We start from the raw sequence: 52,688 nt of genomic DNA on the forward strand, positions 1-52,688 counted from the left end.
GTTGTCAATCCTGAATTCCGCTGCTGCTCGGAGCCTCATTTCAGCCGGTTTGAAATTAGATGTTTTATGGATGACCAACCTGCTTGGACTCGTGCCCATTGCTTGCCGGTATTCCGTCAGACTATTCAGCAGCAGTTGGTAGGCTGCGGTTTCGTCAAGGTGTGGCTGGCGGTCATCCTTATCAATTTGGGCAGGTGTACCCCGCAGAATGACACCCTTGCCTATTTCATCAAAAATCTGCGCGACGCTGGTTTGCACCTCCTTCCCGTCAAGTGACTTGTAAAAGCTGATGCCAGCAAAGCAAACCGGTTTGGCGTATTTCCGTCCTAACGCCCAGGGAGTTCCCCCCGCTTTGTAATAGAGCGCGGTGAAGAAATTCCAAGCAATGGTGGCCGGGTCCTGCATCTCCCGCGTCGGCTTACCAATCCGGTCCCGCACGAGTTGCAAGGGTATGCCGTACTGCATGGCCCGTGCCTTCAGCAAATGGCGAAAATTCTTGTCTACTTCATCGTCCTCTTCCTCATCATCCGGTTCATCGGCAGAACTGTCGACTGGCGCTGCCGGTGGTTCCTGCTCTGACTCTGGTGCAGAGTCGCTTCCATCGTCGTTGCCAGCACTACTCAGAATGACTTGAATGTGCTTTTCGGGCAGGGCACACAGGATAACGTCCGCTTTTTTGTTTTTAGCAATGAATTCAATTTCTGCCAAATACAAGCTAACAAGCTTGTCTAGCAACATATTGTGGTCAGTCTCTGCAAGGGCTTCGTTGAACACTCGGTTGCTGATGCGTCGAATGTAGCTCTCGTCGTATTTGACTTTGGAGCTAAAAGAAGTATCTAGGTTAAAGCCGGGAAAGGAGGGAAACAAGTTGGGTTGATTGGACTGTTTTCCACCCAGCGCTATTGTGGACCGGTCAAGCCATTCTACCACCTTATCTACGCTTTCGGCCAAGCCAACGACCGCCACCTTGATAGTGTCTGGTCGCAGCTGGTCTAGGTCGTAAACTCCAAAGTTTTTGATGCCCGCTTTTGGGCAAATGTGTAAGCTGCTGGCAAACACCAGTTCGGGCTCAGCAAGAAAGTGACTGGTCATAAGGAATTCTATTAAAAGCCCAAACTATAGGTTTCGCCAGGCTTAACGCTTATCTCTTCTCCTTCAGCGTTTACTTTTCTTTCTTCCCGCCTTTCTAGGCGGCAGCCATTTTTGGTCGCTCAGGTAAGGCATTTCGTCAAACGTCACCGCCGAATCGAACTGTAAATGCGGATAGGGCGTGAAGCTGCCGTAGTTCGGCGAAAGGTACCAGGCCCAGCACCGCACATTTTGGTAGACGGCATCGTTGTTTTCCAGCTTCTTCTTGCCTTTCACGTAGTGTTCTGAAAACCGGCTTTTGCGGCGGCCATTGCCATTGGCACTGGTGCAGATGTAAGTGGGATTGATGCAAGCATACCATTTGCCTCCTAGCACCGGAAAGGTGATACGCATTGCAAAGTGGCGGAAGCAAACAATGTGCGGAAGCTGCTTCTCGCCATCCACGAGTTTCTCCTTGCTCCAAATCTGCGTAATGACGTTTCGCTGAGCGTTTTTATTATCGCCCCAGCCAATGGAGACATCCGACATTACCGGCTTGCCACCGAAATAAAACAAGTTCTCTTCGGCCATGTAAGCGACACTCTGAGAAGCCAGCTTGTGACGCACCACGTTGCGGAGAAGGTATTTAAAGACATTCTCTCCGTCGAGGGTTGTGGTTAGGTCGGCTACCGTAATTTCTTCGATTGTGCCGAGGTCAATGATTTTTCGATAAGGGCTCGACACATTCGACAAATCCGAAAAAGTGTAGAGAATATCCCCTTTGACCAGGAAATCAAAGTGTTTGTCGCCGAAGGCATCACCGGCAGCCAATTCCATTGCGCGGGCCGCCACAATGGCTTCTCCTGACCGATAAGACAGCTTCCAACCGGTGCTTTTTGACTGCTTAATAATCTCTTCCCGCTTGTAGTTGATGCGGGCGGTCTGGACACGAGGAGAAAAACGAATGGGCACCAGATTGGAAATGAGCGTTTCCGTCAGGTGGACCTTCTCACGGTTGAGCTTATCAACGAGCGGCGGAAGTGCTTTTTCGATTTCATCTCGCAGGCTCGAAAACATCTTTGGCGGTTTTCCAAAAACGGCCGGCATCAAAATCACCAACACGATTGATGAACTCGTTCTGCTTAATCTCTCGATTTCGAATGTAGGCTAAGTTGAAAACGATGCGAGGCTTTTTCAGCTCGATGGCCTTGAGGTACTCCCATTCAGTGACTGATTTGCCCTCGTATTCCCAGCCATACCGTTCTCCGAGAATGAGAATGTAGATGTCTGACTCTTCCAGCTCCGTCATGCACGCATCAAAGGAGTTGGCGTCCACTGCCGTAAAAGTCTTGTCGGACATTCGGGGCTCGCATTGCGCTGAAATAATCGCCTTCTCAGCCGCGACTCGCTCCTGCATCAAATCATTAATGGTCGAACTAACAAAAACTTTGTATTTCATACAGAAATCAGGACAGCGGATTGATTAGTAAGAACTAATAAATTTAGTCAAAGAATTTGGAAAGGAGCCTTGCTTGGCTAAGCATTCACATTTAATAGCGTCATTCTATAGTCCTAATGATTGCGCCGCATTGTATGCTACCACATCCGAAATGCGGGTATAGCGGCTAATCATCTCGTCGGTTTTCTGCTTAGTCTGGTTCTTGATAAACCCGTTGGATTGACCGTTGAGCACTGCCACGGTGATAAAGGAAGCCCGTAGCGAGTGCGCCGAGTATTCTTCCCCCAGGTGCTGCTTGACCAGGCGGTTCACCCGCACATCGGAAAGGCGCTTATCAGTTGGCACCGCGTCGCCAACAGTCTTTCCTTTCCGCAGCGACACGAACACCGGCCCCGACGTGCGACCCAGGAGCCGCTGCCAGTCCTGAAAGCCCGCACCGGGCAGAAAAGCGCATTAGCGGCGTAGAAAACGGCTTTGTCTTCCGCTTCGCCGGTCTGGTTGGTTTTGCTTTTGCCCAGGTGCAGCAGTAGAGCGGTTTCGGTCAGTTCGATTTGCTCCAGGTCGAGGGCCACCAACTCCGAACGACGGAACGCGCCGGCAAATCCGAGCAGTAGTAGTGCCCGGTCCCGTAGGCCGGCCGCGGATTCGAGGTCTAGGGCTTTGATGGCATTTTTCAGGTGGGCCACCGTGAAGGCCGGGGCCTGCTTTTGCTTTTTGCCATTCTCGCGGGCAATGCCCTTCATTAATACGTCCAGGGCCGGAGCACCCACCGACGACGGCAGCCCGAGCAGGCGATGCTTCTTATTGATAGCGGCCAAGTGCCGGACGATAGTGGACAATTTGCGGGGCAAGTCGGCCAAGTGGGTAACGTAGCCGGCCAGCGTCGTTACGTGGCCAGGATAGGGCTCCAACTGCTGTTCGGTGCAGTAGGCTTCATACGTGGCCAGGTCGGTAGCATACGCCAAGCGGGTATTATCAGAGCCTTCTAGACCACGAACTAGGTAGCGGTTCACGGCAGTTGGAACCGAGCGAAAGGTCGGCCAGGGCCAGCGCCGGCACGGAAGTAGTTACCACCGGCAGATTAGCTTTTTCTCCCTTTTGTTTCATTACTGGTTTTGCAATTGGAAATTAACGGGAACCCTAATTCAATGCTTTAATGTAAGTTGCTAGGCAGTCGTTCTGGTACTTCGAGTAGGATTCTCTGTCAACTTGCAACTCCGGATGGGCATTGAACTCAAGGTCAGCCAACGCCCAGGCACGCTCTTCTCGGGCTAACTCTAATGCAGCATTGCCTTTATTTTCCTTGCCTAGTTTAAGCGGGTCCAAGCAATGCCCTAACTCGTGCATCATATCATAAACCAATTCCTTTCGATTGCCTGATACTGCGCTGCTCTTTATCCACAGGTAGTAAATGCCGTTCGTGTCCTGGGCTTTTGAATAAGTCTCATTCCAGAAGGACGCACCTATGTTCAAATTGCCAGCCTTCCGAAGCAGCTTATCAATTACGTTATCGTATTCTGGAACTTGAATGGTCTGTTGAAATTTCCCGATGTTTCGTTCGAGTTGTAGCAGTGGCAACATGGTACTGTCAGATAGCAGTGGTGAGAAAAAGCAAGCCCGCAAATCTAGCGATAATTTAGGTACGATAACTAACGGTTATCGTACCTAAACCCGACTTTTTTACGTATATTAGTAGTATGAAGTCAGCCGCTACTTTTCCAAGGACGCTACCCGTTCCCGCGCCGCTGGCCGAGCACTTGCCGACCTTGCTTTGGGACGTGGCCCCGGAGAGCATCGACCCGCTGGCCATGTACAGCACCATCATTGAGCGCGTGATTCAGCGCGGCAGTTCCGATGATTGGGCCGCGATGCTAAGCTACTACGGCCGCGCCGTGGTGCAGCAGGTGGTGACCAGTGCTCCGTACTTATCGGATGCCGCCATTGCCGCCGTGTGCCAGGCGTTCGGCCTCGACAAGTCCCAACTCCGCAGCTTCCAGCGCAAGCAGTCCATCTTGCAAACCTTCAACTCGTAGCCATGAGCCTTTCCCTTAACTCGTCGGCCCTCAAACGCCGGCAGCAGCAGCGGCAGCAGGGCCCGCAAATTCTTGCCGGCCAATCAGCCGCAGTTATCCATGAGCCAGGCCCTGACTAAAACCGTTATTGCCCAGGACGCGCCCAACGGCAGCGACACCGACCACCTGCTACCCGTCATCGACTTTCTGAAGGCCCAGGGCTACACGCCGGCTACTGGTGATAAGTTCGACTTCAACCGCGATGGGTTGGGCACCTACGGCTTTCAGGAGCCCCTCGACGTGGCATTGTTGCAGGAGCACTTTGTTTTCCCGCCGACCATTAAGCTTTCCGTTGATGGCTTGCACGACACCCGCCACTTTGTGCGGATTGGCCAGGGCAACCCCAGCCCGCCCGCCCGTAAAATGTCCTTTGAAGCCTAGCGAGTGAGCGTAACGATTCCCCCAACCGATACCGCCGCCCGCCAGGCGATGACCGACCAGGGCAACGCCCTTTACCCCGGAGTGGACCAGTGGGAACACCCCAAGAAAGGACTCCCGGCCGGCAAGATGTTGGTGCAGTTCGATTTTCGGGATGCCGACGTGATACGCCAAAGCTCGACCACGGCCAGCGTGTACTTCACCGACGCGGAAACGCTGATGAAGTACCTGACCGAGAAAGACCAGGTGCAGGCGCGGGGCCTGGCCGAAGCGTTGCAGGTTGGCCCCTACCGCCCGGACCCGGACAGCCCCCATCTATATAGCCAGAACGTTGCGCTTTACCAGTTGCAGCGGGAGCTGAAGGCTGAGCAGGTGCAGGTAGCCCAGCCGGCCGAGTTTGGCGAGGGCCTGACCCGGAATAACCTTCATTGGGGCGACGGAGTAGGCAAACAGTATTTTATCGCCATTCCCCGCGACCAGTTTTTAACCGGCGAGAATCCCCTGATGAAGCTTAGCGGCGTGATGCCGTGTATCGACCGGGAACACCGCCTCGACTGGATGAAGCAGGCCGAGCAGCAGAAGCAGCCTGACCAGGGCGTGAAAGAAGCCGTGGCCAAGGTTTTGAAAGCCGGGTGGAGCAGCTGCTACACGGCACCCCGGCGCAGCAGCAGCGCGGCCGGGAAATTGCCGAGCTGGTGAAGGCCCGCCGCGCCCTCGACACGCCGGCTATGATAGTTCACCCCGACCTTAAAAAGCTACCCTCTCCCCCACTTCCCCCGCTGAAAAGCCCGACCCCGCGCCGAAGCACCGCCGCCGAGGACACCATTTCTAGCCCAATTTCGTATCTTGTATTATGGAAAAGACCCAGTATTTCTCCGACAACGAGCGCACCGAGCAGCAGCGCCGCGACGTGGTAAAGTTCGCCGTAGGTGTGTCCATGAGCCAAAACCGGAATCCCTCGCCGCAGCTCGTCGCTTTGCAGAACCGCTACATAGCCGGCGAGATTGACTTGGAAGAATTGTCGGCCACGCTCGATGCCACCTACGCGCCGGCACCAGGCCCTGACCCCCTGGCCAAGTACGCGCCCGGCGAAGGCCCCCACGTTGAGCCCAACCCCGAGTACAGCCCGTATCTGCTGTTTGAGGAACGCATTCCGGCCCTCTAACCGCCCCGCGCACGACTGCTGCTATTCCGCTCCGCTTCATAGCTGCAGTAATGCTTACCTCCACGAAGCCCGGCCCCTTGCCGGGCTTTTTGCTACGCGATAATGCCCGACTTATTTACGAACCCGGCCGATGGGTTGCTTTATAATAATGTCCGCGCCACCAGCGAGGGCCAGCTTGACCGCCTCGAAGCCGACTTGTCGATTAAGCGGCTGATGCACGTTCGGGCACAGGTGGGCCTAACGGCCCCCGGCAGCCAGGAGAGCCCGTTTTTGGCCCGGCCTACGCCATTCCACCTATCCCGCTCACTTTCGACGAGCAGCACCTACGGGCCATGCACCGCTACTTGTTCCAGGACGTGTACCCGTGGGCTGGCGAAACCCGCCAGGACCGGGGGTTTCAGGGCTACAAGCCGGCTGCCAACGTGCAGGCCGACCACATGATGACCTACGCCAACCATCGGCGCATTGGTTCCGACGTGGGCGCCCTCAGCGCGCAGCTCACCGCCGAGAACAACCTGAAAGGGCTAACCAAGCCGCAGTTCGTGGAACGGGCCGCCTACTACCTCGACCACTTCAACCACGTTCATACTTTCCGGGAGGGCAACGGCCGCACGATGCAAGCAGTCCTGATGCAGCTAGGCCACCAGGCCGGTTATCGCCTCGACTTCCAGAAAGTGCATAAGGAGTTCAACCTTGCCCGAGATACCGGCCTCGTCGGCGTGTCCGCGAGTACGCACGAGAACCAGACGCGCCTACGCTACTTGCTCGACGCGGCCACCACGGAACTACCCGGCGCAGCAGCCAAAGCCGCCCGCCATCCAAGCCAGGCCCGGCCCCTGAGCGCCCCCACATTGGAGGTTGCCCAGCTAGAGGCCCTGCGCGAGTTGAAGGCCAGCGCCCAGCGCGTAGGCATCCGTCATGCCCAGGAAACCGGCGTGCCCCTGAAGGAAGCCAGCGGAGCAGCGGTAATGTCGCCGTTGCTTACCTACGTGCAGGCCGCCGTGATGACGCGGCCAGCTGCCCTTACTGAGCAAGCCACGCTCGATGACTTGCAGAAACCCTACGTAGTGATTGCCCGCTCGACTGCGCCGCAGTTTTCCGATAAGGCCGTGCTGCTACGCTACTCCCAGGCAGTCGGCCAGGCCGTGCAGGCATTCCGGCCCCAGGCTCGTCCAGCAGCAGCCAGGCGCGACGGTTCAGCAGGCAGTGCCGCCAAACGAACCAAAGGGAGAGACTGCCTTAACCAATCTGTCCACTCCCAAGCAACAAAAAGCCCCCGAGCCGAAGCGTCGAGGGCCTAAATTGTAAGACATGGCCATTGGCCAGTACCTCATTTACTACTGAGCAGCGCCCCACTGGTAGCCGCGACGGTAAGACCAGTCTATTAGTTCCGGGGCGCTGTTCTCGGTGAAGCGGTAACGGCCGTAGGTGAACAGGGCTACCGCAGCTCCGATGCCCCAGCTCAACCCGCGCCAACGGCCGGCAGCGAGTGCACGACCAGCAGGTGAGCCAGGTAGCCCGGCAGCAGGCAGGCCAGCACGACGCACACCAGGAAAGGCAGCAGCCAGAGCCAGCCCCGACGGTTGAGCAGCGCCACCACAAGCCCTTTCAGCCAGTATAGGCCAGCGTAGGCCAGGAAGCCCACCAGGAGCATACCCATCAGGCGCGGAGCACTGAGCACCGGCCCGAGAAAGTCCATCGGAGCCATGATGATGAAGCCGAGCATGACGAAGGGAGCAGCTACCAGTGCTTCCACCGCCAACCGGGTGCCCAACACGAAAGCCCCTACTATGAGGGTGCCAAGCCCTTGTCCAACCATGCGGGAGGTTTTGGCCGAATACCGTTGCTCGTTGCGGCCTTCCTCGTAACCTTGTTGGTAGTTGGGCATGGCTGGATAGATATAATCGCGCAGAACATATTGCACAGCACCAATCATAGTGACCAGCTAATGTCCTGTGTCATTTACGCAGCCTTGCAGGCTAAAGTTGCTATTCAAGACGCTTATGGTTACTCCTATAGTAGAGCGTTCGCGCCTTTTCTGTAGCAGCTTCCAAAGTGTAACCAGCTTTATCTACCAACTGCTTGGCCAAGCGCGAGGAGCTTAGCTGGTTGGCGTGTCGGAAACTGTATGGTAAATGAGGCCCCAAACCGCTTTTATTAAAAAGCGTCCGACAAGTGCCTGATTTAAGGTTTTTTACTGGTCCAGAGCGTGCTTAACTGCTGTTCGGCCTTCTCGTAGAGGCGTTGTAAGACCTTGTGTTTGCGCAGCAAGGCCACATAGCGCCGCTGCGCGGCCACGGCCAGCCCACCGGTTGCCAGTAAGAGCCCGCATAGAACGACTTCAAGCCACGTCATTGAGTAGTCGATAAACCGGCCCGCTTTAAATAGACGAAGGAGAACGGCCCAGTGAGGGCCGTTCTCCTTCTGCTGCTAGGAAATGGCAACCCACTGCCTAGCAAGTAGTCAAAGATAATGGAAGCTATCCAAAGGGCCGCAACTTTTCCCCGGACTACGCGGTACACCCCCGCATCTGCTCCCAAGCCGGAGCTGGCCACCCAATCGTTTGCCATGAGTTTGTGTGTGTTGTTCGGTTTGCTCATTTGCTGCCTGGCCTTTTTTCGGGAAGGTGTCTGGACCAAATACACCCCGCAGGACGTGGCCCGGTGGCACGCCCAGGGCGACCAGGGACGGAATGAACCGACCTACTACCGCCCCGTTCTGGCGAAAACGTCGGTTTCTGCTTCGGGCGACCTAGTAGAACCGGTCATTTTGCCTCCCCAATCCAAGCAGGCGGAAGGACCCGCCCTGCAAAAAGTCGCGTAAGGCCCCTAATAGGCGTGTTGGTGCAGCGCGTGTAGCATGGCCCGCACTTGCTGTTCGGTGTGCAAGGTGTCGCAATGCAACAAGCGGCCTTGGTCGTAGGAAACGAAAAACGGGGCATTCTGCTGCTGAAGGGATTGCTTGGCTACCGGGTTCTGGTTGGCATTCAGATGCAAGAACGTAATGCCCGCATACGCTTTGTTCGTGGCAAATAACTCAAAAATGGGCCGTAACTGCGCGCAGGTCGCGCAGTGGTCGGCCGTGAACATGGCAATGGCTTTCGGGTGCTCGTGGACGAGTAGTCGCAGGCCCGCGTCGTCGGTTTCTAGAAGACCCATGGAATTACGGGATGGTATGCACAGGTGTACGGCAATGCGCGCTACTCAGTCGGTTCCGACTTTTGCAGGACCATATTGTATGTTTTAAACTTGAATAGCACATATGATGCGTAAAACACTTAACCTAACAAGCGCCCTTATCCTACTTGTATTTTCAGCTTTTGGTCAAACTCAGGATAGAGATTACACGCCAATTCCAGAGTCAGAAATTGAGCGCGGTCTTCATGATATAAACTACATGAGAGCAGTCCTTTTAGAAAAAGGATTTGAAATTGACAGCCAAGAAGAAAAGGATGGGCACTTGCATGAATATTGGCAGATTAAAGGTGCTGATAGTCCATTCGGCGTCATCGTCTTTCAGATTAACGCGAGTTCGCCAGGTCAGGACAAATATGCCTTCTTTCACTATTCAGTACGAAAAGACCTGTTTCCTTCCTATGCCGATAACGTCAAATCGGATATACTCTTAAATCTCCCACTGAAGCGGGTTCAAGATGCTGAGTTGACTACTACTGGTGCGGGTCAATCAGGAATTCCTAGAAAAGTTTATCATCTAATGTATTGCAAATCAGGTAGCCCAATTGAAGCTGAGGTTAACAGTGAGGGAAAGTGGGCCAGTTTTGATTACTCGCTTCCATTGTCTAGTCCTTCTTCAAAGTCCAAAGCAACTCTAGCAAAAAAGCCAGTTGCAAGCGGCATGAAGAAAAGAAGTGTGAGCGCGAGCGTACGAAAGAGCAAATAAATGATAGAAGAATGCCCGGCCAGTCACGGCCGGGCATTACAATGAAACCCGTTCTACGCTTCGCAGGCCTGCTGATGCTCCGCTCCGCTTCGCAACTGCAGGCGTGCTACACTACCGACTACGCGGCCACAACCACGGCTACGTCGAGCACCAGTACCAGGGCAATTAAGCCCACGGCCATATACCAGAACGAGCGCAGCAGCCGGGGATTAAACATGCGCGACGCGGCCAGCAGCGTTAGCAGCATGACGACGTGCGTAGCGATGCCCGGTGCGATGTTGCCCCCAAAAACAAACGTGGCCCCACCGATTAGCGCCAGCATGGCCACCAGCGCATAGTTCGGGGTAGGCTTTTCAAACAGCGAAGCCTTCAATGCTGCCAGGCGAGACGTTTGGGGGCTATTCATGGCCGAGAAAATAAGGAGGTGAAAACCGGACTTATTGAAACGTGCGGGCTTTGAGCAGGTCCGAGTTCGACAGGCTGAGCTTCACGTTGCGCCCTCCCCCTTCTCGTAGACTTCGATAATGAGCTGCTTTTGGTCCGGTATGGTAAACTTCTTAAACACGTAGACTTGTTCCAGCTTGCCCTTTACATCTATCTTTTTCTGGCTGCCATTGTAGACGTAAATAGGCGCAATTTCAATGGCTTGCTCCGCCGTGCGTTTGGCTACTTTCTTATCCTGAATGTAGAATTTCACAAAGTCCACATCATACGTCACGTTCGACTTGTTGCCGACGTGCAGAGGAAAAAACAGCGTTTCTTGCTTGTAGCCGACGCTCCCGCATTTAACGGTGAGTTGGTTGGCGCTCTCGCTGGCCGCCGAGCCGCCCCGCGCCAGGGCCTGCTTGGAATAGGCGTCCAGGTTGCCTTGCCCAATGGGCGAGTTCGATAGAATGGCCTCCCCTGATTCACTGGTTGCCGCCGCCGAGCCGGGCGCTCCAAGGTCCAGGCTGAGCACCTTGGGGTCGGGCTGGTAGTTGGCCGTGAACATATACAGCTTGCCATTCGAGGTGAGCACCGTAATGTTCGTTTCGGGGAAACGAGGCCCAGCGGCTTTCAGCCGCACGATGTTTTCCGCGCTGGCTGCCTTGGCCGCGATAACCCCCGAGTTGCCCAAATCAACATAGGTAACCGGGTAGGGAAAGACCAGGTGGGTCGTTTTCTGGTCGCTCACAAACAAGGGCGTAGTCGGCAGCTTGCCGGCTTCGGCGTTGCCGTTGGCCGTGCCGAGGTCGATACCCGTTACCCGCGGGTTGTGCTGGTAGTTCACCACGAACGAGTAGAGCTTGCCCCCGGATAGGACCGTCATGTTGGTTTCTCCGAAGCCCGCCGCCGCCGCTTTCACGCGCACGATGTTTTCCGAGCCGGTAGCTTTGGCCGCAATCAAGCCGGTGCTCCCCAAATCGACATAAGTAACCGGCTGAGGAAAGACGAGGTGAGTAGTTTTCTGGTCGCTCACATACAGCGCCATCGTGGACATTTTGCTTGCTTCAGTAGCATTGGGCAGCTTCCGATTTTGCGCCAGGGTAGTATTTTGGGCCGCTACACTATATGGCCGGGCCGAGAGAAGCCCCAGGGCCAGGGCCAGGCAGGAAGTCGTTTTCATGGGAATTAATCTTTATCTACTTTGAGCATGATATTGTAGCCAGCTTTGAGGCGCACCTTGACTAGTCGAATCTTGTTTTTGCCGAGATTCTTTGCAGCACTAACCGCCACCCCTGCCGCCGCCATTGCCGGGTCCGCGCTCATTGTCATCATATCGGTTGCATCCATGCCGTTTGCGCCGGCCTGCTTTGCGGCATCCCGCGTGATGGCACCCGGAATGTGCAGCCCTTCCAGTCCGTCCACGTCGTACACTTCCAGGGAAGCAGGAAACACGTTGTTGCCGGATTTTAGCGTTTCAATGGCAATGCTGAGCCGTTCGCCTTGCAGGCTGCACTTGCCATAGATGAAGGTGTTTGCCAGCAGCGAGTGCCCATTAATTACAGCGGGCTCCGTCAGGCGCATTTTCACCAGAGAGCCCGAAACCACTTCCTGCGATTCGTGAATAACAGCCGGCAGCGTGTTGGCATCATTGCCCGACGAGTTCGCCATCATCCAGCCCCTGAAAAGAGGCCGTGCGCTTCTTGCCGGTGCCATTCGACCCCAGGCGCGATACTACTGCGTCCTCATCCACGGCCCGCAGCTTGGTAACCGGCTTTTTCTTCACCGGAGCCGCGGCCACCGCCCGAGGTGCACCACCACCACCGGCAGCGTTCGACTGCGCCAGCATCGCCGCCATCTGCGCCTGCGCCCGCGCTTCGGCCAGGTCCCGCTCGTGCTCCGTCCGCATCAGCTCCATTTTTCCTCCGGGGTGAGGGAGCCCGGGTGGGAGCCAGCCGGGGCAGTAGTGCCAGGTGCGACGCCCCCGTTAAGTTGGGCCTGCTGCGCGGCGATGAGCTGCGCCTGAGCAGCGGCCACCGAGTTATCAACCGAGCCGTTCGGGCCGGCCTTGCCGTCGGCCTGAATGCCGTAGGATAAGCCCGAACCAGTAGCCGTGTCAATCTTGGCATCGACCAGGCCCCGGTTCCGCATAGAATCTACGGGGTTGGCGTAAGCTTCAAGCTTGCTAGTAGTGATATTGCCTTTTTCAGCGCCGGGAAGCTCCGTGTTAAAGCCGGATTCCAGGTTCTGTGCTTCGGCCGGGGCACCTTCGCCCCCCACCCAGGAAGAACATTACCGCCATAAATGGTACGCCTACGATGGGTAGGAACGTCGCCATTTTACGGGTCCGTATAAATTGCGCGTCATGCGGTTTGGTCGGCGTCGCCATATGAATGGGGATTAACGGGGTAGCGTGTTGAGGTCCTTGTTTTGCAGCACCCGCCAGTTTTCCATAAGGAACCCATGAGGGTTATTTTCCGAGCGCGTCACGTCGCGCAGGGAGCACACCGAGATAAAATCCCGGTTTGTTACCGACGTAGCCCGGATGACGCGCTGGTGACCGTAGCAACGGGCCGTGAGAGGCCGCGAGTTGCTGATAACAACGCTATCCACGGTCATTCCCAAGCTGATGTTGGCCGCTATCAAATCGTTGTAAAAGCCCTTCTCTTTGAAGTTCTCATACTGCTTTTTGGCCGAGTTGTCGGCCAGGTACAGTGCCTTGTTTACGTTGCTATCAATGGCCTTTTGGTCGGGGTCCAGCGAGAAGAACAACTCATGAAACCGGGTGACGTGGCTACGGGCCTCGACCGGCCGGTTCGCCCGCGCATCCTGCGCGCCAGCCGTGAGCAGGCGGCCACCCTCCAATACGTAAATGCGATTAGCCGCCGCGTTGGTCGATTGAAAAGCGAAATAGGCAATAGTGCCGGCCAGCAGTAGTACCGCGATGATGAAAATTAAGGCCAGCGTCTTGACTTGCTGAAAAGCAGAGTCGATGGTTTTAAGAGAAGCAAACATGAGGGTGTGGATTTGAGGTTGAGGATAGAGCAGCCCCGTTTAGCTCTTGCTGCGGTTGTTGTAGCGGTCCCGTATTGCCGAGCCCACGCGATGCCCGAAGGCTTCTCCCCGTGTCATGTTTTCCGAGCCAGCCCGGCCAAAAAGACCCTGTCCGGCTCCTACCCCGGCCCCGAGGGCATCCGCGCCGGTCCGCAGGCCCGCGCCACCGGCAGCACCCGCCCCAGCAGCCGTAACGGCCGTGGTGGTGGTGATGAACGAGGTAGCAGCGCTACCCACGCCCGAGCCATCAATCAGCATATCGGCTGCTTTGGGAACGAAGATGTAGCCCACGATTGCCAGCACGAGCATACACAGGTAGGCTATATCGGCAGAGTCGGCGCTACCCCGGCCTGCAACTGACGAATGTTTTCCGTGAGCATCGTTATCTGTACATGAGCCAGTACCGCCGCATAGATGTTGGCCACCGGCACCCACAGCGAAATCGTGAGGAAGTAGCCGAACCACTTCATAAGCCCGCCCCCGAAGCCGGGGATAATGGCAATGCCGAAGGCCAGCGGGCCAGCCACGCTGAGCAGCACCAGCAGGAAAGTGGAGATAAGGCTAATGGCCAGCTTCGCGGCCAGTGCGCCCAGCTCCAGGATAGATTTAGTCCACTCCCGGAAGTTCTGGCCGACGCTATACTGAACCTGATTGAACGCCAGGCTGGCCTTGCGGCCCACGTCCAGCGCCCCAAGCTGGCCTAGCTGCTTCTCGTATTCCTCGTTAATGGCCATATCCGACTTGGCTTTAGCGTCGGCCGCTAATTGGTCCCGCTGAGCTGTAAGCTGGTTCACTTGCGTGAGTTGAGCCATCCGTATTGAATCCGTACCGTGGGCCACTGCCATTGTGATGCCCCGCAGCGCTCCGCACAGCGGCACGAACAGCAGAATGGCCATGCCGATAGCGAAGGGCCGGAGCAGGGGAAATAAGTCGATAGGTTCAGCCCGAGCGATGTTGCCCCACACTTTGCTGCTGATGAACAACAGGGCACCTACGCCACCAATGGCGCGGCCCAGGTTAATAAACAGGGCGGTAAACGTGAGCATTTCCGTGTAAATGGCTTCGAGCTTTTGCTCATACACAGCCATGTTCAAATCAATAGCGGTTGGGTCCATTGGAAAGGAAGGGAATCAGATTGAGGGCAGGGGAGCTGGTAGAGCTGGTAAACTGTCTATTTATCTACTTTGGAATATTCACCTGAACCTGACACCAGCAGATGATTTTTTCTTCTAGGTAGATAATGTCAATGGCTCCCATTCCGGTATTTACGCTGAGCTTATGGTTGTCCTTATCGTAGGTGAGCGGGACTTCTTTTTTGCCTTCAAGCAGCGTCAGATTCTCGCCCCGCTGTTGGATAGTCATATGCGGCCGAGTTGGGGTATCAACTGACTGCCATTCACCCATAAACTTGTCTGTTCCACCGGCAGAGGAACACGAGGTAATGGCGAACATTGCAGTAGCGGCAACTACACTGAGCAACTGATTGAGCTTGCTTTTCATAAGTCGAAAGTGGAAGTGAAAGGAAAGTATGACTGCCCTAGCGGGCAGTCATAAAGGCATTCATGGATTCGCGGTCCTGCACCTGTTGGGCCTGATGCTGCGCGATGGCGCGGCACTTGTTGCTGAAGTAGTTCATCAAGTTGTGCTGCTTGGTGATGCGGTCCGCGATGTTGTCGATGAACTCGATACGCTCCGGGTCCGTCATCTTCGATTGGCCGGCGCTCATCACGCCGGCCAACTCCCCAAGCAGGGCGATGTTCTCCGTCAGGATGCCTTGGTACACCGTTGTAGCTTCGGTGATTTGCGCGGGCGTGAGCTGCTTGGTTCGCAGTTCCGGGATAGCACTAGAGAATTCACTAATCATCTCGCTTTGATGCGTGTAAATCTCTCGTACCCGGCGATAATTGCGAACCCCGGCGCTGATTTGAAGCAGGCTGCTATACCATTGGTCATGCAGGGCCTGCGTCTTGTCGATAACGCCCTTAATCTGGCCGCTTACTTTCGTCATGTCGTTGGCCAGGGCCTTGCCTTGCCCCAGCAGCGTAGTAGAAACGCCCTGGTGGACAATCTGCTTACGGGATTGGCCTTCTGCAATCGGGGCCGAGATAACGGCCGGCATCTGCGCATAAGCCGGGCCGGCGAGTAGGGCCAGGCCCAGGGCGAGAAACTTGGTGCTTGCGTTCATGGCAGAGTGTATCAAAAGTGAGAAGTGGGACTAGCGGGCACCCATCAAAGCGTTGAGGGATTGCGTGTCTCGTGCCTTTTGCTCCGCCATGTTCATCTGCACCATGTTGCGTTGCGTGTAGTACTGAATCAAGCCCAACTGGTCAGATATTTTCGTGTCCAACTTGTCGATGAATCGCATCCGTTCGGCATCCGTCATCTTGAGCATAGCCGGGCTGACGATGGTTTGCAGGTCTGAAAGCGTATTGGCGCTTTCCGTCAGCATTTTGGTATACACGCTGGTCATCGTCGAGAGCTGTTCCGGCTTCACAAAGGGCGATTGCCGCAGCGTTTCGATAGCAGTTGAATAGGTCTGGATGATGCGGCCCTGCTTTTCAAACACCGACTGAACACGGCGGTAGTTGCGAACGGCGTTACTGATTTGCAGCAGGCCATCGTACCAGGTCTTGGCCAGCATCATATTCTTTTCCGAGAATACTTTGGTCAGCTCCTGCTCTTTGACGCCGGCTTTCACCAGCACGTTAGCCGCCGAGGAAAGGCCCTTCATCGTGTTTTGCAGCCCGGTTTGAACGCCCGACTGTACTTCCAGCACCGGGGCCGTTACCACGAGTTGCGCCGAAGCTTTGCCGATGCTGAGGGCCAGAAAAGCCAGGCCCAGGATGGTTACTTTCGTTTTCATGATTTCCCCCTTTTGTTGAAATGATTACTTGCCCTCCCGCATTTCAGCGGCCACGAGCTTTATAGCCGTGGGCATATCACCTGTTTCACCAAACTTTTTGAACAGGCGTACTTTCTCACTTTCTTCCGTGGTGTAGGTCACGTATTCCTCCTTGGAAACCTCGATGGCATACACCTTCGACACGACTCCGCCCAGGCTGATAAATACCTCCGTGTAGCGGCCCCGCGTCGCTTTGTTGTCGCGGTTGATGCTTAGCACCAGGTCTTTTTCTTTGGGGGTAAGGGAGAGCAGCGCCTGTATCTCATCGAAGCGGTTGATGAACTTGCGCTGGTCGAGCAGAATCTTACAGTCCGAGTTGTTGATGATGGCATCCTTGACAATCTCGTTGCCGATGATGTCATCTATTTCCTGCGTTACTACGATGGCTTCTCCGAAGAATTTACGCACCGTCTTAAACAGGTATTTAATGTAAGCTGCCATGCCCGGCGTGGTGAGCGCCTTCCAGGCTTCCTCAATCAAAATCATCTTGCGAATGCCTTTCAGCTTCCGCATTTTGGAAATGAAGGTCTCCATAATAATCAGGGTAACCACCGGAAACAAGATGGGGTGGTCCTTGATATTGTCTAATTCAAAAACGATGAAGGGAGCGTTCACCAAGTCCAGCTCCTTTTCCGAGTTCAACAGGTAGTCATACTCCCCACCTTTGTAGTAAGGCTTCAGTACATAGATGAAATTATCTATGTCGAAATCCTTTTCCCGTACCTTATCTTCTTCCAGCAGCTTGCGGTAAGGGCCTTTCACGTACTCGTAAAACGAGTTGAAGCTTGGCTTAACGGCCGGGTTAGCTTCCAGCATGACGTAATAGGTGCTTACGGCCGTAGAGAGCGACACGTACTCTGACTGGCTTACGCTTTCGTCGTCCTTCTTCCAGAGTGCTTGCAGCAGCGTTTTGATGGATTCTTTCTTTTCCACGTCCAGCGCCCCGGAAATGATGAAAGGGTTGAAAGAAATCGGGTCGTTTTCCTCATAGGTGAAGTACACCCCCTACCAGCTCACACAGTCCCTTGTAGGAGTTGCCGGTATCGACAAGTAGGACGTGCGCGCCCTGCTCATAGTATTGCCGTACCATGTGGTTGGTGAAAAACGACTTGCCCGAGCCCGAGGGGCCGAGCACAAACTTGTTCCGGTTGAAGATGATTTGCCGCTTCATCGGCTCATCCGATATATCGACCAGTACCGGCTTGCCGGTGAGGCGGTCGGAAAGCTTGATGCCCTTCGTAGCGCCAGTGCTCCGGTAGTTGGTTTCCGAGGCCCAGAAGCAAACCGCCTGTTCAATGAAGGTGTAGAACGTTTCCTCCGAAGGGAAGTCGCCCGCGTTGCCCGGAATGCCGCCCCAATAGAGCTGTGCTATGTCCACGGTGTTTTGCCGGGGCTTGCAGTTCATGGCATTAAAAGCCGCGTTTACCTGCTTGCGCACTTCGGTCAGGTGTTCCTCGGTCTGGCCCCAGGTGAGCACGTTGCAATGCACCCGCGCCGGGCGGCGCTTGGTAGCTATCAGCTCGTTCAGGAACGAGTTATAGTATTCGTAGTTGATGGAGTTTTGCCGCGAGTAGAGGGACAGCGAGTTAAGCCGGTCCTTCTTCTGCTCAAACATCTTTACCGTCTTGGCCGTGTTATCCAGGAACACATATTGGTTCAGGATATGATTCGTGCCCAGCAGGAGCCCCAAGGGCGCAGCAAACGAAATCGGGAAGTCGGAATATTCGGTACTGTATTGCTCGTAGCGAATATCGGTTTCAACTGAAATCGGTAAATCGTCTAGGTTGGCCACCGAGAACATATTGCATATCTCGGTGCCAATCTTGAGCCCGTTGGTCAGGTCCAGGTCTACTTGTACCGCTTGGTCGGATAAGTCCAGGGCCAAGTACTTTTCCAGCAGGCCCGCCGCCTGCTCCGTGCCGGCCAGGCTCGTCGGAGGTCAGGCGGTGCGACTTGATGTAAGGCGCGTTGGTTGGCCCCACCCCTTCCAGCGTCCGTACGAATTGCCCGACGCTATCAAAGAATGCCTCCAGCTCCTTTTTGTCCAGCATCTCCTTGGGCACAATGTTGCGCCGGGCCAGCAGCCCCGACGCACTACCCCAATCGGGCCGCTCCGAGGCGCACTTGGTGATGTAGATGTAGCAAAAGTGGTTGAGGAACGGCCGCTCGTTGAAATGCCGCTCGTAGGAGGCCGAGAGCAAGGTTCTTTCGGCCTCGAAGCCCGGCGCATACTTATCCTCCACATACCAGTCCTGCTTGTGCACAACGGAATGGTCCGGCAGCAGCCGAACCGCCTTCACGAAGGCAGCTTGCAGCTGCTCGTAGTCCTGACGCGACAGCGTGAAGATTTCGGGCAGGTCCAGCCGAAAGGCTACCGTAACATCGGCATTCTTCGAGATTAGACAATCCTTTTCAACCTTGTAGATAGGCTGCTTGGATTCCAGGGAAGCGGAAGGCAGGACTTTGTTACTCATTGGGTAGAAAGCAACTTGGGTAGGATGCAACCAAAACCGGGCGCTATTCGCGCCCGGCCCGGTCCTCGTTGAGATGTTGGAATAAGCGGCTTTGCCGGTTGGTGATGTACTTAGGCGACGAGCGCCGCGCACTGGCTTTCATCAAGCCGTGCTCCCCGTACTTACGGTTGAGGGCGAAAACCCCGGCCCACATTCCCCGCCCAGGGCGAAGGTGATGAGGATGGTAAGCACCAGCGGCACGCTTAGCATGTACATGGTCACGAACAAGGCGAACGTGAGGCCAATACCCGCCACTAGGAAGTAGATGTTGCTTCCCACCAAGCCCTTGAATTCAACGGGCTTGTTAATGCCACGATTCAGGTCGTAGAAGGGCATTGCCGCGGCCTACAGGAAGAAGGAGCGCACTACCGTTGCCACGATAACCAGAAAAATCATCGAGCCGAACCAGCTAACCGCCGTTTTCTGCGTGTCCTGGTCGCCCGCATTCCACTTCCCATACACTTTAATCGCTCCTACCAGGCCCAGCACTGCACCAATCGCATACATGAGCTTGGTGAGGGGGTCAAAGTAGCTCGTTACCTGCGTCGTGGCATCCTGGATGCCGGCAGTACCATTGCCTCCTTGCGCATAGATGACATGAGTGGCCAGCACCATAATGGCGGTAGAAAGGGTGCGGATAATGTGTTGCTTCTTCATGGGAAAGGAAAATGGTGTTGTAGAGGGAGAGAGAAGGGTGAAAAGGTTAATCAGGAATTAGCTCCGAAAAGCGCATTCAATTCTGCATTACTTTCTGCTACCTTATCAGCAACCTGGCTGGCCAAAGTGGTTTCCATTAGAGCCGCAGGAACAGCCGGCCGGTTGCCAGCTTGAGCCTGCGCGATAAACTCAACTACTGAAGTCGCTGTGAAAAGCTGTTCAGTAGCTACCGGAACCACGTCGGCGGGCAAAGCGATGGGCTCCTGAAACGTGAAGAGTAAGTCCGTATCATTCACCAGCTCTTCACTATAGGCTGTTTGGGCTTCTACGTGAGAAAAGGTACTGATGGTTTCAATAGGCGGTGATTCATTATTGTTTTTTTCAATAACACTTTCGGAATCATCTTCGGTTTCCTCCGTTGGCATTTCTACCGCCAGTTGGCGCGCACGAGCCGCTAGTTCGGTATCGACTGTATCTAGTTCTTCGGTGCGCTGCTCGTCGTACTCGGCAGCCGTATCGGTTTCCGTTTCGGCACCGCCGGCTGAATCCATCGGCACCGCGGCCGACTGGCCATCATCCAGGCCCGTAGCCGCCGCCGTAGAATCCGGCAGCGACCCGGTGACTTCCGCTACCTCCTGGCCGTCGGGTAGATTTTGCGCCGCGCCGGCTTCCGGCGCTTCCACGGCTTCCTTGGATTCCGTCGCCGTGGGCGTTGCCGAAACGAATGCCGACGTGGTACGCACCAGCGAGGACGGGCCAGAGGCCGCAGCGCCAGGCCCAGCGTTAGCGCCCGCGAGTTGAGCCCCTCCCCCACCCTTCCGGGTAAAGAGAGCCCCTATTTCTTGCCGGTAGTACAGAAAGCCGACCACCGCATAGTAGAGCACGACGACGACTAGGACAAAGAGGGCAAAATCGCCCCAGGAATATTGTTTAAGCATCTGGAAAGGGGATTGTAGGATAAGCGTTTACTTCTTGCCTTGCCGCTGGCGCAGCTGCTTGGTAATGGCCTTTTGTATTTGCGCGTCGTTCTTGTCGATGAATTGCGCAATGATGTTATGCACGATGTCAGGCGGGGATGCCCCATTACCAACGATAGTGCCCAGCAGTAGCAAATACTGGTAGTGAGCATCCGTCAAGCGCATTGTGAATACCTTTTTATCGACCGACGGAGTGAAGAGCGAAGCCAGCTCAACCGTGCCTACCTCTACGGCAGAACCCGGTTCAGGTCCAGCATTCGGCGAATGTTCTACTTCCGGGACATTTTCCCCGTTTGGGACAGAAGCCACCGGGGCTACTGATGCTTTGGCCGCTGGCCCAGCGGCCAACGTGGGCGCAGGTTCAGGAACTGGTGCAGCAGCTGGCGCGGGTGTTGGTTCGGCCGCAGGCTCAAGCGCTGAGGTATTAGGTTCAGGGGCCGGAGCGGCAGCTTCCGGCGCAGGTGCAGCGGCAGGCTCAGGAGCAGCCGGGGCGACGGTTTCAGCGGCCGGGGCCACCGAAACATTTTCTCCCTTTTGTTCCTCATTTCCCGGTGTGGGTTCCGGTGCGGGCGCATTCTTGCTACCTTCCGCAGTCCCCGGCGCGGCGGAAATCCCCGCGCCGGTTAAGTGGTTGGTGGTTGCCGCCTTGCTTAGCATCTCATCCAAGGAGATTTTCGGCGCTTGTCCGCTTTTTGCTTTAGGTTTTGGCATGGGTGAAATGAATTTTAAAGTGTGTGCAGTAGGAATAAGAGCTATTCATCCAAAGCCGAAGCGGCTTCAACTGAAGTAGCAGCGGCCGGCAGTTCAATTGCCTTACCCGAGGGGGTGGTTTGTCCAGGCCCCAGCACGGTATAGAGCATTTCCATAATCAGCTTGCCCAGGCCCAGCTTTTCAAGTTCGCGCTCGGGTAGCGAGAAAAGCGTAGAACGCTTTTCCTTGTAGCCAATTAGCAGCTCGACACGGCTTTGCAGCAAGGGCAAGCCCTTCTGCTGAAAAAACTCCTCTATCTTGTCGTAGGTGGCCTTTTTCTCCGACTTTACATAGCGGTTCCAGAAAGCGTAGTAGCCCAGCAAGTTCGATTCGTCGGGGTCTGGCTGAGCAGATTTCAGATAGTCGGACAGCACTTGCATGTAGCCCACCGTCGATGCAACGGTGCCTTGGTCGGCTTCCATCGGCAGAAAGATGTACTGAACCATGCGGAGTAGTTCAGGGAGGCCGGTGATGTTGATAGTACCAGGCGTATCTACCAAAATGAAGTCGAAACCTTGCTGTTCCAGGCTTTCGATGGAATCCACGGCCTTTTCCACGCTCGATATGCTGACCGGGTAAGGCGTGATGCCCTGATTGAGCAGTCGGTTTTTGAAAGCCTCGTCGGTGTTGATTTTCTGTAGCTCCTGATTGCGGTACACCTGAACGGTGTTTTGGGGATAGTCGCAATCCAGGATAGCCACTTTGTAGCCATAGACATAGGCCAGCGCCGAGGCGACGTGTACGCTGATGGTGGACTTACCAGCGCCACCCTTTTGGGTCGCAAAGGCAATTACTTTGGGTTCGCTCATGGGTCAGATTTTTAGTTGGGTGATAAACAAAGATAGGAGAAGCTTTGGAACCTCAAAGCCTCACAGCCTCAAAGATGCTTTGGGGTATGGCCTCATAATATCATGGCCTCACAGCCTCATAATATCTTAGCCTCATAGCCTCACTAGTTCACAGCCTCAAAATATCAAAGATGCTTTGCCTCACAGCTTCAAAATATCATAACCTCACAGCCTCAAAGTATCACAGCCTCAAATCTCCAAAACTCCAAAACCTCACAGCCTCAAAATATCAAGCCTAGTGAGTTGAGCTAATACGCTATCCCGCGAAAGGAGTTCTAGCCTCATAGCCTCATAATATCACAGCCTCACAGCCTCAAATACTCTTAGCCTCACAGCCTCAAAAACTGGCTTCTAGGAACGTCAACCAGCAAGCGGAGTAGCCTAGACCTTCTACCCTATCCATAGGCCCTATCAGCATTGCAATTGCAGCCTCATAGCCTCAAAGTATCATAGCCTCACAGCCTCATAATAGTTCTAGTGCTAGCTCCGTTCAACGACCGTTCAACGCCCCCGTTCTGATAGCTCGTTCTTTCGTCCAGCAAGCCATGCCATTGTATATACAAACTTCGTTTGCATCTTACAATGGCACCGCCAAGTTCGCAGGCTCACTTGGCTTGGCTTGCTAAAGCAAACGACCCCAAAAAGTAGCCGTAGAATAGATTTAGCCGTAGTTAAGCCAATTAGTAACCAAAAGGGAGAATGACCGCCGACACCGCCCCCGAAACCAAAGAGCCAGCCCGCGACAAGATGATACCTGTTCGCGTGACGGAGGATGAAAAAAAGCAATAGAAACCAAGGCCAGTCAGGCGGGGTATAAAAGTGTATCAGCTTACCTACGCGACTTGGGCCAGGGCAGCGAGATAAAGGAAAAGCTATCCCCGGAGGTAAGGCGGCAGCTCGTAGGTATCGGCAACAACCTCAACCAGATTGCCAGGCTTGCCAATTCAGGCAAGCAGTTTCAGACCCACGAAGCCCAGCTAAATCAGGCCCTGACTACTATACTAGGTTTCCTCGCATGATTGCAAAAACAGTTACCGGAAGTGACTTCGAGGGAGCCCTGACTTACGGCGCAGGCTTACGGAAAGGCAAGGCAAAAGAGCCGGGCGAGGTGCAGCCTCTATACATTTCTAACGTGGTTGCTGCCTCCCCGCAACTCATGGCCCAGCAGATGCAGAGTGTTGCCGCCGAGAGCAAGCGCATACAGAAACCAGTGTGGCATACCGTGCTTTCGTGGAAGGCTGGCGAGGTGGTAACCGAGGCCCAAAAGGTTGCGGCCGTGAAGCGGTATTGTGAGCTGATGGGTGCTCCCGTTGACCGTCACCAGGTGGTCGTTTATGAGCACAAGGATAAAAAACACGCCCACGTCCACATTTACCTAAACCGGGTGCCCGTCGATGGAGGCCCCGCCCTGCGCACGAGTAACAATTTCTACCGGCAGCCGGCCATTACAAAGCAGATAAGCCAGGAGCTAGGGATGCAGCCGATACCCGAGCGCCGGCAAAGCATCAAGGACGTGGACCCGAGCAAAGAGTTAGCGCGGGGGCTATTCAGCAGGCCGTGCAGCGCCTGCTGGCTGAGCAGGGTAGGGGAGGGGAGCAGTGGTTCCAGGAGAAGCTAAGGCAGCAGCAAATCGACGTGCGCTACACCCACGATAAAGGCGGCATCCTGCGCGGGGTTAGTTTTGAACTGAACGGCGTGGCGGTGAAAGGCCAGGAAGTAGGCTGCAAAGGCGCGGACTTGCGCGAGTCATTCCAGGGCACCACGCCGCAGGTGCCGGTGCAGCAGGCCCCAGTGCCCGACCAACCCAAATCAGGGCAGAAAAAAGGGGCCCACGCCTCTAAAATAAACCTTTCCACTATTTACACTCTAACTACAAACCGACCGATGGAAGATGAAAAAGGACTAAAGAAGATAATGGAGTTCATGCGGCTTTTCGCCATTGTGCTGCTGGCCGTGAACATCTATTACTTCTGCTTCGGCTATTTTAAATCGATGGGATGGAGTCATAAAATCATTGAAACGATGATGGGCAACTTTACCCGAAATACCTTTCTGTTCAAGGCCAGTTGGATAAGCAAGGCAATGGCGACGGTCTTTCTGGCCCTGAGTTGCTTGGGCACGAAGGGCCGGGCCGACGAGAAGCTGCAAGGCAAAACGATTGTAGGCTATGCTCTGATAGGGCTGGCCCTCATGTTTGGCTCCGATGTGGTACGCTCCATTCCTATGAGCCCAGGACTGGCCACGCTCATCTACACGGCGGCCGTGAGTGGTGGGTTTCTGCTGCTGCTGAGCGCCGGGGCTTGGCTAAGCCGGTTGTTTAACAACGACCTGATGAAAGACGTGTTCAACAAGGAAAATGAATCTTTCCCCCAGGAGGAACGCCTGATTGAAAACGAGTATTCCTTCAATCTACGTACCGAGTACCGGCTAAAAGGCAAAACCCGCCAAGGCTGGCTGAACGTGGTAAACCCTTTCCGGGCAGTGGGGGTGCTAGGTACGCCAGGTTCGGGTAAGTCCTACGCGGTTATCAACGAGGCCATCCGGCAGCACTTGGCCAAGGGCTTCTCGATGTATGTCTACGACTACAAATTTGACGACCTGAGCATCATTTGCTACAATGCGCTGCTCAAAAATCAAGACAAGTTTGTAGACAAGGACGGTAAGCGGGTGCCGGTGGGCTTCTACGTTATCAACTTCGATAATCCGCGCAAAAGCCACCGCTGCAATCCCCTGCTGCCCGAGCTGATGACTGACATAGTGGATGCCTACGAAAGTGCCTCTACCATCATGCTCAACCTTAACAAGAGCTGGATTCAGAAGCAGGGTGATTTCTTTGTGGAGAGCCCGATAAACTTTGTGGCCGCTATCATCTGGTTTCTCAAACTGTATGAAAAAGGCAAGTATTGCACCTTCCCCCACGTCATCGAATTTCTGAGCCGGGACTACGAAGAAATCTTCCCCGTACTGGCCTCTTACCCTGAGATTGAAAACTTGGTAAAGCCGTTCGTTTCGGCCTTCCAGAAGGACGCGATAGAGCAGCTAGAGGGGCAAATTGCCAGCGCCCGGATTCCGTTAGGCCGACTGGCTAGCCCACAGCTCTATTGGGTAATGTCGGGCAATGATTTTACGCTCGACATAAATAACCCGGAGGAGCCCAAGGTATTGTGCGTGGGCAACAACCCCGACCGCCAGGCCATCTACGGGGCCGCGTTGGGGCTATACAATGCCCGCCTCGTCAAGCTGGTAAATAAGAAGAATAAGCGCAAGTGCTCCATCATTATTGACGAGTTGCCCACGATTTACTTCAAGGGGCTAGATAACCTCATTGCCACGGCCCGAAGCAATCGGGTTAGCACCATCCTTGGCTTTCAGGACTTGTCGCAGCTTCAGCGCGACTACGGCCAGAAGGAAGCCGAGGTAATCCAAAACACGATTGGAACGTGGTTCAGTGGCCAGGTAGCCGGCAACACGGCCAAATACTTTTCCGAGCGCTTCGGCAAGGTGTTGCAGCAGCGCCAGAGCCTGAGCATTAATATGCGCGAAACGAGCACCAGCTTATCTACGCAGATGGATAGCATGGTGCCGGCCTCGACTATTGCCAATCTGACCCAGGGTAATTTTGTGGGTTCCATTGCGGATAACATCGGGAGTGAGGAAAACGACCAAAAGGTATTTCACGCCAAGATTAAGGTGGACGTGAAAGCTATTGACGCCGAGGTGAAGGCGTACCAGCCAATTCCTGACATAACCAGCTTCATTAACCCGGCAACGGGCGAGGATGAGGCAGAAGAAATGTTAAAGAGTAACTTTAATCGGATTAAAACCGATGTAAAGGAGCTTTGCCAGCGGGAGCTTACCCGGATAGGGAATGACCCGAACTTGCAGCACCTAATCAAGACAAAAGAAGCGTAACAATGGCAAAGGAAAAGCCCAGTGGACCGACTGAAAACCCCATGAGCGTGCGCGTAGGGAAGCGGCTGGTCATCATCCGCGAGGAACTAGGCCGCTTTCACGGAGAACACGCTTGGAGCCAGGCGCAGGTAGCCCAGCAGACGGGCCTAACCCAGAACATCATTCACCGGATGGAGAACGGCAAGGGCGGACAGATTGAGAACTGGTTAAAGGTTATGGCCCTTTATGAGAAGGAGGGCTATAACCTGAATTGGATACTGACCGAGAATAATAGCCTCGTCAGCAAGCTTCAGTTGCAAGACGCTACCCAGGATGCCGGCGCTTGTATCAGGGCCGAACTCCTAAAGAAACTCGACCAGTACGGTGAGGTCCACAACCGGGAGTTGGGTGAGCTTCGGAAGTTGCTGCTGAATGACAAGCTTAATTGGTGAAGTCAATCAAGCAACCCAATTTCAATAAAGGAGTAAGTTCGTAGGTAGGGACCGGGAAGGTTTCTACCTATTCTTTTCCCGCCAAAATCCTATCATCCATAAATTCCTTTCCAATGACAGACGAAGCAGAAGCCCCGACCCCTACCACGCTTTACCTGAGCGCGGCTCCTACGTCCAATGGCAACATTAGCGGGGAAGCATTGCAGCCGGCCCAGGCCCACCACAGCTTGTACCAGCTCCAAGTAAACCCGAACAATCCCAACGAAGGCGTACTACTTCCGGCCCCCGGAGCTGATGCCATGCTTTCGGCTAATGAATCGGTTTTGTCGTCAGCTTACCGGCTTGGCGGTCTGCCAAAACCCGGTCAGGACTTCCTCGACGTGCAGCAGCCCACGCGGGTTGAGAAAATCGGGGACAATTGGAAGGTAGCTGAAATGGGCTCCGTTAAGTTCAGCGCCGAGCAGAAGCCGGCCCTCAACGTATATGGTGAGGCGACACCCCAAGCCCGCGAGCAAGCTGCGCTGACCACCGAGGCCGAAGGCCTGGCTAACGAGGCTACCATCACGACGGGCGCTACTCGTACCGAAGCAAAAGCCGACCTGGAGGAAATTGCTAACCGCGCCGAGCAAGGCCTGGATGCAGGCATGGCCGCTTACGCCGACGAGCAGCGCGACAAAGCCGCGACGCTCACCGACGACACGACTACGGCCCAGCAGCCCGCCGCCGAGCAGCAGGCCCCGGCCGCAACGCCGGCAGCACCCGGTGCCCCGGAGGCCCCCGCCACTGAGCCCGTTGGAGAGCTGCACATCCAATGGAAGCAGAAAGGCGACGAGGTAGCCCCGCTGCTCGAAATGCGTGCCTACCTCGACCAGCTCAAAGAGGCCGGAGTAGCCGTAGGCGCTATGAAGATGGAGCGCGGCGAGGATGGAAAGCTTACCGGCAGTTTCGGCGTGAGCTACGACCCGGAATCCAACAAGCTAGGCCAGGCTCGAAGCCACCTTGCAGGGCCTCAAACAAGTTGGCAACGGCCTAGAGGTGGTCGAAAAGCCGGGCCAGGCTTCCGCCCGTCGGCAGGAAGTCGGCTACGATGACGACTACGAGCCTCAGCGCAGCAAGCAGGTAAAAGAAGCTTTCGGTGTGAAGCAGTGGGACGCGCTGAGCGCCAACCTCACTGCCGTACCAAAAACGGCGCTGACCGTGCCGGAGCAGGTCCAGCAGAGCGCCGGTGAGCAGCGGGTAGAGCAGCTAGCCCAGGCGCAGGGCAAAACCAAGGAGCAGGTACTGAAGGAAGGAAAAAGCATCTTTGATATCGACACCAGCGGCAATCCCGCATCCGTGTTTCTAAAGAATTTTTACGCCCACCTCAACGGCAACCCCAAGACCCGGCAGACCTTGGAAGTTGATTATGATAAGACCCGCCAGCAGTTGCAGGCCCGCTTGCTGAAAAAGCCGGCTCCGCGCAGGCTCGACCAGGGCGACGACCAGGTGAAACAGGCTCCCCAGGGCCAGACGGCCAGCGGCCCCATAGCGCTCGCAGTAGCCGCCGCCACGCCGGCAGCACCAGGTGCCGCAGTGGCCCCGGAGCAGTCAGCCGCGGCGAAGGCCCCGACCTTGTTTCAAGCGGCCGACGTGCCGCAAAAAGTGCTGGCTTCGCTTGGCCTGAGCACCGCTGACCTAGAGCAGAAGGGCCAGCTTCAAAAGCTGCTGAGCGGCGAGAAAACCGACCTGCTATCTATGCAGGTAGCGGGCAAGGATGGGCAGGAAGCCGTGAAGTTTGAGGGTAAAATGGTGCTGCACCGCGAGGCCGACGGCACGGCCACCCTAAAAATTGAATTGCCCCAGGAGAAGCTCGTTATCCCGAACGAAATTGGCGGACAGCCCTTCACCCCGGAGCAGCGCCAGAAGCTCGAAACCGAGGGTAACGCGGGCCTCATTCGCGGCCTCAAGGACGAGAAGGGCCAGGAGTACAACGGCTACGTTTCAGTGGATAAAGCCATGAACAAAGTTGTCATTCTGCCAGAGAACAAAGTTACTTTGCATGACACCATCGCCGGAGTTAAGCTAACGAAAGAGCAGAGCCACGACCTGAAAGAAGGGAAGGCCGTGGACTTGTCTAACATGGCCAGCGCCGACGGAGGTAGAAAGTTCGATGGAACCGTGCAGGTAAACGCCGCCAAGGCGTGTATCGAAGTCCGGCCCGCCGCGCACGAGTTGCAGCAAGGCCAGAGCACCCGCGCCGAGCAGACGGTAAAAGGCACCACCCAGGCCGTAACCGTGGAAGCGCCGAAGGTGGAAGCTCCTAAAGTGCAGCGCGGACCGCGCCTCTAAAGTGCCGGCCGCAGTAGGCCGTTTTGCCCTCGTAGAAGCCCGAAAATGTGTTTTTCGGGCTTCTATCTTTTCCCCTTCACCCTAGCCCACCTATTGCACCATCATGGAACACGACCTGACTTTTCAGAAAATCAAGGAGCAAGTAGAACTCCCCGAACTGCTGACCCACTACGGCTATAACCTCAAAAAAGGGGAGGACTTAGGCAAAGGCAAATGGCACGTTTTCGAGGGGGATGATACGCTTGTGGTTTTCAAAGGGCGGGGTAACGATTGGATGTACTTTAACAGTCACGATGACCGCGACAAAGGCAGTGTCATCGACTGGATGAAAAACCGGGTGAACTCCGGCCGCATCGTGGGCATCGACCAGCAACCCGGCCGCAACGTCTGGCAGACTGTGAACGACCATTTCCGGGCCTACCTGAACTTGCCCGAAGACCAGCGGCCCAAGCTGGAATTACCTCCCATCAGCATAACTGCACCCGGCGAGAAATTCCACAGCATCTACACCAAAGACTGCCGGCCGCTGGAAAATACCGCCTACTTGGAAAGCCGAGGTATTACCAGAAGCACGATACAAAATCCGCAGTTTGCCGGTCGAATCCTAAACCAGCTGCACACCGTGCAGAAGGAAGGAATGCCGGCTAAGACATTCGTAAACACAGCTTTTCCGGCTTACCACGAGGGGCGCGTAGTGGGCTTGGAACTGAAAGGGGAGGGCTACAAGGGCCAGGCCCCGGAGAGCGAGTTTTCCCGCTCGTTGTGGCTGAGTAAGCTACCCGAAGGCCGGCCCGCCGCGCATATGGTAGTGGCAGAATCTGCGCTCGATGCGTTGTCATACGCGCAACTGCACCCCGGCGAGAAAGCCCTGTATGCGTCCACGGCGGGCGTACTCACTCAAAACAAGATTTTTGAGATGAAGCGCCTGCTCAGCGAGGAACGGATTCCGAGTATCAGGGCTGCCTTCGACAACGACACCCAGGGCCACCACTACGACACGCGCCTACTCGCTGGCTTCGCCAGTGAGCAAAACCCGATGAAAGTAGTCCGGGAGCATAAGCATCTGCTGACCGTCGAAGTCACGGCCACTAACCCGGCCGGGGTGCAGGCGCTGACCAACCACCTCAAAGCATACAACGACCAGACCGCCCGCCAGTACCGCGACCAGGCCGGCGAAACCAACACCCAGGCCGTGAGCCAGACCCTGCGCGACGAGATGATAAGCTCGACGAAGCTAGGCCCCAATACTTATCAGTTTCACGTTCCAATGAACCGCGAGGCGTTGGGGGCATTCAACCAGGGCGCGACGCAAAGCCTAGCCTTTGAGCATAAGATTGAAATCGTCAAGAGCCAGGGCAAGGATTGGAACCAGGACTTGAAGCAGGACCAGATGCAGCAGGTAGTGAAGCGGGAGCTTGGCCCGGTGGACGAAAACCAGTACGGCTTTGGAATGGACCACTGGAAAAATGAGCCCATAGAAGGCGTTGGCAAAATTACCGCGCAGCACCAGGCACAGGCCGAGGCCCGCGAGAGGGGAGAGCGACTGCTAACCGTGGAGTTTCGGGAGAGCCGGGATGAAATGTCCCAGCTCAGCACTTTGCAGCAGAACCTAGAGAAAGCGGGCCTGAGCATCGACCATTCGCTACGGTTGGAGGGTGCCCAGCCCCGCGAACTTGCTACCGAACTGACCTTGCGCTACCCGGTTGCTTCGGCCCAGCTCCCGGCCCTGAGTGCCGCCCTCGACGCACTGGCCACGAACCCCAAGGCCACGGTCATTGAGCCGGTGCAGGACCAAACGGAACGCCGGGAACTTGCCACCGCCCAGGAAATCGCACAGCAACAGAAGCGGGCGGAGCAGCAGCAGATACAGCCGAGTAATTCACCCAGTCAAGACCAGGCCCGGCGCGAGTTTATCGACGCGGCCGTGCCAGTGGCGCAATCGCTACGGGAAAACGGCGGAGGATTGCAGGCGGCCTACTTGCAACAGGTAAGCAAAAGCCTGCTCAAACAGCCGGAAATCAAACCACTGGACCAAGAGAATCTAGTTAAGGTACTGGCAAAGATTGACCAGGTGCCGGCTCTCAAAGACAGCCACAGCGTCGGCCAGCTACGCCAGGCCATGCAGGTACTCAATCCCCCAATCAAGCCGGAGCAGACGCAAACGCAGCAGCAGGAGCGCCGCCGCGGCCCCAAGCTTTAGGGTTCTGGTTAGCGGGGGCTGATTCCGCAGCGGGGGATAGGCAACGATGTAATCAGCGGCGTAGCCGGTTGCCGCTACCTGTTGGCCAAAGCATATCAGGCGTTCCCGGAAGCAGAGGCCCCACGGCGTTTGCGAATGCTGGATGCACTTGCTTAGTGCCTGCTTGTAGTCGTTGCCTAGCTCGTACTGGTTACCGTCCTCGTCAAGCACTACCCCGCGCTGCTCGTCATAAGGAAACGTGAATGAGTTGGCGAAAAACCCTTGTACTAACTGCTGGCCATTCGCTACTCGCTGCTGTACATCAGCAAAAAAATCCCATTCGTTTTTCATGATAGACCAGTGTTTGAATCAGTACAGCCCATACCCACGGTTTAACCCGCTAACGCATCAGTTCCGACTATAGGGCTAAAATTAGCATTAAAGCTCAATTCGGCAGCCCCTATATGCAGGAGCAGGGCAGCAGCAGGCGGTGCCGCAGGAACCCGAGCCGCCTAACTAGGGTCCCCTCAGGAAACGGAAAAAATCGCACGTTAAGGAAAGCGGGTTTCCGTGCTGCCTCGCCACCGCCGCCTCAACCGCCCTGACCGTTGCTATTTCTTTTCGCCCTCGGGAGGTGCCCATTCACGCCGACGGAGCCCGTGGGAAACGGGCCCGCTGCGGTAGGTTTCGTCCTAAAGACGGCAGTCCTGCGCCTATTACGAGCCGATAGCACCGCTAACTGTTCAACTTCTAACCAGGTAATACAAGCAGTCCGGCCTGATTAGGAACCGGCCTCCCACCAAATGGTTTGTCCCCAAGCAGTGCCCGATAAGTATGCTACCCCAGGGCCGCCAGGTAACACGTTCGATGGCAAATCTCCCGGCCGGAAAGTTTACTCCACAGCGCCACGTAAGCAGTCCTCAGCGGCATTTTCTTCGGCCTGCTATCATACCCGGTTTTATTTATCTTTGCACGGCATACGGTGATGGATTTCCACCGCGAACCGCCGGGGCCCGGGTCCTGCGCTGATGATTCCTACTGAAACGGACGGCCACGCGGGCCGCCCGGGTAGCTCATCGTATCGTTCGCTTTCGTGCATCTCGCCCTTCTTTTTTGCTGCCCGCGGCCCTGCCGCACCCGCTTTCCCCTTCTTTCCGCTTTTGCGTCCGCACCGGTGGGCCAACGGGCTGGCGTATGCGTGAGCTGCTGCAAGCCCTCGACACGCGCCTGCTGCTGTGGGCCAACGGCCACCACCACCCGCTTGGGGATGCGGTGATGTGGTGGGCCAGCCAAACCTTCACCTGGGTGCCCTTTTATGCCGCGCTGCTGGCGCTGCTGGCCGTGCGCTTTCGCCGCCGGGCGTGGCTGCTGCTGCCGCTGATTGCCGTGCTCCTCCTGCTCAGCGACCAGGTGGCCTCCGGCCTGTTCAAGCCCTGGTTTCAGCGGCTGCGGCCCAGCCACGAGCCGGCGCTGGCCGGGCAGCTGCGCTACCTGCACGCCTACCGGGGCGGCACCTACGGCTTCGTGTCTTCGCACGCCAGCAACGTGTTTGCCCTGGCGTTCTACCTCTACTTCACGGCCCGCCGGCAACTTCCCTGGCTGGCCGGGGTGCTGTTTCCCTGGGCCGCGCTGGTGGCCTACAGCCGGGTATACCTGGGCGTGCACTACCCTTCCGACGTGCTGGTGCCCGTGCTGGTGAGCCTGGTGCTTGCCTACGGGGTGAGCCGGCTGTACGCCTGGGGCGAAGCACGGCTGATGCCGCCCGTTCCGCCCCCACCAGCCTAGCAACGCGGGCCCGTCTCCGGCGGGGTGTCCCCTACGTTTTTCTTTTACCGTTTCCCGCTGTCCGTGTTTCCCTTTTCCATCCCGCGTCGTCTGTTTCTCGTCCTGCTGCTGCTGGCCGTGCCTTCCCTGCTGTTTGCCTGGGGCGCCTGGAGCCACCAGCGCATCAACCGCGCCGCCGTGCTGGCCCTGCCGCCGGAGCTGCGCACGTTCTTTTACAACCACGCCGACTTTGTGACGGAGGAGGCCGTGATGCCCGACGCGCGCAAGTTCGTGTTGCACGACCGGGCCGAGGGGCCGCGCCATTTCATCAACCTCGAAGCATACCCCGTGCCGCTGGACCAGCTGCCCCGCACGGCGGCCGAGGCGCGTAAGCTGTACGATGCGGCCACGCTGGCCAAAAACGGGACGCTGCCCTGGACCATTCAGGAGAACCTGGCGCAACTGACCCAGGCCATGAAAAACGGACGCAAAGACGAAATCCTGTTTCTGGCCGCCGACCTGGGCCACTACCTGGGCGATGCGCAAATGCCCCTGCACACGTCGGCAAACCACGACGGCCAGCTCACGGGCCAGACCGGCATCCACGCCTTCTTTGAAGGGCAGCTGCCCGAGCTGTTCGGCGCGGCCTACCGCTTCGACGTGGGCCCGGCCACGTACCTGCCCGACCCGGTGGCGGAAACCTGGCGTCTGCTGGCCGGGAGCTACGCCAGCGCCGACACGCTGCTGGCCGTGGAGCGGCAGCTGCAGGCCGCGGTGCCCGCAGCCGACCGCTACGAGCACGACGCGCAGGGCGCCATCCGCAAGACCCAGTTTAACGACGACTACCACGCTTCGGCCTACGCCACGCGCTACCACCAGGCCCTGGGCTCTTTCGTTGAGCGCCGGCTGCGGCTGGCCGTGCAGTCCACCGCCAACTTCTGGTTTACGGCCTGGGTGAACGCCGGCCGGCCCGACCTGCGCCGGCTGGACGCGGACTACGCCACGCGCAGCAACGCCCACAACCTGAAACACGAGCTGCGCCTGCTGAAAAAGGGGCAGCTGGTGGACCTGAAAACCAACCCGGAATTTTAGCGATGCGCCCCCATGACTGCTCTTTCTACCCTGCCCCTGCTGCCCGGCGGGTTGCCCCTGGATACGTTGCTGATGGTGTGGGGCAGCTGCCTGCTGTTCGGCTTCGTCCTCGGCGTGTACGACCGCCGGCTGGCCGCGCTGGGGCCCAGGCTGCCCTTCTACGTGCTGGGCATCGTCAGCTTTACGGCGTTCTTTCACGTGGTCTACGAGGGCCTGTTTCGCCACCTGGGCGGGGGCACCATCCTGCTCTACGGCCTGGGCAGCCTGCTGGTGGGGCTGCTGCTGGCCGCCGGGGGCTTTGGCTGGCCCGATTGACCTAAACCAAGCCTCTATCTTATCTGCACCTCTTCAGCACGTTTTATGAACCGTTCGGTGTTAGTGATTGGGCTGGGAGGCTTGCTGGGGTCCGTGAGCCGCTACTGGGTGCAGCAGTACTTTCTGCGCTACGTGCCGGTGGGCTTCCCCTGGGCACCTTCCTGGTGAACGTCAGCGGCTGCCTGCTCATCGGCCTGCTGCTGGGCTTCTTTGAGCGGCACACCGCCGCCCCGCTGGCCTGGCGGCTGTTTCTGACCACGGGCTTCTGCGGGGGCTTCACCACGTTTTCCACGTTCGCCTACGAGAGCGTGACGCTGGCCCGCACCCACGAACTGCTGCTGCTCTTCGCCTACGCGGCCGGCAGCGTGCTGGTGGGCATGGTGGCCGCCTTCGCCGGGCTGTGGCTGGCGCGGTTTGTTTAATTCCACCCGGGCCTTATCTCCTCTCGCCATGCCGTACCACAAGATTCTGATTTACGCCGATGCCAGCCCGCAGGCCTACCACGCCGCGCGGGCCGGGCTGGACCTGGCCGCCGCCCTCGGCGCGGAGGCGGCTTTCGTGTGCGTGCTGGACGAGGCCCTGGCCATCGGCAACATCGACGCCGGCCAGACCCACCCGGAAGCGGAGGCCTTGCTGCTGGCCCGCGGCGAGGAGCTGCTCGACCAGCTCGCGGCACTGGCCTCGCCCGGGCTGCCGCTCACCCGCTTTCTGCCTTGGGGCTCGCCCGCCGAGCAGGTGCTGGCCACCGTGGAAGCCTGGCCGGCGGACCTGCTGGTGGTCGGCACCCAGGGCCGGCACGGCCTGCTGGGCCTGCTGCTGGGCGGCGCGGCCGAGCACCTGATGGAGCGCGCCCACTGCCCCGTGCTGGTGGTGCCGCTGCGCTAGCCCCCACTTCATTTTATCACGCTGCTAATCCCCCTTTCTGCTGTGGCCTTTCGCCCTCCCCGTCTTGCGCTCTTTCGGCCCGTGCTGGCCATGGACCAGGTCCCCCACCTGCTGTTTCTGGGCCGCTGGCTGCTGATATGCGCCGGCGTGGGCCTGCTGGTGGGCACCGCCTCGGCCGGCTTCCTGCTCGCCCTGGACTGGATTACCACCTGGCGCGAAGCCCACCGGTGGGTTATTGCGCTGCTGCCGGCCGCCGGCTTCGTCATCGGGGCCAGCTACTACTACCTGGGCCAGGGCGTGGTGAAGGGCAACAACCTGCTCATCGACGAGATTCACAACCCCCGTAAGGTCATCCCGCTGCGCATGGCCCCACTCGTGCTCTTCGGCACGCTGGCCACCCACCTGTTCGGCGGCTCGGCGGGCCGGGAGGGCACGGCGGTGCAGATGGGCGGCACCCTGGCCGACCAGCTCACCCGCCTGCTGGGGCTGCGGCCCCGCGACCGCAAGCTGCTGCTCATCGCCGGCATCAGCGCGGGCTTTGCCTCCGTGTTCGGCACGCCGCTGGCCGGGGCCGTGTTCGGGCTGGAAGTGTTTTTGATTGGCTCCATTCGCTACGACGCCATCGTGCCGAGCTTTCTGGCCGCCGTGAGCGCCGACCTGGTGACCCGGGCCTGGGGCGTGGGCCACACGCAGTACGTGCAGGCTCGACGCGCCGGCCCTGGCGCCGGTGCCCCTGCTGCTGGCGGTGGGCTGCGGCATCCTGTTCGGGCTCACGGCGCGCGGCTTCGCCGGCCTCACCCACGAAATCACGCGCCTGTTCAAGCGCATCGCCTACCCGCCGCTGCGGCCCGTGGTGGGGGGCGGGCTGGTGGCGCTGGCCGTCTTCGCGCTGGGCACCACCAAGTACATCGGCCTAGGCGTGCCCACCATCGTAGCCGCTTTTCAGGCCCCGCTGCCGCCGCAGGATTTCGTGCTGAAGCTGGTGCTCACGGCCCTCACGCTGGGCTGCGGCTTCAAGGGCGGCGAGGTCACGCCCCTGTTTTTCATTGGCGCGGCGCTGGGCTCGGCCCTGGCCCTGGTGCTGCCGCTGCCGGTGGCGCTGCTGGCGGGCATGGGCTTCGTGGCCGTGTTTGCGGGGGCGGCCAATACGCCGCTGGCCTGCACCTTCATGGGCCTGGAACTCTTCGGCGCCCACGCCGGGGTGTACCTAGCGCTGGCCTGCGCGGCCTCCTACCTGTTTTCGGGCCACACGGGCATCTATTCTTCGCAGGTCATCGGCCACGCCAAGCACCTGCGCCACGGCCGCGAGCAGGGCCGGCAGCTGGGCGAAATCCCCGAACACCGCAAAAATGGGCCGCCCCCAAAGGCGGCCCGCAACCCCACCCCATGAAGCGTCACATTCCCCAACCCCACGTTCCCTACACCGTGCTGCGGCTTTACTTTCAGCACGGTGCCCCCGTCAGCGGCCGGCAGGGCTGGCGCCGCCTGCTGGGCCGCCCGCTGGCCCACGAGCTGCTCAAGGCCGCCAAAGCGCAGGGCATCGAGCAGGCCATTGCCTTCAACGTGACGGCCGGCTACCTGGCCGGCGACGCGCTGCACCACGGCCACCACGAGCACATGCCGCTCAAACACCCGCAGTGCGTGGAACTGATTGACCACCCCGACCAGATTGCCGGCTTTCTGGAGCGCAACCAGGCCTTGCTGGCGCAGGTGCGCGTGCTGCTGCGCGACAGCGACAACGCGGAACCGCTTCGGTAGCCGGCACTCCTAACTGATTTGGTGGTGTCGCTGCCCGACAAGCGGCTAGCTTATCCCCCGATTGGCTTTTCTTCGGTTCGGACCAGTGCCAGGTACCCCGCTACGCCCAGCGCCACGGCGGCCGCCAGCCCGAACGTAAGGCCCGGCCCGCGAAACTGCCAGAGCAAGCCCGCGCCGGCGCTGGCCCCGAGAGCAGCCAGGCTGCTCAGCCCACCTAACGTACCCAAAGCCGCCCCGGTATCGGCCCGAGCGCACAGCGTGCTGACCCAGGCCTTGCCCACGCCCTCGGTAGCGGCGGCGTACAGGCCATACAAGCCAAAGAGCACCGCGAAGGCCCAGCCTTCGCGCACGAACGCCATGCCGCCGTACACCCCCGCAAACACCAGCAAGCCGGCGGCCAGCAGCCGGCGCGGCCCGAGGCGGTCGGCCAGGTAGCCCAGGGGCCACGCGCTGAGCACGTACGTGACGTTGTAGAGAATGTAGAGGCCGATGACGGCCGTAGCCGACAGGCCGCGCTGCCGGGCCAGCAGCAGCAAAAAGGCATCGGAGCTGTTGAACAAGGCAAACACCAGCAGCCCGCCCACCACCCGCCGGTAAGGCAGTGGCGCGGCCCGCCAGTAGCGAAACGAGGCCCAGAACGGCACCACCGGCCGCCCCGACGGCACGGCCCGCCGCTCGCGCAGTGCCAGGGTGAGGCCCACCGCCAGCACGCCCGGCACGAAGGCCCACAGAAACAGCGGCCGGTACTGCCCCGGATGCGCCGCCAGCCAGCCCAGTGCCGCGAGCGGGCCAAACACCGCGCCCAGCGTGTCCATGGAACGGTGAAAGCCGAACACCTTGCCCCGGTCGGCGGGCGTGGTTTCGTCGGCGAGCAGGGCGTCGCGCGCGCCGGTGCGCAGGCCCTTGCCCAGCCGGTCCACGGTGCGGGCCAGGAGCACCCCGGCCGGGGTGGCCAGTACCGCCAGCAGCGGCTTGGACAGGGCGCTTAGCCCATAGCCCCACTGCACAAAGGGCACGCGCCGCCCCAGCCGGTCCGACCATTGGCCGAAATAGCCCTTGCTCAAGCCGGCCACGGCTTCGGCCACGCCTTCGAGCAGGCCAATGAAAAACACCGAAAAGCCGATGGATTGCAGGTACAGCGGCATCACCGGGTAGAGCATCTCACTGGCCAGGTCCGTGAACAGGCTGATGAGCGAGAGCAGCCACACGGCGCGGGTCAGGTAGCGGAAACGGGACATCGGGGCGGTGGGGAAAGGTGAAGCAAGCCGTGGCCCCTGGCAGCATAGCAGGGGCCGGGGCTGGACTTAGGGTAGGACGGCCACCTGCTGGCTGAGCAGGAAGACGTCGGGTTTTATCAGGGCGACACTGGATTCGAGCTGGTCGTAAAAATTGGCCCGGATGCGCAGCTCGCTGGCTTTGTAGGTGCCGCCCGGCCCGAAGAGCAGGCGGAGCAGGCGCTGCTTATCCGCCTCGTCCTTGGCCCCGAGTTCGCCGGTGGTCTGCCAGCGTTGCAGCAGCGTTTGGCGCGGGGAAAGCGCGGCCGGGGCGTCGGGGTGGGGCTGGTTCAGGTGGGCCCACACGGCGGTAGGAAACACCGGCGTCGCGGCCGGACCGCGGCCAACGGCGGCCAACGCATTGCGGCGGTGCCGGAAATCCACGCTCGCTTCCGACGTGCGCAAGGTGAGCAGCCCAAGCGTGGCCCCGGCCAGGCCAAAGGCAATGCCGATGGGCCGGTACAGCGACTTGCGCACTTCCAGCAGCGACATCACCCCCGTGACGACCGTGCCCAGGGCCCCGAGCAGAATGGAAAGCAGCGTGAAGGTGCGCACCCGGCTGCTGGCGCGGTCCAGCAGGTAGTCGGCAATCTGGTCGGCCCGCTCTTCCTCGCAGTCCAGCTCGGCGGCGGTGCTGCTCACGGCCAGCGCCAACGCGCTGAGCTGCTCACCCACCCGCTGCCGCTCGCCCAGCCGGGCCAGGGAGCCCACCGGCGCGGCCGCCAGGCGGTGAAGGGCCGGCAGCAGGCCGAAGCGGTTGGCCGCTTCCAGCGCGGGGGCGTGAATTGGCCCCGCAAGAGGGTGTCGGCCAGCACTTGTTCGGGCGGCAGGACCCGACCCGGCAGGGGCATGGTCGCGGGGGAGGCGGGGGCGCATTCGACCTCGGCCCGCCGGCTGCCCTGGGCACGGGCTTCGCCAATTTTTGCCACCGCGCAGCCGTTTAACCAGAGGGCCAGGCTCAGACCGGCCAGCCAGGCGCCCCGGCGCTTTGAAAAGGACGTTGAGTGGATGAGGGATTTCATGGGCTACAAGGTACTGGTGCTGGTCAACGGGCGGCGGGCCTTGGTGTTTACCTCGGCGGGGACATTTCTAATTCGCAGGTTTATGATATCTTCGGCCCACAGTATTCGGTGATGGATTTCCACCGCGAACCGCCCAAGTCCCGGCTTGGCGCTGATGATTCCTACCTAGCTGGGGGCCCGTCCGGGCTCCCGGGGTAGTTTTCCTGTTCGCGCCTCGCCATGCTGCCTTCCCCCGCCGTCTTACGTTTGTTGCACTCGCTGCGGGCCGCGGGCCGGCACCACGCCCAACGCTGGGGCTGGAAAGCCCGCGGCTGGGGCTGGTGGGTCCGCCTCGCGGCCTGGCCCCGGCTGGTGGCGTGGCTGGGGCCGCCCGCCCCCGCCGACTACGCCAGTACCCGGCTCGGCCTCACCCGCCAAGACAAGCGGCGGGCACTGCTCTACCCGTGGCGGCTCGCCGCGGCCATGGTCCTCTGGCATGTCGCCCTGGTGCTGGTGCTGCTCAGCCTTTCGCCCTGGCCCATCCCCCGGTGCAGGTGCTCAGCTGGGCGGCCCCGCACCTGCGCCTGGCGTGGCTGGTCCTGCTGCTGGCCAGCGTGCTGGAACCGGACCACGACGACTGGCCCGCCGCACGCGCGGCGCTGCTCTTGCTGCCGCTGCCCGGTCTGGTGCTCTAAAGCGGAGGCTTACGCGGGTATTCCGGCCCCACGGCCCACCCTTGAGGCGGTGCCCGCTACTTCGCTACGCGGTAGACTCGGAGGAAGCCACCTTTCCAGCCCCTTCCGGGGTGGCCAGAAAGTACGCGTCCAGGGCCGCCGAGTACAGCGAGGTGCCCGCCCCCGGCACCGTGGGCAGCAGCTGCAGCACCTGGTAGCGGTCGGGGGCCTGCTGCTGCACCACGGCGATGCTGCCGGCGCCGCAGGAGATGTAGAGCCGGGCCCGGCGGGCGTCGTAGTAGATGCCGTCGGCTTCGGCCGGGATGGGCAGGCTGGCCACGCGCCGCCCGTCCGGGGTTGAATACACCACCAGCGCCCCGGCGCGCAGGCCACAAACAGCCGGTGGTGCCCCCGGTCCAGCGCCATGGGAATATTTTGGGTGGCGCCCGTAACGGGCCACACCGCCGTTTGCTTGCCGGTGCTGCGGTCGATGACTTCCACCTGATTCAGGGCCGGCTCGTTCACGTAGATAAGGGGGCCGTCCAGCTCAAACTGCTTGGCGTAGCCGGCCAGCGGAATCTCGCCGACCTTCACGTTGCGGGCCACGTCAATCAGGCCCAGGGCTCCGAAGCTTTTGCCCACGCCCACCACGAGCTGCCGGGTCAGGCTGTCGTAGCGCAGGTTGTTGCAGGCCTCGCGGAAGGCGTAGGAGCGTACTTTCTGGTAGGTCGTGCCGTCCAGCTCCGTCACGCGGCCGTCGCCCCCGGTCGAGACGAACAGGCGGTTGCCTTCGGGCCGGTACACCACCCACTTGGGCTCGTTGAAGCCGGGCAGGCTGGCCAGCGGCTGGCCGCGGCGCACGTCAATGACTTCCACGGTGTGGTGGTCTTCGGCAGCTACGAACAGCCGCTGGCCGGCCACGTCCAGGGCCATGAGGTCAAAGCCGCCTTTCACGTGCGGCAGGGGTACGGTGCGTTCCAGCGTCAGCAGCGGCGCGGCGCGGGGCGAAAGTGCGGCGGCCTGTTGGGCTTTGTTATCGGAGTGGCAGGCCCCGGCCAGCAGCAGCAGTGTTCCCGCGCCGACGAAGAACTCCAAACGTGCGTTATTCATAAGGAAAAATCAATAAATCAGCCGCGCTCGGCCAGCTCCTGGGCGGCGCTGCGGCGGTGGTAAATCAGGCGCATGCCGCTGGGCAGCACAAAGAGCAGCAGCGGCAGCGCCACCAGAAAGCCGCCAATGACCGACACGGCCAGCGGCTGCTGCATCTGCGCACCCAGGCCAATGCCCAGGGCCAGCGGCATCAGGGCCAGGATGGCGCCGATTGCCGTCATTAGCTTGGGGCGGATGCGCAGGGCAATGGCGAAGCGGATGGCCTGGTCCACGTCGCCGCCCTCGCGCAGGCTGGCGTAGAACTGATTGACGGTGAAAATGGCGTTTTCGGCGATGATGCCCACAATCATGATGATGCCCGTGTAGGAGCTTACGTTCAGCGGGATGCCGGTGAAAAACAGGCCCAGCAGGCAGCCCGTGATGCCCATCACCGAGATGAAGAGGATGAGCAGCGAAATCAGCCACTCCCGGAACAGGAACAGCAGCACGGTGAACACCAGCAGCGAGGCGGTGAGCAGAATCAGCTCCAGCTCCCGGAACGAGGACTGCTGCTCGGCGTAGGCCCCGCCGTAGACCACGGTGTAGCCCGGCGGCAGGGGCAGCTGCTGGCCCAGGCGCTGCTGCAGCTCCTTAATCGTGCTGCCCAAATCCCGGCCGTTGAGGCGGGCGGTGAGCACCACGGCCGACTTGAGGTTTTCGCGGCGCAAATCCACCTCGCCGGCTTCCACGTCGATGGCCGTGAAGAAGGCCAGCGGCTTGGCCGTGCCGTCGGGCAGGAAGATGAGCTGCTTTTGAGCTGCTCCAGGGAGTTCTGGCGGAAGTCCACGAAGCGCAGCAGCACGGTGCGCATCTGCTCGCCGTCCTGCACCTGGCCCACCTGCACGCCGCCGAGCATGGCGCTCTGGGCGGGCGAGACGTTGCCCTGGCTGGCCCCGATGCCCACCAGCGGCACCCCGCCGGTGAGGGCGTTGAGCTGGGTTTGGAAGTCGGTGGGCGTGAGCTTGAACTGGGCCAGCTTGGCCAAATCCGGCCGGAAGATGATGCCGGGGCCGGCCACCACCAGCCCGTCCTCGACGTCGGCCACGCCAGGCGTCTTTTCCAGCACCTGCCCGGCCTGGCGGGCCAGCTTTTCGAGGGTGGCCTGGTTGTCGCCGAAAATCTTGATTTCGATGGGGCTGGGCGTGCTCATCAAGTCACCCAACAGGTCGGCGATGCGCTGGCCGAAGTCGATGGTGAGCGCGGGCTGGGTGGCGTTGATGCGCTGGCGCAGCTGGTTGATGACCTGCGGGGTGGTGAGCTTATGGTCGGTTTTGAGCTGGATGGAGTAGTCGCCGTAGTTGGCCGGCACCGTGCGGAAGGCCATGCGGATGCCGGTGCGGCGCGAGTAGCTTTCCACGTCGGGGTGGGCGATGATGATTTTCTCGGCCTGGCGCAGCATGCGGTCGGTTTCCTCCAGCGAGGTGCCCGGCGGCGAGTAGTAGTCGAGCACGATGGTGCCCTCGTCGAGGTCGGGCAAAAAGCCGGTTTCGAGCTTGCCCGACACCAGGTAGGCCCCGCCGGCCAGCACCACCACGAACAAAATGGCCAGCACCGGCCGGGCAAAGAGCCCGGTGAGCCAGCTCAGCTTTTCGGCCTGCTCCTGGGCCGCGTTGTGGGCGTGGGCCTGCTTGCCGGCCCGGTAGCCGATGAGCAGGTGCAGCACCGGCAGCAGCAGCCAGGTCACCAAAAACGAGCAGACCATGGTAATCTGCATCGTGTCGGACAGCTCCTTGAAGAAGCTGCCCGCCAGCCCGCTCATCAGCCGGAAGGGGAAGTGGATGACGATGGTGCTCAGCGAGGAGGCCACCATGGCCGGAAACAGGTCGCGGATGGCCTCGCGCACCACCCGGAACTTGCTTTCCTCGGGGTTCTCCTCGTGCACCCGGTATATCTGCTCGATGATGACGATGGCGTCGTCGATAATCAGGCCAACCGAGGCCGCGATGGCGCCCAGCGACATGATGTTGATGGTGATGCCCACCAGGTAAAGCACCAGCAGCGTGAAGCAGACCGTGACCGGGATGGTGAGCAGCACCACCAGGCTGGCCCGCCAGGAGCGCAGAAACACTATCATCACCAGGATGGCCAGCGCCAGGCCTTCGAGGATGCTGTGCACCACGCTGGTGATGCTGTCGCCGACAAACGCCGACTGGTCGTAGTAGGGCTTGAGCTTCATGCCCGGCGGCAGCAGGCGCTGCACCTCTTCGGCCTTGACGTGGGCGTCGCGGGCGAAGTTCACGAGGTTGGTGCCCTGCTGCTTCACCAGGTCCACCAGCACGGCGTCGTGGCCGTTGGCGTTGATGATGACGAACTCCTGCTGCTCCTGCACGTCCACGCGGGCCACGTCGCGCAGGTGCACCACGCGGCCGGCGTCGGCGCGCACCACCACGTTTTCCAGGTCGCGCACATCGGCCAGGCGGGTGTCAGTCAGCGTGAGATAGAGCCGGCGGAAGTTGGCCAGGTTGCCGTTGCTAAGCACGAAGTTGGTGTTGGCGAAGGCCGTGAGCAGCTGGCCCGGCGGGATGCCCAGGGCCGTGAGCTTCACCGGGTCGGGAATGACGACGTACTCCTTGGCCTTGCCGCCGCGCACCACCACGTTGGAGGCGCCGGGCACCTGCGAAAACAAGGGCCGGGCCACCAGGTTGGCCGCGTCGCGCAGGGCAATGGGCGAGCGGGAGCTGCTTTCCAGCGTGTAGCCCAGCACCGGAAACAGCGACTGGTTCATGGCCTCGGTGGAGATGGTCACGCCCGCCGGCAGCAGCCCCTTGATTTCGTTGATGCGGCTTTCGAGCCTGCGTTTTGGTGGCGTACACGTCCACGTCCCAGGTTAGGTACACCTCAATCACGCAGGAGCCGCGGCTGGTGCTGCTCTTGACGATGGTCACGCCCTTCACCCGCTTCACGGCCGACTCCAGCGGCTTGGTCACGGTTATCATCATCCGGTCCACGGGCTGCTGCCCGTTGTCGGCGATGAGGGTGATTTTGGGAAAGGTGACTTCGGGAAACAGCGCCGTCTGCATCCGCTGGTAGGCGAAGATGCCGGCCGCCAGCAGCAGCAGCGCCACCAGCAGGATGGGCTTGCGGTAGGTCTGGAAGTAGGTCGAGTCGGCCGGGTCGGGCACGGCGGGCGGCGGCGCGCTGCCGGCCTGGCCGTTGGCGCCGGGCGCGGGGGCACCGGGGCGGGGCACCGGCTGCGGCACCACTTCGGTTACGGGGGCGGAATTGCTGGGCTGCTCGTTCTTCATCGTACCACCTTCACTTTGGCCGTGTCAGCCAGCCCGTAGTTGCCCGCGCTCAGAATCCGGTCGTTGGCTCCAAAGACGGGGCTGAGAATCTGCATCTGCTCGGGCGTCTGGGTGCCCAGCTTCACCGGTACCTTGATGGCCGTCGAGTCGTTCACGAGCTTCATCACCCAGTAGTTATCCAGCGTCTCGTCCGAGAGCACGGCGGAGGCCGGCAGCAGCTGGGCCGCCGCGTGGCGGGCCTTGGTCAGGCGCACCTGCACCACCAGGTTTTCGGGAATCACGGCCGTCACGTTCTGCGGGCGCACCAGGTAGACTTCGGCCTGGCCGGGGTTCACGCTGGCCAGCGGGGCCTGCACGGTGCCGGTCATTCGGGTGCTGTCGGGCAGCAGGATGGTGACCGTGGGCTGGCCGGCGGCCAGCCTGGTGGTACTCGTAGGGCAGGCTGAGCTGGAACACCAGTTGGCTGCTTTCGGCCACGGTGCACAGCGGCGCCCCTTCCAGCACGTAGGCGCCGGGCTGGGGCTGGTCGAGCAGGCTGACTACGCCGCTCGCGGGGGCCTTCACGGTCTGCAAGCCAAAGTCGCGCAGGCTCGGGTCGATGCGGTTGATGCTGCCGCCCAGGGCGCGGCGCTCCTTGGTTTCGAGGGTGAAGAGCACCTGCCCGGCGCTCACCCTATCGCCGATGCGCACGCGCACGCCGGTCACGTAGGCCGCAATTGGGGCCGTGACGGCGCTTTTGCGCGGGTAGATGCTCGTGGCCGGAAAGCTCACGAACTCCTCCAGCGCCTGGGTCACGGGCCGCACGGTTTTCACCTGGGCGCGGGGCGCGGGGCCGGCGGCTTCCTCGGCAGGGTCGCCGGAGTGGCAGGCGGCCAGCAGGGCCGGCAGCGCCAGCAGCAGCCGCACCCGCCGGGGGATGGGAAATCGGGATAAAAGCGAAAATATCGGCATGGGGCTACCAGTTCCAGTAATTGTAAGCGTTGATGAGCAGCAGGCGGTTGTTGTCGAGCAGCACCAGGTCGCGGCCGGCGGCGGCGTAGTTCTTGAGCACTTGCACGTAGTTGATGACCGAGAGCTGGCCGGCGATGACCTCGCGCTTGTAGGAGTCGAGCAGCGAGCGGTAGCTGGCCAGCGCGCGGGCCAGGCGCTGGCGCTCCTCCAGGGCCCGCAGCTCGCCCAGGATGCGCTGCTGGCGCACGGGGTTCACGGTCTGAAAGTTCTGGCGGGCCTGCTGCACCGAGCGCAGCAGGATGCCGGTGCGCTGCCGGCTCAACTCCCGCTGGTGCCCGTCGAAGAGAAACAGCGAAAAGCTCAGCCCGGCGCTGGTGCCGAAGCGGTTGGGGATGTCGCCGAACGAAACGGCGTTCAGGCCCCCGTTCACGAAGGCGTTGGCCTGGGGCCGGTAGCGCAGCTCAAACACCTGCTGGGTGGCGGCCAGCCCGAGGCTGTCGAGGCGGTAGCGCTCCAGAAAGCGGGGCGCGGCCACCGGCGTGCGCTGCAAGGGCAGGTTGGGGGCGGGCAGCAGCACCTCGGTGGTGTCGCCGATGCCGCTGAGCACGTTGAGGTCCAGCAGGTCGCGGCGGTAGGCGGCGCGGTAGGTGTTCAGGGCCAGCTCCTGGGTTTGCTGCTCGATGGTGAGCAGGGTGTAGTCGGACTGCTTGAGCAAGCTGGCTTCCACGAGCTTGCGCACCAGCAGGCTCTGGGTGTTGAGGATGCCCAGCAGCTCGCGGACGTAGCTGAGCTGCTCCAGGTCCTGCCGGCAGAGGATGTACTGGTCGGCCACCAGCTTTTCCAGGTCGTGCACCGAGAGGCGGGCCAGGTTCTGCTGGCTCAACGCCAGGTTCTGGGTTTGCTGGGCGTAGACGTTGTAGCGGCCGGTGGCAAACAGCGGCTGCGTCACCTGCACCAGCCCCTGGTAGAGGGCCCCGTTGGTCAGGTTCTTGTCGAAGCCGGTGTAATTACTGGCGTTTTCCGCCGAGTACTGGAGCTTGGTCTGGCCGTTGTCGTGCGAGAGCACCGGGGCCACCAGGTAGTTGCCACTCACCGTGACCTGGGCGCGGGTGTAGAGGGCGCGCAGCCGCTGGGCTTCGAGGCCGGCGGCCTGAATCTGGTTTTGGGCGTCGCGGGCCAGGGGCTGTTCTGCTGGGCCTGGCTCAGGTAGAACGACAGGTCGCGGGCCGGCGCGGGCATGGGGGCCGGCTGCTGCGCCGCGCCGGCCCGCCGGCCAGCAGGCCCGGCAGCAGCCAGACCAGGACTCTAAGGCGAAATACTTTCATGCGTCAGGATGTGGGATGAGGGGTTTGGGCCGGTCGGGCATCGGCCTCACTCAACTCGGCGCAGGTGAGGCAGCGCGGGCGGGTTTCTTCTTCCTGCTTCGGCGCGTAGTACTGCCACTCCCCGCTGGCTTTTACGTCCAGGCCCACCGGGCATGCGTCGTTGTCGTGGTAGGGGTAGCGCTCCGGCTCGGGGGCCGGCGCCAGGATGCCCGTGGGGTGGGCCGTGTGGCGAAAAAAGGTTGGGTAAGGGCCATGAGAGGAGCAGGAACAAAAAGCAGCAACCGCCCCGGGGCGGAGCCTTTAACTGGAATACGGTGATTTTAGTCGTTGGGCTTAGCCCCGAAGGCGGCGTTGAGTACGCCGGCCAGCCGGATGCCGGCCTGCAGCAGGCGCCGCTGCACGGTGGGGCCGTGGGTGGGAAAGTAGCGGTAGTCCAGCGCGGTGCTTTGCGCGGCGGCCGCGTAAATCGGGGTGCAGAGCTGATACGACTCAAACAGCCAGGTGGCCGGGGCGTCGTGCTGCCACTGCCGGACTTCGGACGGGCTGGCGTGGTCGTAGGCCGTGGCCATCTCCGACCAGCTCAGGCCGGGGTACTCCACTAGGTCGGTATCCCACACGGCGTGCAGGTTGGTGTCGTGGCCGCGCCAGCTCACGTTAATCAGGTTGCCGTCGTGGTCTTCGGCGCGGCCTGCGTGCAGGGGCATGTGCACGTCGCCCACCAGGTGGGCCACCCACTTGAGGGCAAACAGCCGCTCGGCCGTCGTTTTCGTGGGGTCTTTCAGGTTCTTAATCTGTTGCTCCAAGGCCGTGTAGGCGTTGCCGGGCGTCGGGGCGCTGGCCGCGAGCGGCCCGCGTACGCCGCCAGCGGCAGGTTCGGGGCCACGTTCACGTAGTGCCACACGGCCAGCGGCGCGTACTGCGGGTCGGGCCGGATTTCGTCGGGCCAGGTCGTGACCAGGGTAAGGGTTTCGGTGCCGAGCAGGCGCTGCATTTCCCGCTTCGCGTGCGGCGTGAGGTGGTTTTCGGCAATGCGGCCGATGGCCCGGTGGCCCAGCACGCCCCAGGCCAACAGGCTGTACGGAAGCAGGACTAAGGCCAGCAGCAGGCTGATTTTTGAGCGCATAGTTCGGGGTTTTAAGCAAAGGAGGCGCGCCGCCGGGGCGGCCACCGGGGGCCGCAACAGGCCAACGAGGCGGCAAGCTACCGGCCGATTCTGAGCATGTTCGGAGCAGGGAGGCCGTCCGCCGGGCCGCCCCTTAGCGCAGCCGCACGGTGAAGCGGTGCCGGTTGGGCGCGGCAAAGTCGTAGGCCAGCGTCAGCCCGCAGGTGTCGCACACCTGCCGGGCAATGGCCAGGCCGAGCCCCACCCCGCCGGGCGCGCTGAGCGCATCCTTGCGGAAGCGGGCAAACTCCTCGCCCAAGGGCAATGCCACGCCCCGGCCGGTGTTTTCCACCACCAGCGCCGCCGCGCTCAGGCGCACATCGATGGTGCCGCCAGCAATGTTGTGGCGGATGGCGTTGCTGAACAGGTTACTCACCAGAATTTCCATCAGCGTGTGGTGGGCCTGCACCCGGCCAGGCGCCGCCAGCTGCAGTTCCAGGGTGAGGCCGGCGGCTTCTACTTGTTCCTGAAGTTGGGCAGCCACGCTTTCCACCACCGCGCGCAGCGCCACCGGCTCGTCGGCGGCAAACTGCTGGTTTTCCAGCCGGGCCAGCAGCAGCAGGCTGCGGTTGAGGCGGGAGAGGCGCTGGGTGACGGCAATCAGGGCCTCGACGTGCCGGGCCTGGCCCTCGGTCAGGTCCGGCCCCTGGGCCAGCAGCTCCAGCTTGGTGTGCTGCACGGCCAGGGGCGTCTGCATCTCATGGGCCGCATTTTCGGTAAACTCTTTCTGGCTCAGGAACTGGCGCCGGTGCTGGGTGAGCAGCTCGGTCAGGGCCTCGTGTAGCTCCCCGAACTCGCGGATGGCCGTGGGCGCCAGCGCCACGGGCGTGCGCTGGTCGAGCCGGAAGCGCCGCAGCTGCGCCAGCGTCTGGTAGAAGGGCCGCCACAGCCGGCGCGCCACCCGCTGCTGCACCAGCACCAGCCCGCCGAGCAGCACCACCAGCAGGCCGGCCTGCGCCAGGGCAATGGCGGCCAGCAGGTCCTCGTCTTCCACCAGCGAGTTGCGCAGCACCAGCCGGTAGGGCCGGCCCTGGTAGCGCACGGTGGTGACGAGCGTGCGGTAGGGCTCCATCTCGTGGGCCAGGCTGTCGAAGCGCAGCTCGCCGAAGATGCGCTCGGGCGCGGCGGAGGGCGCGGCGAGCGGCCGGATTTCCAGGTCGCGGTTCAGCTTCATCCACAGGGCCAGGTCGGCCGGCGTGGGCACCAGCGGCAGCTTGCTCACCACTTCCTCGCGGCGCAGCAGCAGCGCGTCGTCCACGTCGGTGAAGTAGAGCCGGCGCAGCACGTAGTAAAACACGAAGGTGCCCGCCACCAGCACCACTCCGGCGTAGGCCAGCTGCGCCCGCAGGGTGCGCATGAGCAGCTTTATCGGGCGCGGCGCGCTCATGCGGTGGCCAGGCTCGAAGCGGTAGCCCAACCCGTACACCGTCCGGATGCACTCGCCCAGCCCGGCCTCGGCCAGCTTGCGCTTCAGGTTCTTGACGTGGGTGTACACCGGCTCGTAGGAGTCGAAGTGCTCGGCGATGTCGCCCGAGAGGTGCTCGGCGATGGTCGACTTCATCACCACCCGGTTCTGGTTGGCCAGCAGCAGCACCAGCAGGTCAAACTCGCTGCGGGTCAAGGCCAGCAGCTCGCCGCTCACCCGCACGGTGCGCAGCAGCACGTCCACGGCCAGCGGGCCGGCTTGCACCAGGTTCGAGCCGTTGAAGTGGCGCCGCCGCACCAGGGCCGCGATGCGGGCGCTCAGCTCCGAGAGGTGAAAGGGCTTGGGCAGGTAGTCGTCGGCGCCCAGGTGCAGGCCGGCGATGCGGTCGTCGAGCGCGTTGCGGGCCGAGGTGATGATGACCCCGTCGGCCTTCTGCCGCTGCTGCAGCTGGCGCAGCAGCTCCAGCCCGTCGCCGCCGGGCAGCGTCAAGTCCAGCAGGATGCAGTCGTAGTCGTAGAGCAGCATCTTCTCTTCCGCCGCCGCGAAGGTGGCGGCCACCTCGCAGCGGTACTGCTCGCCCTCCAGGTAGTTCACCAGGCTGGCGGCCAGCTCGGGCTCGTCTTCCACAATCAGGAGTTTCATGGGCGGGGGGCGTTAAGAACGAAGTAAGAATACAAAGGGCCGAGGAGAAACACTTGCTGGCAAAGGCCTCGCTGCCTTAATGACGACTTGGGTTATTTATAGAAGAATCATGGCACTCAGACCGTCCTCAGAATCAGCAAGTAAACTTGAGCAATCATGTCACCCATTCATTTCTAATTTCCATGAAAAAGACCTTGTTTTCGACGCTGCTGGCCGTGTTGGCCTTGGGGGCGCAGGCCCAGATGCTGAAGCCCGCTCAGGTGCCCGCCGCCGCCCGCGCCACGTTCAAAGCCAAATTCCCGTTGGTGAAAACCAACTCGTGGGAGAAGGAAGGCGACAAGTACGAAGCCGGCTTCAAGCAGAACGGCATCACCATGTCGGCCCTGATTACCCCGGCCGGGGAGCTGGTCGAAACCGAGTCGGACATGAGCCCGGCCAAGCTGCCGGCCGCCGTGCGGGCCAAGCTGGCCAGCGACTACAAGGCCTACAAGGTGACTGAGGCCGCCGTGCTCGTCTCGGCCAGTGGCGCGACCACCTACGAGGCCGAAGTGAGCAAGGGCGGCAAGCACCAGGACGTGGTGTTTAACGCCGACGGCACCCTGGCCAAGAAGTAAGGCCGCCAAAGCCGTGTTAGTTGGTAAAGAGCCAAGTGAGGATTTCTCACTTGGCTCTTTTGCTGATGGAGCGGAGGCACGGCTAGCGCCCGTATTCCAGCACGCGGAGCGTGCCGGGCACAATGCTGGGCCAGGGCCGAGGATTCTCCGCAGTAGGGGCCGGCGCGGGGCCAAATTCGGCCGTGCAGGTGAAAAGATGATGCGTCTTGGGGTCCTGCGTTAGCGTGCGCGCCCCGCGCTGGGTGGGCACGTTGGACACGACCGAATAGCTGGTCGGCGAGGCTTGGTGGATGACGGTGAACGTGCCTGCCCGCCCGTTGGCCGTGATGATGTTGTTGGTAACGGGGTCGAACGTCGCGCCGTCGACCCCGGCCCCGATGGGCAGCACGGCCACTTGCCGCCCCGTCTTGCTGTCCGTCACAATCAGCTTCTCGTTGGCGCAGCCGCTGAACAAGCGGTTGGTTTTGGGGTCGTAGGCCAGGCCGGTGGGCCCCTGGCCGGGAGCCAGGGGGTAGCGATGCTGCACGGCCAGGGTGCGGGCGTCGAGCTGCACCAGTTCGCTTTTGTCCTCGATGTTGGCAAAGATGTGGCCTTTGCCGTCGGTGGTGGCTACCTCGCCCTCGCCGCCCAGGCTGGAGCTCCCCCACTACCTTGCTGGTGGCCGCATCGAGTACGGTGCTGGTGCCGCCGTCGCTGCTGAACACAAACAGGCGCTTGGTGAAGGCATCGTAGAGCAGGGGTCGGGCTTAGTGCCGGTGGGCACGGTGGCAATGGTTCTCAACGTCCTTAGGTCGAAGACCACGCACGTGTTACTGCGCCCGCAACTGATGTAGCCGCGGCCGGCGGCCGGTACTACCTCAATGCAATGCGCTCCGGGGGTGTTGAGGATATGGCCGATAAGCCGGTGGGTTTTTAAGTCCACGACCTCCACCTGCGCATCATGGGAGATGTAAAGCCGGGTGCCGGCGGGGTCGACTTGCAGAAAGTCCCAGCCGCCTTCTCCGCCGATGGGGATGGTACGCAGCAAGCGGTAGGGGGCCGGGACCACCGCGCCTACGCGCGGCGTTTGGGCTCGGGCCGGGCCACCCACCAGCAGACAGGCCAGCGGCGCGATAAACAGCAGGTTTTTCATGGAGTGAGGGTAGCAGGAAAGAAATGCCAGCTTGAAAAGCGCGGCAGCTAGCGCCCACCCCTCCCGCCCGCGCTGCCGCTCTCAAGGGCAGACGGGGACAGGGGCGGACGCACCGAGGTATAGAGAATCAGCCCCAGCAGCAGGCCGAACAAAATCAGCGACGAGCCGCGCGTACCGAAGCCCAGGCCGTGGTCGGCCGGCGATTTGGTCAGCAAGTCGCCAAAGGTGGCGCCGAAGGGCCGCGTGAGCACGAAGGCCACCCAGAACAGCAGCACCCGCGAGATACTGGTGAAGTAGTAGGCCACTACCACAACTGCCAGCAAGGAGCCAATGAGCAGTGCTCCGCCGCCAAAGCCCAGCCCGGAATCATCGGCCAGAAAGTCGCCCAGGGCCGTGCCCAGGGTGTTGGAAAACAGGATGGCCGTCCAGTAGAACAGCTCCCCGCGCCTCGTGGTAATGTCAGACACCGAAAGCGACTTTTCGCTGAGCCGCCACAAGCCCAGCACCACGGCCAGGATGCTGACCAGGATGAGCGCGCCCGTGGCGTAGCCCAGGCCCAGGGTGCGGTCCATGTAATCGGACATGGTGGTGCCGGCCGTGCTGGTGGCCAGAATCACGGCCCAGTACAGCACCGGAATGTAGCGGTTCACGGCGAGCTGCGCCACCAGCAGGACCAGAAAAATGCCAATGAGGATAAGCGAGTGGTGCCGTAGCCCACGTGCAGGGTTTGAGCCAGCAGGTCGCCGGCCGTTTCGCCCAGCGTGGTGGCGCAGATTTTCATCACCCAGAACAGCAGGGTTACTTCGGCAATCTTCTTCATGGCAGCATTGAGTTAAAGGGAGTTTTCGATGGGCCTAGCGGAGCTGCCAGTTCAATGAAAGGCCCGTGGCTCCGGCGTAGTAAAGGGGCGTTACGCGCAGTGCCGCTGTCTCGTTGGGCTTGTGGCCCCAGCGGTAGCGGTGGGTGAGGTAGCCCAGGTGGGCCGAGAGGATGCCGAAGCCGGCCCCGGCCACCACGTCGGACTCCCAATGCTTGTCGTTTATCATGCGCAGCGCGGCCACGCCGGTGGCGATGGTGTAGGCCCCGATGCCGTACCACTGGCTTTTGTCGCGCAGCTCGGTGTGCAGGATGCTGGCGGCCAGAAACGCCTGCGCCGTGTGGCCCGAGGGGAAGGCCGTGGGCGTGCCGTCGGGCCGGTCGATGTTGGTGGCGTACTTGACGATGTAGACGCTGGTCACCATAATCAGCTCACTTTTCAGGATG

General features: G+C 60.2%; 67 protein-coding genes, 5 pseudogenes and 2 riboswitches (1 of these 74 running past the window's edge). Of the genes and pseudogenes, 25 read left to right on the forward strand and 47 right to left on the reverse strand.

Features of this window, described 5'->3' with window-relative positions:
- From ACFQT0_RS27745 to ACFQT0_RS27770, 6 genes are all read right to left on the reverse strand, one after another.
- A partial coding sequence (locus tag ACFQT0_RS27745; RefSeq protein ID WP_380206453.1) for a hypothetical protein occupies window positions 1-1,092 on the reverse strand: 1,092 nt, incomplete at its 3' end.
- Window positions 1,093-1,155: 63 nt separating this feature from the next.
- A complete protein-coding gene (locus ACFQT0_RS27750; RefSeq protein ID WP_380206455.1) occupies window positions 1,156-2,187 on the reverse strand; it encodes a hypothetical protein in 1,032 nt (343 codons plus the stop codon).
- Window positions 2,123-2,527, reverse strand: a complete 405-nt coding sequence (locus ACFQT0_RS27755) for a DUF4062 domain-containing protein (protein WP_380206457.1) — start codon at window positions 2,525-2,527, stop codon at window positions 2,123-2,125. Before ACFQT0_RS27755 ends, ACFQT0_RS27750 begins: the two co-directional genes overlap by 65 nt.
- Window positions 2,528-2,632: 105 nt before the next feature.
- Window positions 2,633-2,839, reverse strand: coding sequence for a hypothetical protein (locus tag ACFQT0_RS27760; protein ID WP_380206459.1), 207 nt, complete (start codon window positions 2,837-2,839; stop codon window positions 2,633-2,635).
- Window positions 2,836-3,540 carry a hypothetical protein gene (locus ACFQT0_RS27765; RefSeq protein ID WP_380206460.1) on the reverse strand — a complete coding sequence of 235 codons (705 nt, stop codon included), beginning with the start codon at window positions 3,538-3,540 and terminating at the stop codon, window positions 2,836-2,838. Before ACFQT0_RS27765 ends, ACFQT0_RS27760 begins: the two co-directional genes overlap by 4 nt.
- 127 nt (window positions 3,541-3,667) lie before the next feature.
- Window positions 3,668-4,108 (reverse strand): hypothetical protein, encoded by a 441-nt coding sequence (locus ACFQT0_RS27770; protein ID WP_380206462.1) that lies wholly within the window; start codon window positions 4,106-4,108, stop codon window positions 3,668-3,670.
- 176 nt (window positions 4,109-4,284) lie between these two features.
- Between ACFQT0_RS27770 and ACFQT0_RS27775 the strand changes: the two genes are divergently transcribed.
- The 5 genes from ACFQT0_RS27775 (at window position 4,285) to ACFQT0_RS27795 (ending at window position 7,443) form a co-directional block, all read left to right on the forward strand.
- Window positions 4,285-4,560: a DUF6922 domain-containing protein gene (locus ACFQT0_RS27775; RefSeq protein WP_380206464.1), complete on the forward strand. Its 276-nt coding sequence runs from the start codon at window positions 4,285-4,287 to the stop codon at window positions 4,558-4,560.
- Window positions 4,561-4,659: 99 nt separating this feature from the next.
- The gene (locus ACFQT0_RS27780; RefSeq protein ID WP_380206466.1) at window positions 4,660-4,980 is read left to right on the forward strand and encodes a hypothetical protein; all 321 of its coding nucleotides are present in this window, start codon (window positions 4,660-4,662) and stop codon (window positions 4,978-4,980) included.
- Window positions 4,981-4,983: 3 nt separating this feature from the next.
- Window positions 4,984-5,676: a hypothetical protein gene (locus ACFQT0_RS27785; protein WP_380206467.1), complete on the forward strand. Its 693-nt coding sequence runs from the start codon at window positions 4,984-4,986 to the stop codon at window positions 5,674-5,676.
- Between the two features lie 154 nt (window positions 5,677-5,830).
- Window positions 5,831-6,142 (forward strand): antitoxin VbhA family protein, encoded by a 312-nt coding sequence (locus ACFQT0_RS27790; RefSeq protein ID WP_380206469.1) that lies wholly within the window; start codon window positions 5,831-5,833, stop codon window positions 6,140-6,142.
- Window positions 6,143-6,438: 296 nt separating this feature from the next.
- Window positions 6,439-7,443 carry a Fic/DOC family protein gene (locus ACFQT0_RS27795; protein ID WP_380206728.1) on the forward strand — a complete coding sequence of 335 codons (1,005 nt, stop codon included), beginning with the start codon at window positions 6,439-6,441 and terminating at the stop codon, window positions 7,441-7,443.
- 36 nt (window positions 7,444-7,479) lie between these two features.
- Here the strand turns inward: ACFQT0_RS27795 and ACFQT0_RS27800 are convergent, their stop codons facing one another.
- From ACFQT0_RS27800 to ACFQT0_RS27810, 3 genes are all read right to left on the reverse strand, one after another.
- Entirely contained in the window at window positions 7,480-7,608 is a 129-nt protein-coding gene (locus ACFQT0_RS27800) for a hypothetical protein (protein ID WP_380206471.1), read from the reverse strand.
- Entirely contained in the window at window positions 7,605-8,030 is a 426-nt protein-coding gene (locus ACFQT0_RS27805) for a hypothetical protein (protein ID WP_380206472.1), read from the reverse strand. The genes ACFQT0_RS27800 and ACFQT0_RS27805 overlap by 4 nt, the downstream gene beginning before the upstream one ends.
- Window positions 8,031-8,326: 296 nt before the next feature.
- Window positions 8,327-8,497, reverse strand: coding sequence for a hypothetical protein (locus ACFQT0_RS27810; protein ID WP_380206473.1), 171 nt, complete (start codon window positions 8,495-8,497; stop codon window positions 8,327-8,329).
- Window positions 8,498-8,710: 213 nt separating this feature from the next.
- Between ACFQT0_RS27810 and ACFQT0_RS27815 the strand changes: the two genes are divergently transcribed.
- Window positions 8,711-8,965 carry a hypothetical protein gene (locus ACFQT0_RS27815; RefSeq protein WP_380206475.1) on the forward strand — a complete coding sequence of 85 codons (255 nt, stop codon included), beginning with the start codon at window positions 8,711-8,713 and terminating at the stop codon, window positions 8,963-8,965.
- Between the two features lie 5 nt (window positions 8,966-8,970).
- On the opposite strand, the gene ACFQT0_RS27820 is transcribed toward ACFQT0_RS27815, so the two are convergent.
- Window positions 8,971-9,300 carry a thioredoxin family protein gene (locus ACFQT0_RS27820; protein ID WP_380206477.1) on the reverse strand — a complete coding sequence of 110 codons (330 nt, stop codon included), beginning with the start codon at window positions 9,298-9,300 and terminating at the stop codon, window positions 8,971-8,973.
- 103 nt (window positions 9,301-9,403) lie between these two features.
- On the opposite strand from ACFQT0_RS27820, the gene ACFQT0_RS27825 reads away from it, so the two are divergent.
- The gene (locus ACFQT0_RS27825) at window positions 9,404-10,042 is read left to right on the forward strand and encodes a hypothetical protein (protein ID WP_380206479.1); all 639 of its coding nucleotides are present in this window, start codon (window positions 9,404-9,406) and stop codon (window positions 10,040-10,042) included.
- 118 nt (window positions 10,043-10,160) lie between these two features.
- Here ACFQT0_RS27825 and ACFQT0_RS27830 read toward each other — a convergent pair whose 3' ends face one another.
- From ACFQT0_RS27830 to ACFQT0_RS27910, 18 genes and pseudogenes are all read right to left on the reverse strand, one after another.
- A complete protein-coding gene (locus ACFQT0_RS27830) occupies window positions 10,161-10,448 on the reverse strand; it encodes a hypothetical protein (protein WP_380206481.1) in 288 nt (95 codons plus the stop codon).
- An 81-nt stretch (window positions 10,449-10,529) separates the two neighbouring features.
- Window positions 10,530-11,648: a conjugative transposon protein TraN gene (traN, locus tag ACFQT0_RS27835; RefSeq protein WP_380206483.1), complete on the reverse strand. Its 1,119-nt coding sequence runs from the start codon at window positions 11,646-11,648 to the stop codon at window positions 10,530-10,532.
- A 5-nt stretch (window positions 11,649-11,653) separates the two neighbouring features.
- Window positions 11,654-12,139: a conjugative transposon protein TraM gene (gene traM / locus ACFQT0_RS27840; protein ID WP_380206485.1), complete on the reverse strand. Its 486-nt coding sequence runs from the start codon at window positions 12,137-12,139 to the stop codon at window positions 11,654-11,656.
- A complete protein-coding gene (locus ACFQT0_RS27845) occupies window positions 12,114-12,374 on the reverse strand; it encodes a hypothetical protein (protein ID WP_380206487.1) in 261 nt (86 codons plus the stop codon). Before ACFQT0_RS27845 ends, traM begins: the two co-directional genes overlap by 26 nt.
- Complete coding sequence (locus ACFQT0_RS27850; protein WP_380206489.1) at window positions 12,374-12,616, reverse strand: hypothetical protein; 243 nt, start codon at window positions 12,614-12,616, stop codon at window positions 12,374-12,376. The genes ACFQT0_RS27845 and ACFQT0_RS27850 overlap by 1 nt, the downstream gene beginning before the upstream one ends.
- A 249-nt stretch (window positions 12,617-12,865) precedes the next feature.
- A complete protein-coding gene (gene traK / locus ACFQT0_RS27855; protein ID WP_380206491.1) occupies window positions 12,866-13,480 on the reverse strand; it encodes a conjugative transposon protein TraK in 615 nt (204 codons plus the stop codon).
- A gap of 39 nt (window positions 13,481-13,519) precedes the next feature.
- A complete protein-coding gene (locus tag ACFQT0_RS27860) occupies window positions 13,520-13,828 on the reverse strand; it encodes a hypothetical protein (RefSeq protein WP_380206493.1) in 309 nt (102 codons plus the stop codon).
- Between the two features lie 11 nt (window positions 13,829-13,839).
- The gene (locus tag ACFQT0_RS27865; RefSeq protein WP_380206495.1) at window positions 13,840-14,634 is read right to left on the reverse strand and encodes a hypothetical protein; all 795 of its coding nucleotides are present in this window, start codon (window positions 14,632-14,634) and stop codon (window positions 13,840-13,842) included.
- Window positions 14,635-14,698: 64 nt separating this feature from the next.
- Window positions 14,699-15,019: a hypothetical protein gene (locus ACFQT0_RS27870; RefSeq protein ID WP_380206497.1), complete on the reverse strand. Its 321-nt coding sequence runs from the start codon at window positions 15,017-15,019 to the stop codon at window positions 14,699-14,701.
- Between the two features lie 37 nt (window positions 15,020-15,056).
- Window positions 15,057-15,704: a hypothetical protein gene (locus tag ACFQT0_RS27875; protein ID WP_380206499.1), complete on the reverse strand. Its 648-nt coding sequence runs from the start codon at window positions 15,702-15,704 to the stop codon at window positions 15,057-15,059.
- Window positions 15,705-15,734: 30 nt separating this feature from the next.
- Entirely contained in the window at window positions 15,735-16,382 is a 648-nt protein-coding gene (locus ACFQT0_RS27880) for a hypothetical protein (RefSeq protein WP_380206501.1), read from the reverse strand.
- Between the two features lie 24 nt (window positions 16,383-16,406).
- A pseudogene (locus ACFQT0_RS27885) lies at window positions 16,407-18,288 on the reverse strand (TraG family conjugative transposon ATPase); the annotation flags it as partial.
- Window positions 18,179-18,895: a DUF3875 domain-containing protein gene (locus ACFQT0_RS31800; RefSeq protein ID WP_449272099.1), complete on the reverse strand. Its 717-nt coding sequence runs from the start codon at window positions 18,893-18,895 to the stop codon at window positions 18,179-18,181. The gene ACFQT0_RS31800 and the pseudogene ACFQT0_RS27885, both read right to left, overlap by 110 nt.
- A gap of 43 nt (window positions 18,896-18,938) precedes the next feature.
- Window positions 18,939-19,270, reverse strand: a pseudogene (locus ACFQT0_RS27890) (DUF4133 domain-containing protein).
- Between the two features lie 9 nt (window positions 19,271-19,279).
- On the reverse strand, window positions 19,280-19,549 hold the full coding sequence (locus ACFQT0_RS27895) for a DUF4134 domain-containing protein (RefSeq protein WP_380206729.1): 270 nt from the start codon (window positions 19,547-19,549) through the stop codon (window positions 19,280-19,282).
- 92 nt (window positions 19,550-19,641) lie between these two features.
- On the reverse strand, window positions 19,642-20,334 hold the full coding sequence (locus ACFQT0_RS27900) for a hypothetical protein (RefSeq protein WP_380206503.1): 693 nt from the start codon (window positions 20,332-20,334) through the stop codon (window positions 19,642-19,644).
- A 222-nt stretch (window positions 20,335-20,556) separates the two neighbouring features.
- Window positions 20,557-21,279: a hypothetical protein gene (locus ACFQT0_RS27905; RefSeq protein ID WP_380206505.1), complete on the reverse strand. Its 723-nt coding sequence runs from the start codon at window positions 21,277-21,279 to the stop codon at window positions 20,557-20,559.
- A 41-nt stretch (window positions 21,280-21,320) separates the two neighbouring features.
- A complete protein-coding gene (locus ACFQT0_RS27910; protein ID WP_380206507.1) occupies window positions 21,321-22,127 on the reverse strand; it encodes a ParA family protein in 807 nt (268 codons plus the stop codon).
- An 824-nt stretch (window positions 22,128-22,951) separates the two neighbouring features.
- Between ACFQT0_RS27910 and ACFQT0_RS27915 the strand changes: the two genes are divergently transcribed.
- From ACFQT0_RS27915 to ACFQT0_RS27990, 16 genes and pseudogenes are all read left to right on the forward strand, one after another.
- The gene (locus ACFQT0_RS27915; RefSeq protein WP_380206731.1) at window positions 22,952-23,185 is read left to right on the forward strand and encodes a plasmid mobilization protein; all 234 of its coding nucleotides are present in this window, start codon (window positions 22,952-22,954) and stop codon (window positions 23,183-23,185) included.
- A complete protein-coding gene (locus tag ACFQT0_RS27920) occupies window positions 23,182-23,784 on the forward strand; it encodes a relaxase/mobilization nuclease domain-containing protein (protein ID WP_380206509.1) in 603 nt (200 codons plus the stop codon). Before ACFQT0_RS27915 ends, ACFQT0_RS27920 begins: the two co-directional genes overlap by 4 nt.
- Window positions 23,724-26,078: a conjugal transfer protein MobC gene (mobC, locus tag ACFQT0_RS27925; protein WP_449272100.1), complete on the forward strand. Its 2,355-nt coding sequence runs from the start codon at window positions 23,724-23,726 to the stop codon at window positions 26,076-26,078. The genes ACFQT0_RS27920 and mobC overlap by 61 nt, the downstream gene beginning before the upstream one ends.
- A gap of 41 nt (window positions 26,079-26,119) precedes the next feature.
- Complete coding sequence (locus ACFQT0_RS27930) at window positions 26,120-26,509, forward strand: helix-turn-helix transcriptional regulator (RefSeq protein WP_380206511.1); 390 nt, start codon at window positions 26,120-26,122, stop codon at window positions 26,507-26,509.
- Window positions 26,510-26,622: 113 nt separating this feature from the next.
- Entirely contained in the window at window positions 26,623-27,600 is a 978-nt protein-coding gene (locus ACFQT0_RS27935; protein WP_380206513.1) for a hypothetical protein, read from the forward strand.
- Window positions 27,509-28,837 (forward strand): DUF3945 domain-containing protein, encoded by a 1,329-nt coding sequence (locus ACFQT0_RS27940; RefSeq protein ID WP_380206515.1) that lies wholly within the window; start codon window positions 27,509-27,511, stop codon window positions 28,835-28,837. Before ACFQT0_RS27935 ends, ACFQT0_RS27940 begins: the two co-directional genes overlap by 92 nt.
- A 103-nt stretch (window positions 28,838-28,940) precedes the next feature.
- The gene (locus ACFQT0_RS27945) at window positions 28,941-31,037 is read left to right on the forward strand and encodes a toprim domain-containing protein (RefSeq protein ID WP_380206517.1); all 2,097 of its coding nucleotides are present in this window, start codon (window positions 28,941-28,943) and stop codon (window positions 31,035-31,037) included.
- Window positions 31,038-31,988: 951 nt separating this feature from the next.
- Window positions 31,989-32,061, forward strand: a riboswitch (Fluoride riboswitch).
- A gap of 149 nt (window positions 32,062-32,210) precedes the next feature.
- The gene (locus ACFQT0_RS27950) at window positions 32,211-32,801 is read left to right on the forward strand and encodes a phosphatase PAP2 family protein (RefSeq protein WP_380206519.1); all 591 of its coding nucleotides are present in this window, start codon (window positions 32,211-32,213) and stop codon (window positions 32,799-32,801) included.
- Window positions 32,802-32,864: 63 nt separating this feature from the next.
- The gene (locus ACFQT0_RS27955) at window positions 32,865-33,872 is read left to right on the forward strand and encodes a zinc dependent phospholipase C family protein (RefSeq protein WP_380206521.1); all 1,008 of its coding nucleotides are present in this window, start codon (window positions 32,865-32,867) and stop codon (window positions 33,870-33,872) included.
- Between the two features lie 12 nt (window positions 33,873-33,884).
- A complete protein-coding gene (locus ACFQT0_RS27960) occupies window positions 33,885-34,187 on the forward strand; it encodes a hypothetical protein (RefSeq protein ID WP_380206523.1) in 303 nt (100 codons plus the stop codon).
- 45 nt (window positions 34,188-34,232) lie between these two features.
- Window positions 34,233-34,355 (forward strand): hypothetical protein, encoded by a 123-nt coding sequence (locus ACFQT0_RS27965; protein WP_380206524.1) that lies wholly within the window; start codon window positions 34,233-34,235, stop codon window positions 34,353-34,355.
- A complete protein-coding gene (locus ACFQT0_RS27970; RefSeq protein ID WP_380206526.1) occupies window positions 34,352-34,609 on the forward strand; it encodes a fluoride efflux transporter FluC in 258 nt (85 codons plus the stop codon). The genes ACFQT0_RS27965 and ACFQT0_RS27970 overlap by 4 nt, the downstream gene beginning before the upstream one ends.
- Before the next feature lie 28 nt (window positions 34,610-34,637).
- Complete coding sequence (locus ACFQT0_RS27975; RefSeq protein ID WP_380206528.1) at window positions 34,638-35,072, forward strand: universal stress protein; 435 nt, start codon at window positions 34,638-34,640, stop codon at window positions 35,070-35,072.
- A 90-nt stretch (window positions 35,073-35,162) separates the two neighbouring features.
- Window positions 35,163-35,702: pseudogene (locus ACFQT0_RS27980) on the forward strand (chloride channel protein); the annotation flags it as partial.
- Between the two features lie 97 nt (window positions 35,703-35,799).
- The gene (locus ACFQT0_RS27985) at window positions 35,800-36,462 is read left to right on the forward strand and encodes a chloride channel protein (RefSeq protein ID WP_380206734.1); all 663 of its coding nucleotides are present in this window, start codon (window positions 35,800-35,802) and stop codon (window positions 36,460-36,462) included.
- Complete coding sequence (locus ACFQT0_RS27990) at window positions 36,459-36,830, forward strand: DUF190 domain-containing protein (RefSeq protein WP_380206736.1); 372 nt, start codon at window positions 36,459-36,461, stop codon at window positions 36,828-36,830. Before ACFQT0_RS27985 ends, ACFQT0_RS27990 begins: the two co-directional genes overlap by 4 nt.
- Before the next feature lie 50 nt (window positions 36,831-36,880).
- Here ACFQT0_RS27990 and ACFQT0_RS27995 read toward each other — a convergent pair whose 3' ends face one another.
- The gene (locus ACFQT0_RS27995; RefSeq protein WP_380206530.1) at window positions 36,881-38,068 is read right to left on the reverse strand and encodes an MFS transporter; all 1,188 of its coding nucleotides are present in this window, start codon (window positions 38,066-38,068) and stop codon (window positions 36,881-36,883) included.
- Window positions 38,069-38,134: 66 nt separating this feature from the next.
- A complete protein-coding gene (locus tag ACFQT0_RS28000; RefSeq protein ID WP_380206532.1) occupies window positions 38,135-38,980 on the reverse strand; it encodes a hypothetical protein in 846 nt (281 codons plus the stop codon).
- A gap of 244 nt (window positions 38,981-39,224) precedes the next feature.
- Window positions 39,225-39,297, forward strand: a riboswitch (Fluoride riboswitch).
- Between the two features lie 149 nt (window positions 39,298-39,446).
- On the opposite strand from ACFQT0_RS28000, the gene ACFQT0_RS28005 reads away from it, so the two are divergent.
- Entirely contained in the window at window positions 39,447-39,800 is a 354-nt protein-coding gene (locus ACFQT0_RS28005) for a hypothetical protein (protein ID WP_380206534.1), read from the forward strand.
- A 9-nt stretch (window positions 39,801-39,809) separates the two neighbouring features.
- Here the strand turns inward: ACFQT0_RS28005 and ACFQT0_RS28010 are convergent, their stop codons facing one another.
- From ACFQT0_RS28010 to ACFQT0_RS28065, 12 genes and pseudogenes are all read right to left on the reverse strand, one after another.
- On the reverse strand, window positions 39,810-40,889 hold the full coding sequence (locus tag ACFQT0_RS28010; RefSeq protein ID WP_380206536.1) for a YncE family protein: 1,080 nt from the start codon (window positions 40,887-40,889) through the stop codon (window positions 39,810-39,812).
- Between the two features lie 17 nt (window positions 40,890-40,906).
- Complete coding sequence (locus ACFQT0_RS28015; RefSeq protein ID WP_380206738.1) at window positions 40,907-41,671, reverse strand: efflux RND transporter permease subunit; 765 nt, start codon at window positions 41,669-41,671, stop codon at window positions 40,907-40,909.
- 230 nt (window positions 41,672-41,901) lie between these two features.
- Window positions 41,902-43,653: pseudogene (locus ACFQT0_RS28020) on the reverse strand (efflux RND transporter permease subunit); the annotation flags it as partial.
- 73 nt (window positions 43,654-43,726) lie between these two features.
- Window positions 43,727-44,173, reverse strand: a pseudogene (locus ACFQT0_RS28025) (efflux RND transporter permease subunit); the annotation flags it as partial.
- Complete coding sequence (locus ACFQT0_RS28030) at window positions 44,170-44,373, reverse strand: hypothetical protein (RefSeq protein WP_380206538.1); 204 nt, start codon at window positions 44,371-44,373, stop codon at window positions 44,170-44,172. The gene ACFQT0_RS28030 and the pseudogene ACFQT0_RS28025, both read right to left, overlap by 4 nt.
- Window positions 44,348-45,079, reverse strand: a complete 732-nt coding sequence (locus ACFQT0_RS28035) for a biotin/lipoyl-binding protein (RefSeq protein WP_380206540.1) — start codon at window positions 45,077-45,079, stop codon at window positions 44,348-44,350. Before ACFQT0_RS28035 ends, ACFQT0_RS28030 begins: the two co-directional genes overlap by 26 nt.
- Before the next feature lie 49 nt (window positions 45,080-45,128).
- Window positions 45,129-46,217, reverse strand: coding sequence for a TolC family protein (locus ACFQT0_RS28040; RefSeq protein WP_380206542.1), 1,089 nt, complete (start codon window positions 46,215-46,217; stop codon window positions 45,129-45,131).
- Window positions 46,214-46,363, reverse strand: a complete 150-nt coding sequence (locus ACFQT0_RS28045) for a hypothetical protein (protein ID WP_380206543.1) — start codon at window positions 46,361-46,363, stop codon at window positions 46,214-46,216. The genes ACFQT0_RS28040 and ACFQT0_RS28045 overlap by 4 nt, the downstream gene beginning before the upstream one ends.
- A gap of 89 nt (window positions 46,364-46,452) precedes the next feature.
- The gene (locus ACFQT0_RS28050; protein ID WP_380206545.1) at window positions 46,453-46,596 is read right to left on the reverse strand and encodes a hypothetical protein; all 144 of its coding nucleotides are present in this window, start codon (window positions 46,594-46,596) and stop codon (window positions 46,453-46,455) included.
- A 173-nt stretch (window positions 46,597-46,769) separates the two neighbouring features.
- The gene (locus ACFQT0_RS28055; RefSeq protein ID WP_380206547.1) at window positions 46,770-47,252 is read right to left on the reverse strand and encodes a S1/P1 nuclease; all 483 of its coding nucleotides are present in this window, start codon (window positions 47,250-47,252) and stop codon (window positions 46,770-46,772) included.
- Window positions 47,228-47,572: a S1/P1 nuclease gene (locus ACFQT0_RS28060; protein ID WP_380206549.1), complete on the reverse strand. Its 345-nt coding sequence runs from the start codon at window positions 47,570-47,572 to the stop codon at window positions 47,228-47,230. The genes ACFQT0_RS28055 and ACFQT0_RS28060 overlap by 25 nt, the downstream gene beginning before the upstream one ends.
- A gap of 133 nt (window positions 47,573-47,705) precedes the next feature.
- Window positions 47,706-49,679, reverse strand: a complete 1,974-nt coding sequence (locus ACFQT0_RS28065; protein WP_380206551.1) for a PorY family sensor histidine kinase — start codon at window positions 49,677-49,679, stop codon at window positions 47,706-47,708.
- A 182-nt stretch (window positions 49,680-49,861) separates the two neighbouring features.
- On the opposite strand from ACFQT0_RS28065, the gene ACFQT0_RS28070 reads away from it, so the two are divergent.
- Window positions 49,862-50,293 (forward strand): hypothetical protein, encoded by a 432-nt coding sequence (locus ACFQT0_RS28070; protein ID WP_380206553.1) that lies wholly within the window; start codon window positions 49,862-49,864, stop codon window positions 50,291-50,293.
- An 82-nt stretch (window positions 50,294-50,375) separates the two neighbouring features.
- Here the strand turns inward: ACFQT0_RS28070 and ACFQT0_RS28075 are convergent, their stop codons facing one another.
- From ACFQT0_RS28075 to ACFQT0_RS28095, 5 genes are all read right to left on the reverse strand, one after another.
- Window positions 50,376-50,846 carry a YncE family protein gene (locus ACFQT0_RS28075; RefSeq protein ID WP_380206555.1) on the reverse strand — a complete coding sequence of 157 codons (471 nt, stop codon included), beginning with the start codon at window positions 50,844-50,846 and terminating at the stop codon, window positions 50,376-50,378.
- Between the two features lie 93 nt (window positions 50,847-50,939).
- Complete coding sequence (locus ACFQT0_RS28080) at window positions 50,940-51,425, reverse strand: YncE family protein (protein WP_380206557.1); 486 nt, start codon at window positions 51,423-51,425, stop codon at window positions 50,940-50,942.
- Between the two features lie 47 nt (window positions 51,426-51,472).
- Window positions 51,473-52,090 carry a COG4705 family protein gene (locus ACFQT0_RS28085; protein WP_380206558.1) on the reverse strand — a complete coding sequence of 206 codons (618 nt, stop codon included), beginning with the start codon at window positions 52,088-52,090 and terminating at the stop codon, window positions 51,473-51,475.
- Window positions 52,072-52,245 (reverse strand): hypothetical protein, encoded by a 174-nt coding sequence (locus ACFQT0_RS28090; RefSeq protein ID WP_380206560.1) that lies wholly within the window; start codon window positions 52,243-52,245, stop codon window positions 52,072-52,074. Before ACFQT0_RS28090 ends, ACFQT0_RS28085 begins: the two co-directional genes overlap by 19 nt.
- 34 nt (window positions 52,246-52,279) lie before the next feature.
- On the reverse strand, window positions 52,280-52,688 hold the 3' portion of the coding sequence (locus tag ACFQT0_RS28095; RefSeq protein WP_380206562.1) for a phosphatase PAP2 family protein. It continues 98 nt past the right edge of the window; 409 of the gene's 507 nt are visible here — the last part of the coding sequence; its start codon lies off the right edge, out of view; its stop codon occupies window positions 52,280-52,282.

This window comes from Hymenobacter humi, assembly GCF_042665855.1.
Classification (GTDB): Bacteria; Bacteroidota; Bacteroidia; order Cytophagales; family Hymenobacteraceae; genus Hymenobacter; species Hymenobacter humi.

Excerpts from the sequence above, each read along its gene's own strand:
- ACFQT0_RS27960 (WP_380206523.1), top strand. The coding sequence starts at position 33,885 with ATGACTGCTCTTTCTACCCTGCCCCTGCTGCCCGGCGGGTTGCCCCTG.
- ACFQT0_RS27875 (WP_380206499.1), bottom strand. The coding sequence starts at position 15,704 with ATGAACGCAAGCACCAAGTTTCTCGCCCTGGGCCTGGCCCTACTCGCC.
- ACFQT0_RS27850 (WP_380206489.1), bottom strand. The coding sequence starts at position 12,616 with ATGCGGAACCGGGGCCTGGTCGATGCCAAGATTGACACGGCTACTGGT.
- ACFQT0_RS31800 (WP_449272099.1), bottom strand. The coding sequence starts at position 18,895 with ATGAGTAACAAAGTCCTGCCTTCCGCTTCCCTGGAATCCAAGCAGCCT.
- ACFQT0_RS27935 (WP_380206513.1), top strand. The coding sequence starts at position 26,623 with ATGACAGACGAAGCAGAAGCCCCGACCCCTACCACGCTTTACCTGAGC.
- traM (WP_380206485.1), bottom strand. The coding sequence starts at position 12,139 with ATGATGGCGAACTCGTCGGGCAATGATGCCAACACGCTGCCGGCTGTT.
- ACFQT0_RS28010 (WP_380206536.1), bottom strand. The coding sequence starts at position 40,889 with ATGAATAACGCACGTTTGGAGTTCTTCGTCGGCGCGGGAACACTGCTG.
- ACFQT0_RS27990 (WP_380206736.1), top strand. The coding sequence starts at position 36,459 with ATGAAGCGTCACATTCCCCAACCCCACGTTCCCTACACCGTGCTGCGG.
- ACFQT0_RS28080 (WP_380206557.1), bottom strand. The coding sequence starts at position 51,425 with ATGAAAAACCTGCTGTTTATCGCGCCGCTGGCCTGTCTGCTGGTGGGT.
- ACFQT0_RS27860 (WP_380206493.1), bottom strand. The coding sequence starts at position 13,828 with ATGCTCGTGCTGGCAATCGTGGGCTACATCTTCGTTCCCAAAGCAGCC.
- ACFQT0_RS27905 (WP_380206505.1), bottom strand. The coding sequence starts at position 21,279 with ATGCCAAAACCTAAAGCAAAAAGCGGACAAGCGCCGAAAATCTCCTTG.
- ACFQT0_RS27975 (WP_380206528.1), top strand. The coding sequence starts at position 34,638 with ATGCCGTACCACAAGATTCTGATTTACGCCGATGCCAGCCCGCAGGCC.
- ACFQT0_RS28070 (WP_380206553.1), top strand. The coding sequence starts at position 49,862 with ATGAAAAAGACCTTGTTTTCGACGCTGCTGGCCGTGTTGGCCTTGGGG.
- ACFQT0_RS28045 (WP_380206543.1), bottom strand. The coding sequence starts at position 46,363 with ATGCCCGCGCCGGCCCGCGACCTGTCGTTCTACCTGAGCCAGGCCCAG.
- ACFQT0_RS27845 (WP_380206487.1), bottom strand. The coding sequence starts at position 12,374 with ATGCGGACGGAGCACGAGCGGGACCTGGCCGAAGCGCGGGCGCAGGCG.
- ACFQT0_RS28000 (WP_380206532.1), bottom strand. The coding sequence starts at position 38,980 with ATGCGCCCCCGCCTCCCCCGCGACCATGCCCCTGCCGGGTCGGGTCCT.
- ACFQT0_RS28090 (WP_380206560.1), bottom strand. The coding sequence starts at position 52,245 with ATGAAGAAGATTGCCGAAGTAACCCTGCTGTTCTGGGTGATGAAAATC.
- ACFQT0_RS27820 (WP_380206477.1), bottom strand. The coding sequence starts at position 9,300 with ATGGGTCTTCTAGAAACCGACGACGCGGGCCTGCGACTACTCGTCCAC.
- traN (WP_380206483.1), bottom strand. The coding sequence starts at position 11,648 with ATGAAAACGACTTCCTGCCTGGCCCTGGCCCTGGGGCTTCTCTCGGCC.
- ACFQT0_RS27865 (WP_380206495.1), bottom strand. The coding sequence starts at position 14,634 with ATGGACCCAACCGCTATTGATTTGAACATGGCTGTGTATGAGCAAAAG.
- ACFQT0_RS27770 (WP_380206462.1), bottom strand. The coding sequence starts at position 4,108 with ATGTTGCCACTGCTACAACTCGAACGAAACATCGGGAAATTTCAACAG.
- ACFQT0_RS27870 (WP_380206497.1), bottom strand. The coding sequence starts at position 15,019 with ATGAAAAGCAAGCTCAATCAGTTGCTCAGTGTAGTTGCCGCTACTGCA.
- ACFQT0_RS27755 (WP_380206457.1), bottom strand. The coding sequence starts at position 2,527 with ATGAAATACAAAGTTTTTGTTAGTTCGACCATTAATGATTTGATGCAG.
- ACFQT0_RS27880 (WP_380206501.1), bottom strand. The coding sequence starts at position 16,382 with ATGAAAACGAAAGTAACCATCCTGGGCCTGGCTTTTCTGGCCCTCAGC.
- ACFQT0_RS28060 (WP_380206549.1), bottom strand. The coding sequence starts at position 47,572 with ATGCGCTCAAAAATCAGCCTGCTGCTGGCCTTAGTCCTGCTTCCGTAC.
- ACFQT0_RS27910 (WP_380206507.1), bottom strand. The coding sequence starts at position 22,127 with ATGAGCGAACCCAAAGTAATTGCCTTTGCGACCCAAAAGGGTGGCGCT.
- traK (WP_380206491.1), bottom strand. The coding sequence starts at position 13,480 with ATGTTTGCTTCTCTTAAAACCATCGACTCTGCTTTTCAGCAAGTCAAG.
- ACFQT0_RS28065 (WP_380206551.1), bottom strand. The coding sequence starts at position 49,679 with ATGAAACTCCTGATTGTGGAAGACGAGCCCGAGCTGGCCGCCAGCCTG.
- ACFQT0_RS27930 (WP_380206511.1), top strand. The coding sequence starts at position 26,120 with ATGAGCGTGCGCGTAGGGAAGCGGCTGGTCATCATCCGCGAGGAACTA.
- ACFQT0_RS27895 (WP_380206729.1), bottom strand. The coding sequence starts at position 19,549 with ATGGTGCTGGCCACTCATGTCATCTATGCGCAAGGAGGCAATGGTACT.
- ACFQT0_RS27995 (WP_380206530.1), bottom strand. The coding sequence starts at position 38,068 with ATGTCCCGTTTCCGCTACCTGACCCGCGCCGTGTGGCTGCTCTCGCTC.
- ACFQT0_RS27825 (WP_380206479.1), top strand. The coding sequence starts at position 9,404 with ATGATGCGTAAAACACTTAACCTAACAAGCGCCCTTATCCTACTTGTA.
- ACFQT0_RS27830 (WP_380206481.1), bottom strand. The coding sequence starts at position 10,448 with ATGAATAGCCCCCAAACGTCTCGCCTGGCAGCATTGAAGGCTTCGCTG.
- ACFQT0_RS27920 (WP_380206509.1), top strand. The coding sequence starts at position 23,182 with ATGATTGCAAAAACAGTTACCGGAAGTGACTTCGAGGGAGCCCTGACT.
- ACFQT0_RS27805 (WP_380206472.1), bottom strand. The coding sequence starts at position 8,030 with ATGCCCAACTACCAACAAGGTTACGAGGAAGGCCGCAACGAGCAACGG.
- ACFQT0_RS27780 (WP_380206466.1), top strand. The coding sequence starts at position 4,660 with ATGAGCCAGGCCCTGACTAAAACCGTTATTGCCCAGGACGCGCCCAAC.
- ACFQT0_RS27815 (WP_380206475.1), top strand. The coding sequence starts at position 8,711 with ATGAGTTTGTGTGTGTTGTTCGGTTTGCTCATTTGCTGCCTGGCCTTT.
- ACFQT0_RS27810 (WP_380206473.1), bottom strand. The coding sequence starts at position 8,497 with ATGACGTGGCTTGAAGTCGTTCTATGCGGGCTCTTACTGGCAACCGGT.
- ACFQT0_RS27965 (WP_380206524.1), top strand. The coding sequence starts at position 34,233 with ATGAACCGTTCGGTGTTAGTGATTGGGCTGGGAGGCTTGCTGGGGTCC.
- ACFQT0_RS27950 (WP_380206519.1), top strand. The coding sequence starts at position 32,211 with ATGCGTGAGCTGCTGCAAGCCCTCGACACGCGCCTGCTGCTGTGGGCC.
- ACFQT0_RS27945 (WP_380206517.1), top strand. The coding sequence starts at position 28,941 with ATGGAACACGACCTGACTTTTCAGAAAATCAAGGAGCAAGTAGAACTC.
- ACFQT0_RS27790 (WP_380206469.1), top strand. The coding sequence starts at position 5,831 with ATGGAAAAGACCCAGTATTTCTCCGACAACGAGCGCACCGAGCAGCAG.